Raw genomic sequence first — 57,671 nt, 5'->3', positions numbered from 1 at the left:
AGCAAATAATAACGCCTGAAAGCGTATTTACGCAGGCACATATAAGAAACAACGCATGACGAGTTATTTACACTTCTGGTAAAAACCTTAAAAATATATGTGAAGTTGATCACAAATATAAACGCTGGTAGGGTAATGGCACCATTAACAGCCCAGACAGGCGTCACAGGTTCGGTTGTACCGCTCCGAAAGGTCAGTGTAAGTAAACCTGCTACGCTTGAGAAAGGAGAATGCGCATGAGGCGCTTCCCGGGTTCCACAGAGCGCCATTTATAAGCGCTGTGGTGAGCACTGGGCTTAGTCTATGAGGATAGCAATGCTGAAAAGGAAAAAAGTTAAACCGATCACCCTGCGCGACGTCACCATTATTGACGACGGTAAGCTGCGCAAAGCGATCACCGCCGCCTCGCTCGGTAATGCGATGGAATGGTTCGACTTTGGTGTGTATGGCTTTGTGGCCTACGCGCTGGGTAAAGTCTTCTTCCCCGGTGCCGATCCCAGCGTGCAGATGATTGCCGCCCTCGGGACCTTCTCTGTTCCCTTCCTTATCCGCCCGTTAGGGGGTCTGTTCTTCGGGATGCTGGGGGACAAGTACGGCCGCCAGAAAATCCTCGCCATCACGATAGTGATCATGTCGGTCAGTACCTTCTGTATCGGCCTGATCCCGTCGTATGCGAGCATAGGCATCTGGGCCCCGATCCTGCTGCTGCTGTGTAAGATGGCCCAGGGCTTCTCGGTCGGGGGGGAATATACCGGTGCGTCCATTTTTGTTGCCGAATACTCGCCGGACCGCAAGCGCGGCTTTATGGGCAGCTGGCTCGACTTTGGCTCTATTGCCGGGTTCGTGCTCGGCGCGGGCGTGGTTGTGCTGCTCTCCACCGTGGTGGGGGAAGAGAACTTCCTCTCCTGGGGCTGGCGTATTCCGTTCTTCCTGGCGCTGCCGCTGGGGCTTATTGGCCTCTATCTGCGTCATGCGTTAGAAGAGACCCCGGCGTTCCAGCAGCATGTCGATAAGCTGGAGCAGGGCGATCGTGAAGGTCTTCAGGAAGGGCCGAAAGTCTCGTTCAAAGAGATTGCCACCCGCCACTGGCGTAGCCTGCTGACCTGTATTGGTCTGGTGATCTCCACCAACGTGACCTATTACATGCTGCTGACCTACATGCCGAGCTATCTGTCGCATAACCTGCATTACTCAGAAGATCACGGCGTGCTGATCATCATCGCCATCATGGTGGGGATGCTGTTTGTGCAGCCGGTCATGGGCCTGCTGAGCGACCGCTTCGGACGTCGTCCATTCATTATCTTCGGCAGTATCGCGCTATTCGTGCTGGCTATCCCGGCCTTCATTATGATTAACAGCGATGTGATCGGCCTGATTTTTGCCGGCCTGCTGATGCTGGCGGTGATCCTTAACTGCTTTATCGGCGTAATGGCCTCGACCCTGCCGGCGATGTTCCCGACGCACATCCGTTACAGTGCGCTGGCGGCGGCCTTTAACATCTCGGTACTGATTGCCGGTCTGACGCCAACGCTGGCAGCCTCGCTGGTGGAGAGCACGCAGAACCTGATGATGCCTGCCTACTATCTGATGGTGATTGCGGTGATTGGCCTGATTACCGGCATTTACATGAAAGAGACGGCGAACCTGCCGCTGAAAGGGGCGACGCCTGCCGCGTCTGACCTCCAGGAAGCCAAAGAGATCCTGCGTGAGCATCACGACAACATTGAGCAGAAGATAGAAGATCTCGATGCTGAAATTGCCGACCTGCAGGCGAAGCGTTCCCGACTCGTCGATCAACACCCCCGCATTAATGAGTAAATAAAAAACCCGGCTCCGGCCGGGTTTTTTTTCATACCCAAATGGAATACAACGAAAGTTTATTGGCGGTTTTATTGAATAGTGCTTACGCTGTATATAAGCGGATGTCTCTATAAAATCGACGCTTTCTTCTCTACGCGAGTCTACGCGAGGTATGTATGCTGAGTTTTACTCCGACATAGTTGTAAACGCATGCACTACCCTGGAAGTTGACATTCCTGTCACTTTCCTCAGCACGAAACAGTATTTTATTTTTTAAAAATCTTTGCTAATGCAATTAGTACAAAAAAATAATACCAAATCTTAATTATAAACAGGTCTGGACATGCTGAGAAATTCGCAAAAGATTACCCATGGAAGCTACTCGGTATTGATTAAATTAATTGATTTTTTCTCAATTAATATGATTTTAATACTGAGTGGTTGGGTATGGAAAATGGAGTCTTTCGATACTGTAATTTTGATCAGCCTACTGTACTCCACCGCCTTTTTACTGTTTGGCGAATACACGGAGTGCTATCTCTATCGGCCCAAAAACAATAATTTGCGTAATCAGCGCCGCCTGTTTTTGACCGCTTTTTTTGCCATTCTTTTTATCGGCATGGTGCGCCTGCTGGTGGCAAAATTATACGCCCTGGGCTATGTCACTTTTATCGATGTGCGTAATATTCCTGCCATGCCGCTCTGGTATGCCGCGCCGATCCCTTTCCTTTATGTCGTCCGCCTGATTATTTTCAAACTGTCGGCAAAAAAGAAAATAAGGGTGGCTATCATCGGCATTACGGAAAACGGCCTCGCGGCTGAGCAGGCGCTACGCCTGGAGTACGCTGACGTGCAGCTGGAGCTTGCCTTCTACGATGAGCGCGGCCCGGAGCGGCTCGGGGAACTGGCCACCAAAATCACCAGCCCCTATAACGGACCGGTGATTAATCTGGTGGAAGAGGCCAAAGCCAGCAGAGTCGACGAAATCTACATTGCCCTGCCGATGGTGGCGCTGCAGCGCATCCGCCATTTTCTGGCGATAATGTCGGATACCACGGTGGATACCTATATCGTGCCGGACTTTTACGCCTACAGTACCAACACCTCCCAGATCCGTTCCGTCCATAACCTGCAGACCATCGGTATTTTTACCTCGCCGCTGGACGGTGGGGGATCGTTTATTAAACGAGCAGAAGATCTGGTGTTGGGCAGCGTGATTATGGTAATGATTGCCCTGTTAATGATCGTGATTGCCATTGGCATCAAACTCACTTCACGTGGGCCTGTTTTCTTCAAACAGGATCGCTATGGCCTGAGCGGGCAGAAGATTAAAGTCTGGAAATTCCGGACGATGAAGGTGATGGAAAATACCGACACGGTGGTACAGGCGACACGAGACGATCCTCGGGTCACCCGCTTTGGTGCGTTCTTACGCCGGACATCTCTGGATGAACTGCCGCAGTTCATTAATGTAATACAGGGGAATATGTCTATTGTCGGTCCACGGCCGCACGCTGTGGCGCATAACGAGCTTTACCGTAAGCAGGTCGAAAACTACATGATTCGCCATAAAGTAAAGCCTGGGATCACAGGTTTAGCGCAAATTAATGGCTATCGTGGCGAAATTGATGCGCTATATAAAATGGAAAAGCGAGTCCAGTACGACATTGAATATATTCAGAACTGGTCCTTTTGGTTAGATATAAAAATCATCATTAAAACCATTTTTAAGGGATTTGTTGGTAAGAATGCATACTAAAATTATTATTATCGTTGGGATTATGGCGTCTCCGGTTGCCCTGGCAGAATTAACACCCAAATCACACATCGGCTGGGCCGGTATCGACTTCCAGAGCAACGTCGGTGTGGATTATGGGCGTAACGATAACGTGACTTTCCAGCATCACGACAGCGACGCGAAAAGCTCCGATTTCCAGGGACTCAAGCCCGTCTTGTCCCTGAACGGAGAGCGTGGTCAGGATAAGTATTTGCTGATGTACTCGGGGGATTATCGTCACTACTCCAGCGATTCTACCGATGATTATGACGATCACTTTTTCCGCTTCAGGAGCGACTGGCGTTTTGGCCAGATGCATGGCCTGACCCTGAATCTGGAAGACTCACTCGGCCATGAGGAGCGCGGGCGCGGCGTGACGGAGGGGTTCCTGCCGGAACAGTTTCGCCAGTTTGGCGTCACGTCACCTTTAACCACCAACCTGTTCAATAGCGAGCTACGCTATAGTTATGGCGCGCCGGACGGACGTGGCAGGGCAGACCTGGCCTTGATGCACCGCAAGTGGACCTTTGGCAATACCGGTCAGGTTGAAAGCAAGGATGAGGACTTCGCGCAATATATCCGCGAGCAGGAGTGGACCGAAAATACCCTGATTGCAGAAATTTTCGATCAGTACACATCGAAGACGCGTTTTCGCTATAGTTTTATTACCAACCAGTTTCATTACGATCATGATTCGCAGAAAGATAGTAATGAATATTATTTGCGTTACGGTGTTCAGTCGCAGCTGACGGGTAAAACGAACGTTGATATGAACGTGTCGTGGCTTTATAAAACCTTTGAAAATAACCCCGGCTCGAAGGATTTCAACGGCATTAACTGGGATATTCTGGGTGAATGGCGGCCGTTGCAACAGTCACTTTTTACGTTAAGAACATCCCAAAGTATTAAGGATCCTTCCGAAGCGGGAGGATATAATTTAGTGACGGAATACGGCGTTTCATACAAACAGCTATGGATGAACGACCGTTTAACGACGCTGCTTGATTACGCATACATTACCGAAGACTACAAAGATCAGAACAAGGACCGTCACGACAAGAATGGCGTGTTTTCATTTATCGTAGGTTATAACCTCACACCATCGGTTAACTTTGGTGTGGAATATCATCTTGATACGCTTAAGTCTAATAAAGATACAGATACCTTCACCATCGGTCCCAACGACGAACGGGTGGTTACTGAAACGTTGGGCTACGATCAATCTTTGATTATGCTTACAGCTAAGGTTCAGATTTAAAATGAAAATAATGAAACTGTGCGCGTTTTTACTCCTCAGCATTGTTTTCGCCGGCTGCAAATCAACGCAGCCGACGTTAATGGACAATAGTGTGGTTGATACAGCAAATTATTTACTGGGCTCCGGCGATGTCGTCAACATTAACGTTGCCGGTCAACCTGACCTGACCATGAAAGTAGTACTTGATAATAGTGGGGCTATTAATTACCCCTATATTGGCAAGCTGGAATTAAAGGGCAAAACCGCAAGTCAGGTCGATGCAGAGATTACGCAACGCCTGCGTAAAGGTTATGTGCTTAACCCCATGGTGACGGTCAATATCGCCGAATTTCGTAAATTCTATATCTCTGGTGAAGTTGAGAACCCGAATGGCTATTCCTATGAGCCAGGTATGACCGTGGAAAAAGCCATCGCGCTTGCGGGTGGCTATACCGACCGTGCAGACCGTACGGATCTCAATATTCGTCAGGCGTCCACCGGTGAGTTACTCGAAAATGTTGATGTTACCCACTCCGTACTCCCGGGCGATCTCGTAATTATTGGCATAGGGTTCTTCTGACCATGAAACTATCAATAGTGGAAAATGGCAAAAAGCGAGAAAGCGCTATCGATATCGCCAGATTTGCCAGAGAAATTAAAAAGAACTCCTGGAAAATCGTTCTCTCCGGCGTGATTGCCGGGGCGATTGCCTGGCCATTAATGAGTTTGATGTCATCGAAGTATGTATCTACCGCCACGGTACTGATTAAAGCTCAGCCGGACAATGTTTCACCTTTCCAGCGCGTGGAGGGCTATGACTCCACCCGTAACGGGTACTACGAAACGCAAAACGCGCTGATGCAATCGCGCGTGGTGCTTGAGCAAGCCATTCGTACCCTGAAACTCGATCAAAACCCCGCCTTTAACGGCGGGGGATCTGCCAGTGGTTCGACCCCTGCGAACGAACAGCAGCGGGTGGATAATGCCCTGAAGACGCTGCAGAAAGATCTGACGATCAGCAACGTGCGCACGACCCATTTATCCACCGTCTCCTATGAATCCACCTCTCCGCAGCTGGCGGCAGAGGTGGCCAATGGCGTGGCGGAGTCGTTTATCAATTACACCCTGGCGCTCAAGCAGCAAAAAACGGCGAAGGCGAGGGAAGATAACCAGCAGAAGCTGCAGGAACTGCAGCAGCAAATGGTCCAACAAAAGACCGCTCTGGACAGCTATCTGGCGAAAGAGGGGCTGCTGACCTTCCGTGGCGTTGATGGTTTTGAAACGGAGCAGATGGGTATTATCACCAACCGCCTGGCGAATGCGACCGAGCGCCGGGTGGCCGCGGAATCTGTCTATAACGAAGTACGTTCCGGTGGAGGGAAGGTGATCTCCCTGCCGTCGATTTCAAATCATGCCCAGATCCAGGATTTACGCATTGCGCTGATCCAGGCGAACAGCGAGCTTTCTCAGCTGGAGAAATCCTACGGGCCCCAGCATGACAAAGTGATACAAGCGCGGGCGCGTATCAACGCGATCCAGGCGCAAACGGCGATGACGCTCAGAGAGCAGCAGGCCGGATTACGCCAGAGCTACGAGGCGGCGCTGGCGGACGAAAAAAATTACCAGAAGCAGCTGGAAGAACAGAAGGCGAATTTCCAGAAGTTATCCATGAAGCGTGATGGCTACAACGACCTGAAGCTGGCGCTGGATAAAACGGAAGATATGTACAAGATGGCCTATCAGCGCACGCAGGAGCTGACCTTACCCGGCTCTTATTCCGATGCTGATGCGGAGATCTACGATCCGGCCGTGCCCGCTGCGCTGCCGGCAAAACCGAATAAGCCGCTGCTGATGTTGATGATTGTGCTGCTGGTGATGCTCTTCTACGTGATGTACGTCATGGTGAAAACGGCCACCGACAAATCGATCAACACTCTCAGCCAGATGCAAAAACGACTCAATCTGCTGCCGCTGGGTGAGATCCGCCGCTTTAAAGGCGTGGGCGGACGCGGCAAGATCCGCGATCTGATTACCAGCGATCCGCTGAATGCCGACGTCATTCACAGCATGCGCACGCAGATCATGCTGAGCAGTCATCCGCTGCAGGTCATTGCCGTGACGTCGGCGGAAGCCGGGGAGGGGCGTACCCTGCTGGCGAACCTGCTGGCGAACTCCTTCAGCTTTGACCAGAAAACGCTGCTGATCGATATGGACTTCTTCAACAATGACGGTCTGTCGGGCGAGCTGGGTTCACCGAAGGCGCCGGGCGTGGCAGAAGTGCTGCGTGGCGAGGGCGTGACCGAGAACGTGCTGGTGAAGATGAGCGACAATCTCGACTTCCTCCCGCGCGGCAATACGTCGGTCTCGGCGCTGCTGCTGCTGTCGCCTGAACGGTTGAAACCGCTAATTGATTCGCTGCGCAGCCGTTACCAGCGCATCATCATCGATATGGCGGCGGTGAATCAGAGCCAGGAAGTGCAGCTGGTGAGCCAGGCGACGGACGGTCTGATCTTCGTCCTGAAAGCGGGCCTGAACGCTGCCGACACCATTGGGCCGGCCATTGAGAAAGCAACCAACGACCACACGGTACTGATCGGCGGCGTGCTGAATCAGGTAGTGGATAAAAATCTGGAGAGCAAAGAGGGGCTACGTTCCCTCAACTACCATACCCATGAACTGATGAATAACACAGGCCGGGCATGAGTCTACTCAGGAGCGCTTCCACGATCGCCGGGTCATCAGTCATTTCTCAACTGATTGGTGCCCTGTCGATCTGGCTCATTTCGCATAAGTACGATCTGGGCGAAGTGGGACTCTATGCGCTCAACTACAGTATTGCCCTGATCGGGGCACAGGTCTGTACCTTTGCCTCGCAGCTGTTGATCCCCAGACAACCGGATGACGAGCTGACCCAGAACGTGGTGTTCTGTCTGCTGCAAAGCCTGACGATCGCCGTGCCTTATGCCGTACTGACGGGCTGGCTGTTCCATCAGAATATGTTCTTCCTCTATCTGCTCACGCTCTCGAATACCTGGGTGCTGGTGGCAGAAAACCTGTCGCTGCGTACGGCCAACTTTCGCTTTCTGGTGGTCCAGCGTATTTCCGTCTCGGTGGTCGTGGTGGTCTCTGTCCTGCTCACGAACCAGGTGATGGCGTTTTACTGGATGTGGGCGATCCTGATGATGGTGCTGACCAGCGCCTGCATCCTGCGGGCATTTGATATTCGCACCGTCACCCGGCATCACCTGCTGCCCGCCAGCAACCTGGCGTTCCTGAAAAAGCATATTCACCACGTCACCAAAGTGGGCAGTGCCGAAGTGCTGGCAATGGCGAGCAGCAACCTGCCGATTATGTTGATCAACTTCTGGTTCTCGGCCTTAACGGCGGGCTACTTCTCGGTGGTCAGCCGCTTCTGCCTGGCCCCGGCGGTGATTATTGGCAATGCGGTGCGCAATACCATTTTCTCGAAATGGTCGATTGATTTCAGAAACAACGTCTTCAACTACGAAGAGTATACGAAGGTGCGCCTGCTGCTGTTGGTGCTGGGCGTGATCTGCACCCTGGGCGTATTTATCTTCTATCCGATTGTGATGAATCTGGGTTTCAGCGAGGAGTGGGTCGCCTCCGTACCGACCTCGCGTTACATGCTGCCGTACCTGTTCCCGGCGCTGGCGGTCTGTCCGCTGACGGTGATTGAGCTGATTTTCGGCTCGCATCGCTATTTCCTGCGGATCCAGCTCGAACAACTGGCGATCGTGGTCATCGCGTTTGTCATCGTGCCCTATATCTACAATGACTATGCGACCTCCATCATCTTATTTTCGATTCTGACGTTCATTCGCTACGCCTTCATCTACCTGAAGGTGAATAAGCGCGCCGACATTCTGAAAAACGGGTCAGTGGCATCATGAATCTTAATACCGGACATTACTTACAAACGTTCACCCTGCTGACCCTGATCTTCATCGGGCTGGTGCAGTACTTTACCGGTGAGCTGGCGATACTGTGGCTGCCCTTTGTCATGACCATGCTGATGGCCGGTTTCCTGGTGCTGCAAACGCGTTATGAGCCCATGCGGCTGGATGCACAGGAAGCCATTGTTCTGACGCTGTATCTCTCTTTTATCGTGCTGGCGGGTATGTCGACCCTGTTTCAGGGCGGGGCGCTGATCGTCCTGATCGGGTTTAAGAACGAGATTGGGCTGTCGCTGGTGATGCTCTGCCTGCTGCTGGGATTCTGCCGGGAATCGCAGATCTACCAGGTGACGCGCGGCCTGTACTGGATTTTTTATATCCAGTTCCCGGTGGCGCTGTACCAGCTTATCTTTGTGGTGCCGCAGCGCGTGGCGTTACGCGGCGAAGAGGAAAAATGGGACTCCGTGGTGGGAACGTTCGGCGGCGACCCGATGGGCGGGGGAAACACCGCAGCGATGGGGCTGTTCTGTCTGCTGATCATGCTGCTGAAAGTCTCAGAGTATAAGCATGGGCTGACCAGCTTTAAAAACATGGCCTTGCACATTATGCTGGGTTTTGTGATGTGCATTATTGGTGAAGTGAAGTTCGTGATCCTGCTGTCGCCGCTGCTGCTGGCCTGGGTGTGGGTTATGCCCTCCTGGGTCAAGGAGGCGAGTAAGGTCAATTTTGCCGTGCTGCTCTCCATTCTGGTGGCGATGGTGCTGCTGATCGTGCTGGCCATCGTCATCCTGGCCTACAGCTATACCGCCGCTTACGGCATCGACATGGCGGAAAACCCTTTCACCGTGTTCTTTGACTCACTGAGCTATATTTTCGACCCGAACTACATCCTGCCAGGCGGGGAGATAGGGCGCTTTACCACCCTGACGTTCTGGCTCCAGCATAACGATCTGTCGGGGTTGCCGGGCACGCTGTTCGGCTACGGGCTGAATGCCACCAACAGCGGCAGTTTCCTCTCGCCGGGCTTCCTGAACCAGATCTACAACCTGACCCTCGATAGTACCGCTCTGAGTATGCTGTTATGGGAGGTGGGTCTGGTGGGGACCTTCATCTTTATCGGTCTCTTTATTTATCTTCTTAAAGTGGTTCAGCCTGAACCGCTGTTGTCGATTGACCAAATCGATAAGCAGGATCTCCAGCTCCTGAGCTTTGCACCGGCCTTTAATGTGTTTTCAATCGCCTGTCTGCTCAGTATTCCCTACAGCCAGATACTGCTGATCGTGCCAATGTTGCAATTCCTGTTCTATTTATCTTTAGGTTCCAGCTTAATTATTCGCCGGACCGTACGCCGTTATACGGGGCTCTATTGATGCATAAACCGTTTATTACTGTAAGTATAAAAACCTTTAACGAAGCCGAATGCATTGAGAAAACCATCGACAGCATTCGCAGCCAGATCGGCGAGTATCCGCATAAGATTATCGTTGCTGACAGTCTTTCCACGGATAACACCCAGCAGCTGGCCAGCGATAAAGGCGTGATAGTGGTGTCGTTAACCGAACCGGCTGACCGTTGCTGCGGTGTCGGACATCAGCTGGGCTACCTTCACAGCGAGGGGGAGTACATGCTGTTGTTGGATGGCGATATGGAGCTGGAGCCCGGTTTCATCGATCATGCGGTGGCGTTTTTGCAGAGCAACCCGACGTACGCTGGCGTAGCCGGTACGGTGGAGATGGATGACGCCTCGAACTATGAATTTACCTCCCGCAAGCAGCGCATCAACAAGATCTACCCGCTGGGCGACAGCGACCATCTGGGCGGCGGCGGTCTGTACCGTCTGTCAGCGATTGCCGATATTGGCTACCTGACCAACCGCAGCCTGCACGCCTATGAAGAGGCGGAGTTAGGGATTCGCCTGCTGGCCGCGGGCTATAAGCTGCATCGCCTGAACGTGCCCTATTTTCGTCATACCTCTTATACGATGCCGACCTTCAGGATGCTGCGCTATCGCTGGAAGAGCGGTTTCCATCAGGCACCCGGCGAACTGCTGCGCAGCGCCTGGGGTAAACCCTGGTTCCGCGATGCGCTGATGCTGGTGAAAAACGAAGTGATCTTTGCGAGTTATATCCTCATCGTGCTGATCGCGTTTTTTACCTTCGACGTCAGCCTGATTGATATCGCCCTGCTGCCGCTGCTGGCCTTTATCCTGCTAAAAAGCATTCAAAACCGCTCATTGAAAAACGGCCTGAACAGCGTGATCAACCTTGCCGTACTCTCTGCCGGGCTGGTGAAAGGTCTTTTCCACCCGCAGCGCGATCCCCGGGTTCCGCCGGACAATAAAGTTATTCATGAACAGGTAGAGTGATGAAAGTCTTACTGGTGAATAAGTTCTTCTTTATCAAAGGAGGAGCGGAGACGGTCTATTTTCAGGAACGCAATATGCTGAAAGAGGCTGGCGTGGAGGTGATCGATTTCTCCATGCAGCATGAGAAGAACTTTCCGTCTGATTATGCTGACCACTTCGTCAGCAATGTTGATTATCACAAAGAGGGTGGGCTGCTGGCCGGGGTGAAGACTGCCATCAGCTTTATTCACAACCGGGAAGCCTGTAAAAAAATGCTGGCGCTGCTGGAGCAGACGCGCCCGGAGATCGTCCATTTTCACAACATCTATCACCAGCTGACCCCGGCGCTGATCAAGGTCGCCCGGGATTTTGGCTGTAAGACCGTGTTAACTGCCCATGACTATAAAATTATGTGCCCGTCGTACTCGATGCTGCGCGACGGCAAAGTGTGCGATGCGTGCGTTACGGGCAGCGTGTTTAACGCGTTTCGCTATCGCTGCCAGGAGGGTTCGGCGTCGAAGAGCCTGCTGCTGTCGTTAGAGGCGACCTGGCAGTACATCGCCCAGAACTATCAGGCGCTGGACGTGATTATCTCCCCGAGCGAGTTTCTGCGTAACGAGCTGAAACGCTCTTTGCCGGATTCCCGCATCGATGTGATTGTGAACGGTATCGACGACAGCCATACGCCACAGGCGGGTGCGGACCAGGGTTACCTGCTGTACGTCGGGCGTCTGAGCCGGGAGAAAGGCGTACCCACCCTGACCCGGGCGCACCAGTTAATGCGCAATAAAATGCCGTTAAAAATCGTCGGCCACGGGCCGCTGTATGACGAGATGGTGGTGGACTACCCCAACGCGGAGTTCCTCGGCTATGTGCAGCAGGGCCCGGCGCTGGATGCGCTGATCCAGAACGCCCGGGCCGTGGTGTTGCCGTCAGAGTGTTATGAAAACTGCTCCATGTCGGTGCTGGAGGCGATGTCGTTCGCCCGGGCAGTGGTGGGGGCCCGCATTGGCGGGATCCCGGAGCAGGTACGTCACGGTGTGGAAGGATTGCTATTCGAACCTGGCAACGCTCAGGATCTGGCCGATGCGCTGGATGTGATGGCGGAAAACCCGGAGCAGGCCCATGAGATGGGGCTGAAGGGCCGGGTACGGCTTTGCCAGAAATACTCACTGCGCAAGCACATGGAAACGTTGCAGTCGCTCTATCGCGAGCTGCTCGACAGGCCATAACATGTCAAAAAAAATCACGGTGTTGGGTACGCGCGGCATCCCCAATGTATTAGGCGGCGTCGAAACCCATTGTCAGAATCTGTACCCGGCTATCCGGCAGCAATATGACGTGGAGATTTGCGTGATTGCCCGGTCGCCCTATGTCCCTTATCGCCGCTCGAGCTATAAAAATATCGAGACGCTGGCGCTCTGGGCACCGAAAAAACGCAGTTTAGAAGCCATTGTGCATTCTGTTATTGCGGCGTTGAGGACATTCGTTGACCGATCCGATATTGTGCATGTTCACGCCATCGGACCCGGCCTCGTGGTGCCACTGTTACGCCTGATGGGCAAACGCGTGGTCTTTACCCATCATGGGCCGGACTACGAACGCCAGAAGTGGGGCAGGATGGCGAAGAAAATCCTGATGCTCGGCGAGAAAGTGGCGGTGAAGTATGCCCACGAAGTGATTGTGATTTCTGAGGTCATCAACCAGCTGATCCAGCAGAAACACCATCGCTACAATGCGCATCTGGTTTATAACGGGGTTAACGTGCCGGAGCCGCTGGCTGACGAGACGATCGACAGGATCCTCGGGCGTTATGAGCTGCACCCCGGGCGTTATATCGTGATGGTCGGGCGGTTCGTTGAAGAGAAGGGGATGCATGATGCTATCGCCGCTTACACGCTATCGGGCCTGACTCTGCCGCTGGTGTTGGTCGGGGATGCGGATCACGATACGGAGTACAGCATACACCTGAAACAGCTCGCGTTTCAGACGCCCGGCGTGGTCATGACCGGCTTTTTAAAAGGTGAGGAGCTGCAGGTCGTCTTCTCTCAGGCCTCGCTGTTTGTGATGCCTTCGTACCATGAGGGATTGCCCATTGCGCTGCTGGAGGCAATGTCGTTTTCGCTGCCGGTGGTGGTGAGCGATATTTTGCCAAACCTTGAGGTCGGTTTACCGGCAGAGACCAGTTTTAAGCTGGGTGATGTTGCTGATTTGGCAGAAAAAATGTCCAGATGGGTGGACTCACCCCGGATTGATTACGGCGATTTTCTGCAGCGTTACAACTGGGATGAGATCGCCAGAAAGACCGTATCCATTTACCATAGATTAGATAAAACAATAGGTTAAAATTGACCAGTAACACCAGAAACCCGATTGTTATCGATCGTTTTTATGAAGTGCTTGATAAGGACGTTAGCGCCCAGCTGACCCCGGAGCAAAAAGAGGAGATTGAGAGCGCGATCGTCTCGATCACCCTTGCATCGCGGCACCGGATCGATGTCCGTAAAAGTTTTCCTTTCTTCGGCACACGCCTCTATATGGTGTTCTTACTGGGACGGGATCTCCGTGCGCGTGCGCGTCCGGAGTCAAAGCTGTCGCGGATCGTAGTGACGTTTCTTATCCTGTTCGCCACGCTGTTCTTGCTGTGTTGCGTGCTGTTGACGCTCTATATGATCAAATCCGCGCTGGGAATTGATGTTTTCCAGAACTTCCACGTTGGGATTTGGGACTGGTGGCTCAACCTCAAATACCAGTAGCGAACAGGTGCCGTCATCCGGCACCTGTTTGTTTTGCCGGGGCTCAGGCGTTGTAGCCCCCGGGGTTGTTCCTCTGCCAGTTCCAGGCGTCGCGCATCATCTCCTCCAGATTGCGCGTAGCCTGCCATCCCAGCTGCTGGCGTGCCAGCGATGAATCCGACCAGCATTCCGCCACATCGCCGGAGCGCCTGCCGACAATCCGGTAGTTGATTTTGGTCTGCGCGGCTTTTTCAAAGGCCTGGATCAGATCGAGCACTGAATAGCCTACCCCGGTACCGAGATTGATGGCCTTAAACGCCTCGCCGTCGTTTTTATGATCCAGCGCGGCCAGATGCCCATGGGCGAGATCCATCACGTGAATATAGTCGCGCACGCCGGTGCCGTCCGGCGTCGGATAGTCATCGCCAAAGACGGTCAGGCACGCCAGCTTGCCGATGGCCACCTGAGAGATATAGGGCACAAGGTTATTCGGAATACCGTTCGGATCTTCCCCCAGCCGGCCAGAGGGGTGGGCGCCAGCGGGGTTGAAATAGCGCAGGCAGGTGATCCTGAAGTGCGGCTCGGCAACGGAGAAGTCACGTAAAATATGCTCCACCATCAGCTTGGAGGTACCGTACGGATTGGTGGTCCCGCCGGTGCGCGACGCTTCGCTTAGGGGAACCGATTCGGGGTTGCCGTATACCGTGGCCGATGAGCTGAAAATAAGACTGTGCACGCCCGCTTGCTGCATTTCATCCAGCAGCACCATGGTCCCGACGACATTATTTTCATAATAGGCGAGGGGCTTAGCAATGGACTCTGAAACGGATTTAAGACCGGCGAAGTGGATAACGTCGGTAATGGTGTGCTGTGCGAACAGCGTTTTTAACGCGTTGCGATCCAGAATATCCGCAATGCAGACCACCGGCTGTTTGCCCGTTAATTCTGCGACCCGGATTAATGACTCCTGTGAGGCATTAGAGAGGTTATCAAGGACGACGACATCTTCGCCTCTCTCCAGTAATGCCAGCACCGTATGCGAACCTATATAGCCTGCGCCACCTGTAACCAGAATTGCCATAATAAATCCCCCAAACAGCCATCACCGTCCGGCACCAGGCGGTGCCGAATCAGAGATGTGTTTTCGTCGTGTTTTATTTTGCCGCCCTGGTTAGCGTAGTGCGACTTCCCGATATTGTCACTTAGTTAAACAGCCGCTTACGGTGGTTAACCATAATTTTATACGCCAGCTTTTTAAGCGTAGAGAGCAGGCTGAATGTCAGGTGCTTGGTATCGTAGACAATATAATTATCGGTAAAGTTTAAGGTGTGAATACCATCACTGTTATTGATCGACGCGCTTATTCTCCCGACCAGTTTCTCCTGATACTTCTGCGGAGTTAACTTGGTCAATTCTTTAATGAAGATGGATTTCCCGTAGACCTCAGGATTGCACTCCTGGGTAAAGAGGTAGGTTTTGTTGTTGATCGAGTACGGCTTGCCGGCTCCGCGGAAATGCACGTTGCAGACATCCAGGTTCGGGGAAATGAGCTTCCAGTCGCCAAGAATGCCTTCTGAGGTGTGAATGACCAGATCGTTATCCATGGTGGTTGAGACCAGATAACTGACGCCATTTAGCTCAAAAACCACGTTATCGGTGACGGCCATATCAGAGACCAGCACTTTGACCTTTTCCCAGCGCGCGGGGAAATCGACGGACTGGAACAGAATCACTTCTTTGCGTTCTGACGACTCGGGGATCATGAACAGTTTCCCGTCGAGCTGGAACAGGAACGGAAAAGAGAGGTGACATTTTAAGTCATCAAACCCTTCAAGTTTGACGTCATCAATCTCTTCGAGGTCTTTATTAAGGACGCGGCAACGCAGCACCCCCCTCGAGTTAAGAAAAGAAAATGCTTCATAAAAAACATACAGTAAATCGCCTTTATCGATAATAAAGGGATCGGCCTGAAAAATATATTTTTTATCAAGCTGCTGTGCTTTAGCATTTTTAAGGATATCCAGCGTATTTTCCGGGAAAACGTGCTGGCCACGGCTGTTAATGACCATGATGTCCCAGGACTCATGGAAAAACAGCTTTTTAATTATTCTGTTGTTTTTATTAAACATTTTACCAATCTTCTCAGAGGAAATATTAATAAATCCAGCAATGTGCTGTTAAAACAGCGTGAGGAAAGCGGTACGGCCTGTGTCTAACAACCTTATGACCAATGCTTATATAAAGAAATAATATAAAAGGGTGAGTCCGGGATATATCTTATGAAATAAAATGAAGTCATCTTCTGCACGGCTTGTCAGCCGCATCCATAATATTACACTTTCCTGGTGAAAGGGACATTAATGCGCTTACACGATCTGCCATACAAAAAAAGACGATTGCTGTTGCTGGTCGCGGGGGCGCTCGCGCTCTCATCGGAATGGGCGAAGGCGGAGAGTGCAGAACCGCTGCAAACGGTGAATCCTCCGGCCATCAGCGGGCTGCTGACCAATCCCGGCACTGGCGTGGCCCGTTTTCACAGCCAGGACTTAAGCGTTGCGCAATACCCGGCGACGGGCCTCGAGTATCGTCGCTACTACTGGCGCGAAGTAGAGCCGCAGGAAGGGCAGTACAATTTTGCGCTGGTGGATGAGGGGTTTGCCGCTGCGGCAGCCCATCAGCCAGCGATGAACGTTGGCCTGCGTTTTATGGTCCTTGATGGGCCGGAGTCGGGCACGGAGATCCCGGAATGGCTGATCAAGAAGGGGATCAAAGGCACCTGGACACCGGATCATAAAACCTTTGTACCCGATCTGGACGATCCTACCTATATTGCCTACGCCCAGCGTCTTATTCAGGCATTTGGCGCGCGTTACAACAATAACCCGGAGCTGGCTTTTATCGATATCGGCATGGTGGGCTCATGGGGGGAGTGGCATAACAGCAACTTCCCGACCCTGAAGCCATTGCAGGAACGCTACCCACCCGAACTGCTCAACCGCTATGTCGATATGCACTTCCGGGCCTTCCCTGATACCCCAAAAATCATGCTGCTCAACGGCTTTGATTCTGTGGCTTATGCCGCGAAAAGAGGGGCGGGCTGGCGTGCGGACTGCTGGGGTGACTGGCGCAACTTTAGCCCCACCTGGAACCATATGAGCAACGATTACCCGGAGCGCATTGCAGCGACACAGGCGACCTGGACGGGGTTCAACCAGGCGTGGAAAAAGGCCCCGGTCAGCCTGGAGATTTGCGGCCATATGGCGGAATGGCTGAGCGAGCAGAAGTATACCCGGGAAGAGGTGCAGGCCACCTTTGACTGGGCCCTGGCACAGCATGCCAGCACCCTGAACCTGAAATCCACCGACGTGCCGCAGGTGTATCGCGATATCCTCGATAAGGCGCTGACGAAAATCGGTTACCGCTTCCGGGTAGTGTCGCTGACCCATCCGGCGAGTGCCCATCCAGGGGAGACTGTTTCGCTCAGCAGCCAGTGGTCAAACGACGGCGTGGCACCGATTTATTTGCGCTATACCCTCGCCTGGCGTTTGCAGGATACGCGCGGGAATACGGTCGCGCAGGGCAGCGCCGGGGATGATATCCGCCAGTGGCTGCCGGGCAGGTCGAGCTCGACGTATCAGCTGGCGATCCCGCGTAGCCTGGAGGCAGGACGCTACCCGCTCGACGTTGGGTTGGTGGATAAAACCGGTAAGGCGCGTATTCAGCTTGCTAATGAGGGGAAGCAGAGCGATGGCTGGTACCGGCTGTCGTCGGTGATGATTAAGTGAGGGGGCGCTGAAAACAAAAACCCGCCTTTTGGGCGGGTTCTTTGAAGAGTCCGATTCTCCAAAAGCAAAAAACCCGCCATAGGCGGGTTCTTCTAAATAGTGGTGCCGGACTCGGACTAACGCCGAAGGCGTTGAACAGCGCGCTTGTCGCGCTGGCCCCGAAGGGGTGAGCCGCTGGCGGCGAATAATCGAACGGAGTTCGATGAAGAGTCCGATTCTCCAAAAGCAAAAAACCCGCCATAGGCGGGTTCTTCTAAATAGTGGTGCCCGGACTCGGAATCGAACCAAGGACACGGGGATTTTCAATCCCCTGCTCTACCGACTGAGCTATCCGGGCAACGGGGCGCATTAAACCGCAATCACGTACGGGCGTCAACCTTATTTCGGGAAAAGCTGTTCAACTGCTTAAGATTGCGGCAATCTGTCGGTTTGCGCGTCGATTTTGCACAAATCTTCCAGACACAAAGGTAAGCTCAGGCAATGCTGGCAGCGACAAAGGGGGCGTGACAGTGAACGACTGGCTTGAGCTGCGACAGCATGCGGATACAGGAATAGAAACCATCAAGGCGCACTTTGAAGGGCACGCCTTCGATCCGCACTGGCACGACAGCTATCTGGTGGGGATCACCCTCAGCGGTACCCAGCAGTTCCATTGCCGCCGTGAGCGCCACCATAGCCATCCGGGGGATGCGTTTCTGCTTGAGCCGGGCGAGATCCACGACGGCGACGCGCCCGTTGCGGGCGGCTTTACTTATCTGACCTTCTATCTCGACGAGCGCTGGCTCACTAACACCCTGCATGGCCTGTATGATTCCACGCCCGGCAGCTATTCCCTGCATTTCACGCAAACGCTGACCCGCGAGCCGCAGCTGGTGCGTACCATTGGCGACACCTTTGCGACACTGCACAATGATGAGATGAAGATCGTCCAGCAAAGCACGATGGATAATCTGCTGGCACAGCTCACCTCCCATTGCCACTGGCGCAAAAAATTACCCTCACAGTTGCAGAGTGCGGCGGTAGCGCACCGGGCCAGGGACTATCTGTATGCCCATCTGGGCGACAATATTGGCCTCTCCGACCTGGCAAGGGAGACCGGCACCGATCGCTTCACGCTCACCCGCTGCTTCAAGCGCGAGTTCCACCTGGCACCGCATGCCTGGCTCATACAGCTGCGGCTGGCCAAAGCGCGACAGTTTCTGGCGCGCGGGGATCAGCCCGTCGATGTAGCGGCGGCGCTGGGGTTTGCCGATCAAAGCCATCTAGGCCGCTGGTTCCAGCGGGCTTACCGTATTACACCTGCCCACTACCGTCGGTTGTGCACAAACCTTCCAGACGTTTCCAGAAAATAGCGGCAATGTCAGGGCTCTCATAAAAAGGAGTCACCTGTGAACCTGATGCCGTTTCTGTTATTTGCCTTTGTCGCCTCGATCACGCCGGGGCCCACCAATATTCTCGTTCTGACCAACAGCCAGCACTACGGGGTGAAGGCGACCCTGCCCGCGCTGATAAGCGGCTGCGCGGCGGCCAGCGCTATAGTGCTGATTTCGGGTGCCGGGGCGGGGGAGCTGCTGCGTCAGTATCCGCTGGTGCGTCAGGTGATGAGCTGGATCGGTGTGCTGTGGTTAAGCTGGATGAGCTGGCAGCTGTTTTGCGCCCCAGCGGCAAACTTGTCCCGCTCCGGGCATACCCGCTTTACTGCCCGCGCAGCGGCGTTATTGCAGGTGATCAACCCCAAAACCTGGATGATGGCGCTGGCGGTCGTCAGCCTGTTCGCCCCTGCGGGAGAACAGGCATTACGGGATATCGCGCTGATGGCGCTGTGGTTTTTACTGATATCCGTTGCCTGCCTGATGTGCTGGGCATGGCTGGGACAGGCGGTAAACAGGCTGTTTCGGACCGCGGCGGCGATGGTGCGTTTTCAGCGCCTGATGGCGCTGTGTCTCTTTATTTCTGCCTGGGCGGGGCTGCTGGCTTAAGTCAGCGCCCCACCTTTGCGACACTGCGCGAAGTGCAGAATATCTTCCGCCAGCCGCTGGGCCGTATCGACATCGGCCTGGCTGCGGTTCACCAGCATCCGGCTGAGGCAGCCCTCCATAATCAGATCCATCTGCTTTGCCACCATCGCCGGATCGTCCACTTCCAGGGTGGTCAGCAGTTCATGCGTAAAGTCATGCGAGGCACGCTTTTGCTGATCGGCAAGCTGGTGGATCGGGTGACCCGGATCCGGGAAAAAGGTACAGGCGGCAATAAACAGGCAGCCCGGATAGCGGTGGTTACGCACGCATTCGGTGAGCGCAGAGTAGCGCGCCAGTAACTTTTGCTCTGCCGAGAGTTCGCTGTTGAGCATCAACTGCCTGCGCCAGGCATCCACCTGCTGGCTGAGATAACGCAGGGAATCGTACAGCAGCGCCTCTTTGTCGGGCCAGAAGCGACGCAGTTCATCCAGAGGATAATTAATACGTTCGGCAACCATCTCCAGCGAGGTGCTGGCTATCCCTTGAATTTCAAGTAATTGCAGGGTTGCACCCAGAACATCTTCACGTTGCACGGTTTTCTCCTCCGTTTACTTTCGTACTTTCCCGCATAAAGTGTCGTTTACGGTTGGCGATCGCGCAAATGCGCACTGAACGTTGCGGCATCCATAAAGCCTGTTACCCGTTGCGCGGGTTGCTCTTCACCTTGTGCGTTGAAAAACAAGATGGTGGGCAGGCCGAGCACGTTAAGCGCCTTCAGCAGGGCCTTATCCTGATCGCTGTTTGCCGTGACGTTGGCCTGCAGCAGGACGGTATCTTTCAGGGCATTTTGCACCTGTGGGTCGCTGAAGGTGTATTTTTCAAACTCTTTGCAGGCGACGCACCAGTCGGCGTAGAGGTCGAGCATCACCGGTTTACCTTGCGCCTGCGCCAGCGCCTGATGTAACGCATCAATATTTTCGATTGGCGTGAAATTCAGGTGCGCCTGGCTCTGTGCGGCGGGCGCGCCAAAGGCCCAGTCCTGCAGCGGGCGCACGCTGACCAGCGCGGCGGCCAGCAGCAGGATCTGCACGACGCGGATCCACGGCTTGCTGGCGTTTAAGCTGCTGATAAAGGCCCAGCTAAAGAACGCGACGCCAAGCATGGCCCACAGACGCAGGCCCCAGACATCGCCGATCACGCGCTCAAGCAGGAACACCGGCAGCGCCAGAATCACAAAACCAAAGGCGGTTTTTACCGTCTCCATCCACGGGCCGCTCTTCGGCAGCAGACGGTTGCCAAATACCGTCACCAGGATCAGCGGCAGACCCATCCCGAGGGCGTAAAGATACAGCGTGCCGCCGCCGAGCCACATATCTCCGCTCTGGGCAATATAAAGCAGGATCGCGCTGAGCGGGGCGGTGGTGCAGGGCGAGCAGATCAGCCCGGCAATGGCACCCATCGCAAAGACGCCGCCCACCGAGCCGCCCTGCTGGCGGTTGCTCATCAGCGTTAGGCGGGTTTGCAGGGCGGAGGGCAGCTGCAGGCTGAACAGGCCAAACATCGACAGCGCCAGCAGAATAAACACCACCGACAGCCCGATCAGCACCCAGGGATGCTGGAGCGCCGCCTGAAACTGCAATCCGGCCGCCGCGACCACCAGGCCGAGTGCGGTATAGGTGAGCGCCATCCCCTGAACATAGATAAACGCCAGCAGCAGCGCGCGGCCGGTAGAGAGCCGCTGTTTACCGCCGAGAACGATGCCCGAGATCAGCGGGTACATGGGCAATACGCACGGCGTAAAGGCGATGCCGATGCCGATCAATAAGGCCCAGAGGGCCGAAAAGGGCAGTTCGCCCCCGGCAGGTTGCGGAGCCGTTTCCTTTTTCTGAACGGGAGCAGGTACGGCGGCCGCTTTCACTTCGCTGAGCGGAATGACTTTGGTCTCAGGCGGATAGCACAGACCGGCGTCGGCACAGCCCTGGTAGGTGACCGTCAGGGTCGCGCCTTTATCAGCCTGCGTGACGTTGACGGGCACCGACAGCTGACCGCGGTAAATTTCGCTTTTACCGTAAAATTCGTCTTCATGCTCTACCCCGGCGGGCAGCTGAAGTGCGCCAACCTGCGCCTGAGCGGGCGTGATAGCGATCTGCTTGCGATAGAGGTAATAACCCTCCTTCACCTGCCAGTTGAGATTCAGTTCATGTTGGTTTTGCTGGAAATCGAAGACAAAAGCCCGATCGGCAGGCGTGAAGTTCGAGCGGCCGGGTGCATCAAACAACCCGGCAAAGACTGACGTGCTGCACAGCAGCAGGATCAGCGTAAGGAAGCGTTGAGCCATGAGAGATAGTCGTTATCGCCGTGGAGCACTGGCAGGACCAGCAGTTCCGGGGTCTTGTAAGGATGATGCGATTTGAGGCAGTCGAGGAGTGCTTGCTGATGGGCCACGCTGGACTTGAGCAGCATCTGCACTTCGTACTCTTGTTCCAGCTTGCCTTCCCAGTAATAGAGGGAGGTGGCGCCGGGGAGGAGGGTGACGCAGGCAGCGAGCTTATCTGCCAGCACTTTGGCGGCAAGATCCTGAGCGGTAGCTTCATCGGGAGCGGTACACAGAACAACAACAGTGTCGGGCGTATTCACAAGTCGACCTCGGTATCGCGAAAAAAATCACTATATCACGACCGACCGCTGCTCATTAATGAATCGGGCCGCTAAGCGGCCCGACTTTAACTCTTTTTACATCCAAAAGCGGTTTACAGCATAATCCCGCCGATGATGAAGCCGAGGATCACACACAGGGTAATGGCAATCACGCCCGGGATCAGGAAGGCGTGGTTAAACACGTACTTACCAATACGGGTGGAGCCGGTGTCATCCATCTCGACCGCGGCCAGCAGGGTCGGGTAGGTTGGCAGCACAAACAGCGCGGAAACGGCAGCAAAAGAGGCGATGGCGGTCAGCGGAGAGACGCCCAGCATCAGTGCCGCAGGCATCAGCGCTTTGGTGGTTGCCGCCTGGGAGTAGAGCAGGGTCGCCGCGAAGAACAGCACCACTGCCAGCAGCCACGGATAGTTATGCAGCAGATCGCCGGCGACGGTCTGGATATCGGTGATATGGGCTTTGACAAAGGTGTCACCCAGCCAGGCCACACCCAGTACGCACACACAGGCGCTCATACCGGATTTGAAGGTGCTGGCGTTGAGCACTTCGCTGGTGTCGATTTTACAGGTGATGCTGATCAGCGTGGCGATGGTCAGCATGAACACCACGATCGCTTCGTTACGCGGCAGAACCGGGTTCTGAATCAGGCCCACGGTATCGCTGATAGCGGTGGCGTAGAACATCACCGCGATAATCCCGATCAGGAACAGCAGCACGGAGCGTTTAGCGTGTGGCTTCAGGACAAAGGCCTGGCTGCCGCGCAGCTTCACTTCACCTTTCGCCAGACGTTCCTGATAGACCGGATCGTCTTTCAGCTCGGCGCCGAGGAAGTTACAGAACACCGCGGTGATCATCACCGCAATCAGGGTGACTGGAATACAGATCGACAGCAGCGTCAGGTAGCTTACGCCCATCGGCTCGAGGATCCCGGCAAAGAACACCACCGCTGCGGAGATCGGTGACGCGGTAATAGCAATCTGCGACGCAACAACGGCGATAGAGAGCGGACGGGACGGACGGATGCCCTGCTCTTTCGCCACTTCGGTAATCACGGGCAGAGTGGAGAACGCGGTATGGCCGGTACCGGCCAGAATGGTCATAAACCAGGTGACCAGCGGGGCAAGGAAGGTGATGTATTTCGGGTGGCGGCGCAGCATACGCTCCGCCAGGCTTACCAGGTAGTCCATACCGCCTGCAACCTGCATCGCGGCGATAGCGGCGATAACCGCCATGATGATTTCAATAACGTCGAACGGGATAGCGCCGGGTTTAATTTGAAAAAAGAGAGTAAGTACAAGCACGCCAAGACCACCGGCAAAACCGATGCCGATCCCCCCGAGCCTTGCGCCTAAGTATATCGCCAACAGGACGACAACGAGTTCTGCTCCAAACATAAGTGCCTACCTTGCTTATTAACAAGTTGATATTGAATTGTTGTGGTTTGGTAACGCCTAAAAACAAAAAAGGCACGTCAAGTGACGTGCCTTCATGAAGTTTAACCTGAACTGTTATTGTTCACTTTCATCCGTGTATCTTTTTGCTTTGTAGGCCGGGTGCATTAAGTTTTGTGGCGAGAAGATATCATCCAGCTCGGCTTCTGTCAGCAAGCCACGCTCAAGTACGACCTCTCGTACGCTCTTACCGGTTTCGGCACAAATCTTACCGACGATGTCGCCGTTGTGGTGACCGATGAACGGGTTGAGGTAGGTAACGATGCCGATAGAGTTATAGACGTAGCTTTCACAGACCGCTTTGTTGGCGGTGATGCCGTTGATGCATTTTTCCAGCAGGTTGTAGCAGGCGTTGGTCAGAATGTGAATCGACTCAAACATCGCCTGGCCAATTACTGGCTCCATGACGTTCAGCTGCAGCTGACCTGCTTCCGAGGCCATGGTGACGGTAATGTCGTTACCGATGACTTTGAAGCATACCTGGTTAACCACTTCCGGCACCACCGGGTTCACTTTGGCCGGCATGATGGACGAGCCCGCCTGCAGTTCCGGCAGGTTGATTTCATTCAGACCCGCACGTGGGCCTGAGGAGAGCAGGCGCAGGTCGTTACAGATTTTAGACAGCTTCACTGCCAGACGTTTCAGCGCGCTGTGCACCATTACGTAAGCGCCACAGTCGGAGGTGGCTTCAATCAGGTCTTCTGCCGGCACGACCGCCAGGTTGGAGACTTCGGCCAGCTTCTGCACCGCCAGCTGCTGGTAGCCATCCGGCGTATTCAGACGCGTACCAATCGCCGTTGCCCCCAGGTTCACCTCCAGCAGCAGTTCAGAGGTGCGCATCAGGTTGCGGGTCTCTTCATTCAGCAGCACGTTAAACGCGTGGAACTCCTGGCCGAGGGTCATCGGCACTGCGTCCTGCAGCTGGGTGCGGCCCATTTTCAGGATGTCCTGGAATTCGACGGCTTTGTTCTGGAAACCTTCACCGAGCTGGTTAATGGCATCCACCAGCTTCACCACGGAGGCGTACACGGCGATACGGAAGCCGGTCGGGTAGGCGTCGTTGGTAGACTGGCATTTATTGACGTGGTCGTTCGGGTTCAGGTACTGGTACTCACCTTTCTGGTGGCCCATCAGCTCAAGGCCGATGTTGGCCAGTACCTCGTTGGTATTCATGTTCACCGATGTACCCGCGCCGCCCTGATAGACGTCGACCGGGAATTGATCCATGCACTTGCCGTTGTTCAGCACTTCATCGCAGGCGGCGATGATGGTATTGGCGATGCTTTTCGGAATGGTTTGCAGCTCTTTGTTTGCCATGGCTGCGGCTTTCTTCACCATCACCATGCCACGTACAAATTCAGGGATGTCGCTGATTTTGCTGTTGCTGATGTAGAAGTTTTCAATCGCTCTCAGAGTGTGAACACCATAGTAGGCATCCGCTGGAACTTCCCTGGTACCCAACAAGTCTTCTTCGATACGAATGTTGTTTAACATGTGAACCTTCTTTTCAAGCTGCCGATTGATTGTACTAAACACACAGTACATCTGTGGTTATGTCTATTTTCTGACCGACGATTATCCCCTGAATCGACCAGATACCCGGAATGATATGCTGATGATAGCGAAATGCCGTAACCTGGATCACTTATTATCGACCCGGCGACATGATATTTATCAATCTGTGAAATGAATCACCGCTTTAATATTTCCAGAAAAAATATCCGTGCAAACCGATTGAATTTTGACTAAACGTCTCCATTTCTGACAGACGCGAATCGCAAATCAATACCGACAGGGGCCACCACGGCGTCTGCCACACAGGAGAAGCCAGTGCGCTGGATACCGTTAGTTGCAATCTTTCTCTATGTTTATATAGAGATTTCTATTTTTATTCAGGTCGCCCATGTGTTTGGCGTCCTGCTGACGCTGATACTGGTGATTTTCACCTCGGTCATAGGCATGTCGCTGGTGCGCAATCAGGGTTTCAAAAACTTCCTGTTAATGCAGCAGAAGATGGCCGCAGGCGAGAGCCCGGCGGCAGAGATGGTCAAAAGCGTATCGCTGATTATCGGCGGTATTTTGCTGATTATTCCCGGTTTTTTCACCGACTTCCTCGGCCTGTTGCTGCTCGTCCCGCCAGTGCAAAAGCTGCTGACGCTGAAACTGATGCCGCATCTGCGTTTTAACCGGATGCCGGGCGGCGGATTCAGCGCCGGTACGGGCGGTGGGGAGACGTTTGACGGGGAGTATCAGCGTAAGGATGACCAGCGCGACCGTCTGGATCATAAAGACGATCGCTAAGAGTCATTGCCCGGCGGCGCTGCGCTTGCCGGGCCTACGATTGTAGGCCGGATAAACGTAGCGCCATCCGGCGTCACACCGCACTCCGCTTCGGCAAGAATAGCCACAATCCCGCCAGCATCACAATGGCATACAGACTCTTCCAGCCCACCATCGCCAGCAGCAGTATGCAGAGCACCCCACCGATCACCGCCAGCGCCTTATAGCGGCCTTTCAGCAGGCGACAGCCCGCCAGCATGCACAGCAGATAGATCATGATGAAGATGCCGTTGGCATAGACGATAAGCGCGTCGAGGTTGATGTCCAGCCAGTAGATCGCCAGCGTGCTCACCACACAGCAGCCCAGCACGGTATTGAGCGCGTTGAGCGGTAGCTGACGTCTGGACAGGCGTGCGAGGCGGCTTTCCGGCTTGTACAGCGCCTGGGACCACACCAGCCGGGCAAAGCTTTGAATATAGATATTCAGACTGGCAAAGCAGGCGAGGTAGCCAATGACGCAGGCGATCCACAGTGCCTTCACGCCAAACAGCTGTACCACAATGGCCGGCAGCGAGGCCGCTGCCGCCATATCCGCGCCATAGGCGGTGAAGTGCAGGACCAGCACCGTACAGGCCCAGTAGACCGTGCCAGCCAGCAGCAGGCCGATCATCAACGCCCGCGGGAAATCGCGTTCCGGCTGTTTAAACTCCGACGCCAGATGGGCGAAGGCTTCGAGGCCGACAAAACACCAGAACATGACGGAAAGCGCGGCGAAAAGCTGCGAGTGGTCAACATCGGTTACGGCAGGGAAGGGGATTTCTGTTATCTGAATGTCTCCCGCCCACCAGATAGCACCTATCAGCGCCACAATCAAAACCGCCACCAGGGTTTGCAGGTTGGCGCTGGAACTGGCTCCGCGTGAGCCGACCCACCAGACAATCGCCAGCGTACCCAGTTCCGCCAGCAACAGCTGCACATCATGCCAGCCAAACAGCGCCTGGCCAAAACCCGTTGCAATATGCAGGGCGGCAGGCAGCCCCACGGGGATCACAGAGAGGAATAACCAGCCGGTGACGCGCTCCAGACGCGGGCCGAATGCCATTCCGACAAAATGCGCCACGCCACCGGCACTCGGAAAGTGTCGCCCGAGAATGGCAAAGACAATCGCCACCGGGAACACCAGCACGATGAGTACTGGCCATGCCCAGAGGCTGTTATCCCCCGCGACCAGTGCAGCCAGCGCCGGCACGGCAAACACCCCCGTGCCTAATAAAGAGGTTGAAAGTAAGCCAACACCCTGCGCGAGTCCCAGCTCCTGTTTGAGTCCACTCATTCCGTTGTCCTGCCACCATCAAAAGAGAGGCGATGGTAACACTTTCACAAATTTTTTTTCGACTACCCCTTGAAGGGGTAAAACCCCATCCCCATCTCTCAGGGCACTAGCCGGAAAACCGCTTACGGCCCGGCGTCACCCATAACTGATAATGACTTTCTCAAAGGAGAGCTATCAATGAGTATTCGTCCGTTACATGATCGTGTGATCGTCAAACGTAAAGAAGTTGAAACCAAATCTGCTGGCGGCATCGTTCTGACCGGTTCTGCAGCAGCAAAATCAACTCGTGGCGAAATCATCGCTGTCGGTAAGGGTCGCATTCTGGAAAACGGAAATGTGCAGCCTCTGGACGTTAAAGTTGGTGACATCGTCATTTTCAACGATGGCTACGGTGTGAAGTCCGAGAAGATCGACAATGAAGAAGTGTTGATCATGTCCGAAAGCGACATTCTGGCAATTGTTGAAGCGTAATCCGCGAACGACACTGAACATACGAATTTAAGGGAAAGATTAAAATGGCAGCTAAAGACGTAAAATTCGGTAACGACGCTCGTGTGAAAATGCTGCGCGGCGTAAACGTACTGGCAGACGCAGTTAAAGTGACCCTGGGCCCGAAAGGCCGTAACGTGGTTCTGGACAAATCCTTCGGCGCGCCGACCATCACCAAAGATGGCGTTTCCGTAGCGCGTGAAATCGAACTGGAAGACAAGTTCGAAAACATGGGTGCCCAGATGGTGAAAGAAGTTGCCTCTAAAGCGAACGACGCTGCGGGCGACGGTACCACCACTGCAACCGTACTGGCGCAGGCGATCATCACCGAAGGCCTGAAAGCCGTTGCTGCGGGTATGAACCCAATGGATCTGAAACGTGGTATCGACAAAGCTGTCGTTGCCGCTGTTGAAGAGCTGAAAACGCTGTCCGTACCGTGCTCTGACTCTAAAGCCATTGCTCAGGTTGGTACCATCTCCGCTAACTCCGACGAAACCGTAGGTAAACTGATCGCTGAAGCGATGGATAAAGTCGGTAAAGAAGGCGTGATCACCGTTGAAGACGGTACCGGTCTGGAAGACGAACTGGACGTGGTTGAAGGTATGCAGTTCGACCGTGGCTACCTGTCCCCTTACTTCATCAACAAGCCGGAAACTGGCGCAGTAGAACTGGAAAGCCCGTTCATCCTGCTGGCTGACAAGAAGATCTCCAACATCCGCGAAATGCTGCCAGTGCTGGAAGCCGTTGCGAAAGCAGGCAAACCGCTGGTTATCATCGCTGAAGACGTTGAAGGCGAAGCGCTGGCGACTCTGGTGGTTAACACCATGCGTGGCATCGTGAAAGTGGCTGCGGTTAAAGCACCTGGCTTCGGCGACCGTCGTAAAGCTATGCTGCAGGACATCGCAACCCTGACTGGCGGTACCGTCATCTCTGAAGAGATCGGTATGGAGCTGGAAAAAGCGACGCTGGAAGATCTGGGTCAGGCGAAACGCGTTGTGATCAACAAAGACACCACCACCATCATCGATGGCGTGGGTGAAGAAGATGCCATCCAGGGCCGCGTTACTCAGATCCGTAAGCAGATCGAAGAAGCGACCTCTGACTACGACCGTGAAAAACTGCAGGAACGCGTTGCGAAACTGGCAGGCGGCGTAGCGGTTATCAAAGTCGGTGCAGCTACCGAAGTTGAGATGAAAGAGAAGAAAGCACGCGTTGATGACGCCCTGCACGCGACCCGTGCTGCGGTAGAAGAAGGCGTGGTTGCTGGTGGTGGTGTTGCTCTGGTTCGCGTTGCAGCGAAACTGGCTGGCCTGACCGCTCAGAACGAAGATCAGAACGTAGGTATCAAAGTTGCGCTGCGCGCAATGGAAGCGCCTTTGCGTCAGATCGTGTCCAACGCCGGTGAAGAGCCGTCTGTTGTGGCCAACATGGTGAAAGCGGGTGAAGGTAACTACGGTTACAACGCTGCTACTGAAGAATACGGCAACATGATCGACTTCGGTATTCTGGACCCAACTAAAGTGACCCGTTCTGCTCTGCAGTACGCGGCCTCTGTTGCTGGCCTGATGATCACCACCGAGTGCATGGTGACCGACCTGCCAAAAGGCGACGCGCCTGACTTAGGTGCTGCTGGTGGTATGGGCGGCATGGGTGGTATGGGCGGCATGATGTAATCATGCTGTTCTGCTCCTCGCAGAAATAAAAAAACCCCCGGTCAGAAATGCCCGGGGGTTTTTCTTTTGGTCATCTTTTTAGTATAAGGTTTAGACGCGGGCAGCACCTGCCCAGCTTATTGAAAACGAGGAATAACATGCGCGTTAACGTTTGTGCAGGGATTGTGGGAGCAGCGTTGCTGCTGGCGGGTTGCAGCTCTGGCAATGAGCTGTCTGCAGGTGGGCAGAGCGTTCGCTTTGTAGAAGATAAGCCGGGAAGCGAATGCCAGCTGGTGGGCACCGCAACGGGCAAGCAAAGCAACTGGCTCTCCGGGCAGCATGGCGAAGAGGGCGGCTCCATGCGTGGTGCAGCGAATGGTCTGCGTAACCAGGCGGCTGAAATGGGCGGAAACGTGATTTATGGTGTGAGCAGCCCGACGCAAGGATTGTTATCGAGCTTTGTGCCGACGGCCAGTGAAATGCAGGGTCAGGTTTATAAGTGCCCGAACTGATTTTCAAAAAAAAGCCTCAGTGAAAATAAATCACTGAGGCTAAAAAAAACAGTGCTGTTGAAAAAGCCGCTCTGACCTGGCTTTGAATACAGCTATGATAAATGCAGAACACTATTTTCTGCATTCAATCAGGAGCAATATGCCCGAAGATATGTTGCCCCTTTTGTACCCACTTCCCTGTAAGAGTACAAATTGCGTTGCTTTCGCCTGTCAGTTACACAGTGCTTTATGAAACTCTGCAAGAGGCTGTAGTGCTTCGTTAACTGCGGGAATTCCCACTTTTTCAAAGGGCATAACCCTTGTTTTGATTTCTGCCAGTTGGTTAAGATATGGCATGATCTTTTTACTTTTTGACGCAAAGTTTCTGGCAATAATATCAAGTTCCTGTGCATTAACCGATTTATGGCATTTAACCACTGCGCCGAATTTTAATTGAAGCCCCTCTTTGCTTTCAATTCCATAAACGATAAGCACATACTCATTAAATAAATCCAGTTTCCACTGATCGGCTTCAATTAAACTATAATCGATAGAGCCGTCTTGCTTAAATAAAGCATCATAGACCGGTGCGTAATTAATACCGGCGGTAAGTATGTTTATGAGATCAACGTTTTTAACGTTATCCAGTGCCCTGGCAATCGCAACCATAATAAACTGAAGCTGTGCATCAGAAACTTTAATATGGAGCAAACTTTCATTTTTGAGAAATATTGCCAGTTTAAAACCATCCTCAGCAAAGCTAACTGCCAGAGAATTCACAAGGAAGCCTGCATCGGGCTGTTCAACATCCTTAAGCTCGAGCGCCGGCAGATTTTTTATCAATTCCTGGTTCGCAGTTTCAATATGCTCAGCTACTTCTTGATGGCCATTTGCGACGTTGTTCTGTACAAACAGTAATCTGTTTTGTAAGACCATCATCAGGTCTCTGAGTGCTTCACCCTGTAAATAGAAAAGGCTGGTTTGACCATTGCTGGTCTTCACTTTAAGCGCAAGAGCTACGAAGCCCTCCTCGTTCAGGAGAAGACCGCTGTTCAATCCATGTATAGAGTTAGTCATATCAATCCTTTTATAGATAAGTTAAGCCTGTATTGTCTGAGTGTTTTTTCCGTACTGGGATAAGTCAATAACGCGGTCAGCAGATGCGATAGTTGAAGGCCTGTGCGCAACGATGACACGGGTAATTTTCAGGTTTGAAATGGACTTATTGATAAATGATTCGTTTGCCAAATCGAGATGGCTGGTCGCTTCATCCATAAACAGGACACTCGGCTGGCGATAAAGGGCGCGAGCGATGAGAATACGCTGTTTCTGCCCACCAGAAATACCCAGGCCTAATTCACCCACCGTTGATTCATAGGCCATTGGCATGCGCATTATCTCATCATGGATATTGCAATATTGTGCACAGGCGATAATGCGATCCTGGTCTGGATTGTCTTCAAAGCTACAAATGTTATCTGCTATCGACCCGGAGAATAATCTGTCCTCCTGTAATACACAGGCTGTACTCATGCGGTAATTATTGAGGCCAATTTTGGTAATATCGAGTTCATCCGCCAGAACGCTACCACTGGTAGGGAGCAATAATCCGCACATCACTTTTAGCAGGGTCGTTTTGCCAACGCCTGAAGGACCAATAATCGCGACAGATTCGCCGGGCTGAATCGTAAGATCCAGATTGCTAAATATTGGCTTAGAGAAGGGATCGTACTGGTAGGTAAGATCCTTCACTTCAAGCACGACACCTTTATTGGCTTCAAATACGCGGCGCTGAGGCAACTCTGCTTCCGGTTCGCTAAACACAATTTCTGACAAACGCTCGTTGTGGAGGGAGAGCATGCGCAGTTGCATAGTCAGGTCGATCAGGCTTGATGCGCGCTGAGCAAATTGACCACGATAGGCATTAAACGCCATGAACATACCGAGCGTCATGTTGTTATCAATAACCATAACGGCACCAATCCACAAGATTGCGACTTGATCAATGCTGTTAATAAATGCGTTAAAACCACCAAACATCATATCAAAACGGGTTTGTTTAATGCCCGCATTGCAAGCTTCAATATTAATGTTGAGCCAGTGCTTTGAGCGGCGATCTTTAAGATTCAGCGCCTTAATAGTGGAGATACCGTACAGAGATTCCATAAAGTGGGAGCTTGAACGCGCGCTTTTTATCACCTGTTCTTCTGTTATACGCCGATAAAAATGATACGTAGCAAAACGCATTAACGCATAGCACAGCGTAAATCCGACCACCACCCAAACCAGCCAGCCACCGTACAGTGACATCATCACCAACAGGCCGACGGTCATGATGACGTCAATAATGCCGGTGACGATACTGTTTGTGAATGTTGCGCGAATAGTATCCAGCGACGAAAAACGAGACTGGATATCACCCAGGTGACGTTTTTCAAAAAAGTGGAGCGGCAGGCTCGTTAAGTGATCAAACAGGGTCGTTTTCCACTGAATATCCGTCAGCGTATTCAGCGTCAACGAGGTCCAGGCTCGAATCATACTCACAAAGGTACGGAATAGCGTAAAGACCACTAAACCGATACAGATCACGGAGAGCAGGCTATGATCGTGGGCGATAATAACGTGGTCCGTCACCAGCTGCGTACCGATTGGCATCAGCAGATTGATCGCTTCCACCACAATGGATAACGCAAATATTTTGACCAGGGCAGGTTTGAGTCCGTTGATGTTTTTCATCAAATCAATGAGACGCAGGCGGCTTTTTACTTTTTCCTGCTGGAAGTTACTGCCAGGCCAAAGCTCCATAGCAATGCCCGTAAAATTATTGGACATTTCCTGAAAGCCGATTAACCGCTTCCCTAATGCTGGATCATGGACAACAAACGTTGAACGTTTAATCTGTGTCAGAACGACATAGTGATTCATTCCCCAGTGTAAAATACAAGGGAGCTTCAGCTGCTTTATTTCATCCATGTCCAAAGACAGAGAGCGGTTTTTAAGCCCGGCCTGTTCTGCAATTTTACTCAGTTCAAGAAGACTGACCCCTTGGGATGAACTGCCAAAACGCTGGCGAAAGTTAAAAAGATCGATTTCCAGGCCATGATAACCACAGACCATCGATAAACATGCGATACCGCACTCTGCTGATTCTGACTGCAAAATAACAGGTGTTTTCTTGCGCAGCGAAAAATTCAATTTAGATACAATTGATTTAAACAATTCGTTTGTCATTGGATAGGCCCACTTACGCTCTGTGAAATTTTATAGAAAGGTGTAAACATCCACATGTAGAGTGGCCGTTCCTCAAGAAAAACAATTGCCTGCGCTTTTAATCCATTTGAAAGGTTCAGCTCTTTATCATTATATTTAAATGATTTGTCATTTATCTCAACCAATGTTTTATAAAGGGCCAGTTCTTGCTGATTCATCGCATTAACATTATTCACGTTGGTGTACTCCGCCATCTCCTGGCGAGATGCTGGCACCGACGAAATAGTGGCGATCTTCCCTGGAAATTGCCCGAATTTATCCGATGGAAACGCATCATAGCGGATATTGACGGTATCCCCGGCCTTAACATAAGGGATGCTATTGTTGGGTAGCCATAGAACTAAATAATATTTCACATTGCCGGTGGGTTTGATTTGTACCAGACTGCTCCCTTTGTCAACCATTTGCCCGACGGTGACTGAAATAGACTCTATTTTACCACTGGTCGTTGCTTTAATGACCATATTACCGCTGGCATTGGATTCTACCATCTGGTTTTTAAAATCATTAATATTGTTACGTTGGCTTGTTATTTGATTATCGAAATCAGCGGCTTTCGTAACAATATCGCTTTTCAGTTGGGTCAATTGCGATTCCTGCTGCATTCGCTGGCTGGTAAGAGACTGATAAGCGCTTTGTTGTTGAAAGTATAAGGAGTGCTGATAATTGTATTGATCTTTCGTAATCAATCCCTGACGCAGATAATTATCATAGCTCTTTAAATTATTTTTCATCTCTTTTAAGCCTGTTTTGGTGTTTTTTAACATAGTTTCTGTTTCCACCAAAGCACTACTGAATTGACGAACCTGTTCATTTAACGCATTTATAGTTTCTTGCTTGTTATCGGTAATTTTTTTTATGATCTCTTCAGCATTAGTAATTTTATCTGCAATAGCTTTGCTCATGAAATCGGACACATTACCTGTTTTGGTATCGCGTGAAACGTCTATCTCGTAAAGAGGTGTGCCTTTTTCGACAATATCTCCCGGTTTAATATATTGCTTTACGATATAACCTTGTTGAGAAGAAAATACGTTCACCGAGTGAGGCAAAGTGATAACTTCGCCCCGAACATCGATGCGCTGAGTATAACTGCAAAAGAGCAGGGTAAGTGTTAGTGCAATAAGAAAAGCGAATGAGAGTAAGGATATTAACCACGCAGGCAATCCTGCAAGCAATAAAACCTTCCCTTTCCAATAGTATTTTTTATATTCAATCGCTTCCTTGCGATATATACTTCTTTTCATTGGGTTTTATTTAACCTATAGAATGGTTGATAATGACTTGCGAACAAAAAACAAAGATGTCCGGTATTGTTAAAACATACTAAAATTAATGTTTATTCAAAATGCAGACAGTAAGAAAAAGGGTGAAAATGAACCTAAAATCATTTTGCTTTATTATTTTTCATTTCACCTGTGATTTTTAAGAAAAGACCCCGAAGGGTCTTTTCTTCATTGAGACTATAGGATTATTGCGCCCACGGTACGAACTGGCCGTCGAACAGGTTATTAAATGATTTTTCAACTATAGCCAGAGAGCTGTCCCAGCCCATGGCAAAACCAGACGCTGCGCCGGTAATTGCGCCCATGGCCAGGCCCCAGAACATACCGACAACATTACCACCCAGGCCAAAGCCCAGCAGACCGCCGTTAGCGCCGGATTGAGTACCCCCGATCAGGGTGCCCCATACACCGTGGACAACACCAGTCAATACAGCTGCTGCGAGGCGCGTAAAGAGATTATCTTCGGTGCCAGCGGCAATCTGTTCCATTTCAAAGATATTAAGTTCTTTCATTTTAATATTCCTTTTATAAATGAATTAAAAATGATGAATCATTGTGCCCAAGGTACGAACTGACCGTCGAACAGGTTATTAAACGCTTTTTCAACAACAGCCAGAGATTTGTCCCAGCCCATGGCAAAACCAGACGCTGCACCGGTAATGGCGCCCATGGCCAGGCCCCAGAACATACCGACAACATTGCCACCCAGGCCAAAGCCCAGCAGACCGCCATTAGCGCCAGACTGAGTCCCCCCGATCAGGGTGCCCCATACGCCGGTGACCACACCGTTCAGTGCAGCAGCTGCGAGGCGGGTAAAGAGGTTATCTTCTGTGCCAGCGGCAATCTGTTCCATTTCAAAAATATTGAGTTCTTTCATGTTAATAATCCTTTATTAGTTTAATTCTTTAAAAAATATACAAAAATTATTGCGCCCAAGGCACAAATTGGCCATCTATTGCGTTGTTGAAGCTTTTTTCGGTAAGAGCCAGGGTTTTATCCCAGCCCATCGCGAAACTTGATACAGCACCGGTAAGAGCGCCCATGGCAAGGCCCCAGAACATACCGACGAGGTTACCAATCAAGCCAAAGCCCAGCAGACCGCCGTTAGCTCCGGACTGGGTACCGCCAATAAGGGTGCCCCAGACGCCCATAGTGACAGCACCCAACGCCGCTGCGGCAACACGGGACGCCAGTTCATCGAACGTTCCGGCGGAGACTTCTTCCATTTCAAACACAGTAAGTTCTTTCATGTTTAAATCTCTTTTCTAATGAATTTAAATAGCGTGATGAATTAAATTCACTCAGTCATATTCAAAAGTATTATTGTGGTGTGAAGTTTTCACTCAGTTTTCAATAAGGTATTACACACCGCGTAATATTCCCGGTAATATGAATTGTCTAAAGTTTATTTTGAGTTCAGAAGGGTTATTAGGCTGTAGCGGAGTTACCAGCCAAAAATGGCATTAACAATACCAACCAAACCAAATTTTTTAGCTGCTTTTGCCAGGTCTCGACCTGCTGTTGCGCCAAACATTTTCTTCATGTTATCCATAAATGGATCAACTACTGTATCAGTTTTTGCGGAGACCGTATTAAGAGCAAACAAAGATGCGCCACCCTCAACACTTCCCATTTCCTGCGAAGATAATATTTTCATAGTGTGAATTTATCCTTTAACTATTATATATCCAAACGAATAAATTCAGTTCTTAAAAGAACTGACTTTTAAATTGTTGCATTAGTATAATGTGCAAGTCAACAGAACAAGGTTGATTAATTGATGATTTAATCTGTAGTGCTAATAAAATAAGGCACAGGTTAGTATGCCTTATTTGTAATTTAAGTATTACTTTTCCTGTAATACAACTTCCATTAATGCGGTGACGTTGCCCTGCGCGATATCCGTTGAAAGACGGTAGTAATCAATACTGAATTTAATTTCCTGAGTTGCTTTGGTTTTACTCACCTGATAGTCATCGTAATCATAAAAGTTTACCGCTGTTACGCCTTGCTTAACGATTAGGCCGACATTTTTAGCCCCGCCCGCCGCAACACTCGTTGAGTTAGCTAACACCCCTGAGGCCGATTCGGAGCCTGAAATGGGATTAAACCAATAGTTATAGCTTAACCCGACCGCATCATTAGGGCAGGTCATATCTAACACCACGTCCTTACTTTTACCGGTGGCGTTAGGTGAAGAAACCTTTTTTAAGTCCGTCACTGTAATGGGATCAAGCGTGACCGTATTCCCTCCGCGCGGTGTTAAGTTGCATGAGGTTGCACGGTATTGTACGGTTCCCATATTTAAGGTAACCCTGAGCAAAATAGTATTCGAGGTTAAGCTCTTAACCTGTCCTGAACGGCCAGCAGCATACTGAATGACAATAGCGGGTGCCGTCGACGTTGAAGTATCGATGATGGGTTTGGTTTTGATTAACCAGACTGTCCATTGTTTTACACCAGAAGTCGCTTTTACCGTTAAGGGAAAGGCTCCGATTTGAGCAACTACGGGACGGCCAGGCACACCCGATATCCCATCTGATACCTGAAAACCTATCCCGTCGATACCCGTTTCATACACAGCTTCGCCATTTATTCCCGTAACGCCTGACACCTGCGCTTTTGATCCGACATCAACGCGATAAAGATCGGGATCGGCGGAGGTGGTATCACAATCGTAAAAGGTTCGCATACTCGAGATACCGATAGTTTTAGCAAAAAGTATACTACCTACGGGTAAACTGTTATCGGATAACAGGCGCGGGCTAAGCGTCAAACCAACCCCACCTGTACTGTTTAAGTATTTACAGTCAGCAATGCTCTGAGCACTGAACAAGAGCAGACTAAAAATTAATAATGCATATTTTTTCATAGCGATTCCTTTGCCATGTCATAAGCTTAACGACATGTCGCTGTCGTTTGTCTTATCTTTTTGTTTGTATCGGACAAGTTATAAGTTGCCTTACACTGCTGATCGGCGTTTTTACCCCATTGAACAGCAAGCTCCCCGGTCTCTTTTAACCCAGACAGATAAACCAAGCCTCCGTCGCTGACAATGCTCGCCGGTGCATCCAGTTTAGATGTCTGTACAACAGTGGCACCAAATGGAACCGGGTTGCCAGAAGCGGTCAGCAATTGGATAAATGCCCGACGGCCAATATTTCCATCGAAACTAATACGCGTAATAGCTCCTCGTGTAGGAACCGATTTCTTACTCGTTTCCGGTAATTCCATCTCTTCACCCAACGTAGTGCTATCAAGTGTAAGCGTATTACGGCGATATGGACTCAAATAGGGATAGATTGCATAGCCACGGAAATCTGTTTCGATTGTTTGATCGTTTTCAATACGTACATCGCTCAGCCCGGGAGCTTTAATCAGGGCTGCTGTATCAGACATCTCTTGCCCGAGCGTGATTCCATCCGCGTGAGCTATAATAGTGCCGCTCATTCCATAATTGAGCAGCTGACTGTATTTGTTATAACTATAATTACCATTAATCGAGCCCTGCGATCCGCGGTAATTAGCATAGATACCGCCGCTACTTCCGTCGCGATTGCTATAACCTTGCTGGACGTTCCAGTCGAGATTATTTCTTTCAAGCGCAACTCCATGTAAGGAGACATACTGTTCCGTGGAGCCGGGGTTGCTGTTGTTAACCTGGTAGGTTGCATAAGCATTAGGTAGCCATTCACTGAGCGGAATGGACACACTCAGAGAGAAAAGATGATCATCTTCTTTAGTACGGTCTGATTGACCGTTTTTCCAAGTGTACCGACTATAATTATAACCTAAATAATAGTTGATTCGCCCCCAGCCACCGTTATAACCGATGCTGAGAGACTTATTACGACGCTTATTGTCCCAATAATCTTCAAAGAGGCCCGACAGGGAGAGACTGCCCAGGCCATCACCCAGACTTTGGTTGACCGTCAGATTTGTTCTGTTACGCAGTGAACGCGGTGAATAGGTGCCCACATCTGAGTTATAGCTCTCAAGTACATCATTGAGTGTATTAAATCCCTTCGTAGAGTAACGATAACCTGCAACCGTAATATTGGTGCCTGTTTCCAGGATATTCTTACCGTAGCGCAGACGCCAGGACTGGCCAGACGTTTTCTCTTCGTTTTGCATTCGGGACCATGCCTGAGTCAGGTCAGCAGAAAGTGCCCCCAGAATGCCCAGATTGTGACCAATACCGAAAGCCAGCGCCTGATACTTTGATGCGGCCTGCAAACCGGTATAGAAAGTCGTGTTGCTGAATGCTCCATAGCTTATCGTTGCCTGGGTGAACGGCGTTTCATCTGTATTGTTGTTATATGAACGGTATTTTCCGCTCGTCACTTCATATTCGAGCTGTCCTTCACGTAGCATTAACGGTAATGAAGCGTAGGGCACAATATAGTTTTGTTTGGTCCCGTCTGATTCTTCAACGGTAACGTATAGGTCACCATTACCCCCGGTGGCATAGATATCGGTGATCTCAAAAGCACCGGGTGCGACAAACGCCTGGTAAATTTGATAGCCATTCTGTTTAATCACCACACGTGCATTTGTTTTGGCAATACCACGCACAACTGGAGCATAGCCACGTAGACTGTCCGGGAGCATATCGACATCTGTAGCGAGCTGCATCCCAGTGAAAGGAACGCTATCAAAGATATTCGATAATGATGAACTTTCACCAACGACAAGTGTACTGTTGAGCGGAGCGATACTGCGCTGGGCATAAAGATATACTGAATCCCACTTTCCATTATCATTGTTAGACTTATTCCAGGTTCCCAGATTACGTATACGCCAGGCACCTATGTTTAGACCAGACTGAAGGTTAAGACCATAGTTCTCGTTTTCTGTCTCAAAATCCTTGCTGGAGTTGAATTGATAATTAGTGAATAACGCATTAATCCCTTCGTCAAACTCTTCTGCAGGTATAAAACCTTGTGCAGTATTACTCAATGCAGCTTGAGGAATTGAAATGGAAAGTTGTTGTTTATTAAAGTTGAATTCAGTTTTAAAATCAGGAATAATACTGATATTAGTGCAACCAGTAGCATCTTCCTTTAAAGCAGGGAAAGCATTAGTACGCAATCCGTAAAGCTTAAGCCTATCCAGGCTTAAGCAAGGCACTAATGTTACTTTTTCTGGATTATTATCATCTTTCTTTTCTACGAAAAGAATAGTTGCTATTTCCTGGTAGTCATTGTTTAACAGGATTTCAACACGATACTCACCAGGCGATTGTGCATCTTTAGTGGAGAAAATGGTTAGATCAAGTGCCGTTGCTTTATTACTTTGACCAACTGAACTAATGAATGCAGGGTCAAAAAAGTCCCGGGCCAATGCTTTATTACAGAGACCAATAATGATAGCCGGCACTAGTACGGTCATTTTGGGAGAGATTATGGCAAATAATTTATCCCATTTTTTGATGGATGCAGACATATTTTTACCTGGTTGGTCTGAAAGCAGTCATCATCAAAGTGATGATGTATGAGTAGATCCTGTTCCGCCGTGCTCGTTAGCAATCGCCCATTTGACTTGACGGCCATCAATACCTGCAGGAAGAGTGAATTCACTGGTTGCAAAGGGGGCAATATGTGGAACTATTTCGCTCAATTCTTTACCGTTGATCATCACTGATCTGAAGTAGAGGAAGAAAGGCGTCGGATTTTTGATTGTTAGTTTATTGTTGGCTCTGCGCCATTCAAGCTTAGTGACTTCATTGCTAACGTTAATGCCCTGAATCGCCTTCGGTCGATAGATCAGACGCATTCTATGGCGAACCGCGAGTTGCAGTTTATTTTCACCTTCGAGGCTTTCGTTAGTAGGAGGAATAGACATGATATTAAAGAAATAAACGCTGTCACGATCGGTCGGCGCTTTTGAAATAAGAGCGTTGGGGAAAATACGGACCGTGTTCATTTGTTTACCTTCCAGACGGAACAGTGGAGGCGTAACCATAAAGTAAGTGTTACTCTCACCCTCGGCAGGTTCAACCCACGATTTCATCAGGAATGGGCTATCATCTTTATTTTCCATCTGAGCACTGATTTCACGCGATCCCTCTTTATAGATATAACGTATTGATTCAATAACAACACCGCTATTAGCAATACCACTTACTGCCAGTGTGACCAGAGCGATGAGTTGATAAATAGACTTACGCATAATTCAATCCCTGAATTAAAAAACGGAGTCTGCCAGCGGCAGGCTCCGTCAAAAAATTAATAAGTGATAGTGAAAGTTGCAACACCTTTAACATCACCAGCTGCTACACCAGCTGCAGTTTTAACGTAGGCCGCTTTGTAGGTCAGCAGGGTTGGCGTGTCTTTGGTATAGGAAATAGTTTTTGATCCAGTACCGTCGAAGGTTACGCGAGTAGAGTCGCTGTTGATCAGAGCCAGGCCTGTGTTTTTAGCTGGGTTTGCTGCCTGGTTGCTCAGAATATCTGGGGTGCCGGAGATATAATCACCAGATACGTTCACAGTCAGGTTGCCATCGAAATCTTTACCTGCTTTCTTACAGTCAGCGATTTTATAAGTGATGTCTTTTGCAGAAGCGATAGAAGGAGTGTTAATCGCCAGTGCTTCTAACGCAGACACTTTGATATCGTCCAGTACAACGGTACCGCCAGTAATAGAGCCGTATGGCGTGATGTTACAGGAGTTATCGGTATCAGTAACGGTACCGTGAATAACAATCTGAGCCGTATTCCCTACAGCGAAAGCCTGCGTGCTCAGAACTGCAGCAGTAGCAACCATAACAGCAATAATATTTTTTTTCATTTGTTTAATCCATAATTAATGAATAACCATTCCTGCGGTGAAATAGACCCGTCATGGTTATTGGGCGAGTCTATCCTTATGCCTCTTACATTGCTTAAGCTGCCATTGACGTGCGCCAATTTCCTTCCTTGACGTACTTACCCACATCAATAGTTACAACCGATGTACTGAGGTGACGCGTAATCTATTATTTTTTTGTACTGGCCGCATGTGAATTTTTTTGAATTAACTATCGTAGGGGGTAGCCGCATTATTTATTATATTTTTTATGTTTGTGATTTTTTGATTTAGCAAGATCGCGGAATATGATTGGTGGAAGTAATACTTGTGCTGTTATCATATGAAATTTAAATGTTACCTTCGACTATCTCGCTATTTTACGTTTCGATCTGGATAAAAAGATGCAGAAAATCGATTTTTATAAATGAATTATTAAATCTCACGAGGTTTTTTTGCAGTGAAATTTTTGTCCAGGAGGAGCTAAGTAGACGGCTAAGTAAATGGTTGGCCTGGTATAGTAAAAGCGAAGATGAATTTTGATTTCATCGTTTTTGGAGTGATTTTTGGCGATTAGTTTAGAGGTTGTTTAATTTAAATTAAGTTTAAATTGTGCCGTCTTTTTGATTTTGTATAGGTTTTGAGTGTCATAAATGTGCTTTCTAAGATCGGTTTTCCTGTGATAGGATTTATCGCTATGGAGTAGGTCTCCTATGAATAAAATCTGGTGATTATTTATATGAAATAGCGAGCTTCATGTTACTCAGGATGAGTTGCAATTTATTAACCTTTGAACGTATAAGGAAAATTACGAACAATGGCATTCAGTTTATTTATAATTAACGAAGAAATTATTTTCGATGCGAATTCTTGCGAGTTAAAGTCGCTTGATGATGCGGGTGAAGTCATCGTGCTAAATGCGCCAACCGCACGTTGTTTGCAGCTTTTAATTGAAAAAAAAGGCGAAGTTGCTTCCAGAGATTGCTTTATGGAGCAGGTTTGGCAGGTGCGAGGTATCGTAGTATCACAGAATACGTTTTACCAGAATATTTCACTGTTAAGGAAATCTTTAAAAAAAGTCGGACTAACGGAAGAGATAATCGTTACGGTTCGCCGAAAAGGTTTTACGCTGGCAATGGATACTCGAATTCAACCAATTGAAGATGAAAAGAGCGTTCAGGTGACAGGACCTGCACCGGTTATGGCGAATGCGAAGCAACAGTCTCCCTTGCCTGAAGTTACCGGTACAAAAGAAAATATCAGTACAACAAATGCGTCTCTCCAGCAAGTTGGCAATAAATCGGCAATACCGAAATGGCTTATCTGGCTCCTCATTGTTTTTATTTTTTTGGAGCTTATGTCATTGATTTCTAGCTATTTGAATAGATAGTGTATGTTCTTTTAGTATAGAAATATTGCTCAAATATCCCGTTTATAGCCTGCCTGGTTTACTGGACCAGACAGGTGTTTTTAATATTGTTTCAGCCCTAAATCCAGCGGCGTTTTGCTCGGTTCCCCACCAATCTCACGCGCCAGCTTCGGTACCATGTACCCGGAAACCAGCGTCAGCAATTCGCGCATGATGGCACGGGCTTCATTATCACCGACCATAAAGTGTGCAGCACCCTGTACTTTATCCAGCACATGGATGTAGTAAGGCATTACTCCGGCATCAAACAGAGCATTGCTCAGATCGGCTAAGATTGCGGCGCTATTGTTCACACCGCGCAGCAGAACGCTCTGGTTGAGCAATGTCACGCCAGCCTGACGCAGCCGCGACATTGCAGCCCGGAATGTGTCATCAATTTCATTGGCGTGGTTAATATGATTGACCAATAAGATTTGCAGCGAGGAACGCGCCAGTCGACGGGTCAGCTCATCGGTAATGCGTGCCGGAATAACGATCGGTAATCGGCTGTGAATGCGCAGCCGTTTAATATGTGGGATCGCTTCAAGCTGCGTGATCAACCAGTCCAGCTCATGATCTTTCGCCATGAGCGGATCGCCACCCGAAAAGATGATCTCATCGAGCTCTGAATGGGCGGCAATATAGTTGAGGGCGGCCTGCCAGTTACGCTTGTTTCCCTGGTTGTCGGCATAGGGAAAGTGACGACGGAAGCAGTAACGACAATTTACCGCGCATCCGCCTTTCACAAGCAATAATGCGCGATTGCGATACTTATGCAGTAACCCGGGTACCACGCTCTTCTGTTCTTCCAGGGGATCGGTGCTGAAGCCAGGGGCGGAGACGAACTCGTCCTGCACCGTAAGCACCTGTTTTAATAACGGATCGTCAGGGTTGCCTTTCTCCATTCGCGCCACAAAGGCGCGCGGCACACGTAGCGCAAACAGGCGTTTCGCTTCACGTCCGGCAAGGAGTTTTTCATCAGCGTCTACATTTAAAAGACGCAGCAGTTCATCCGGGTCGGTTATTACATCGGCAAGTTGTAATAACCAATCTTCTCTGGATGGGGTGTTTAGGGTTACAATATGCGCCATTTTGTGGCTTAGCTACCAGTTAACAATTTCAGAGGGCCTTATGGCGACTTACTATAGCAACGATTTTCGTGCCGGTCTTAAAATCATGATGGACGGCGAACCGTACGCGGTTGAAGCCAGCGAATTCGTTAAACCAGGTAAAGGTCAGGCATTCGCACGCGTTAAGCTGCGCCGCCTGCTGACCGGTACCCGTGTAGAGAAAACCTTCAAATCCACCGACTCCGCCGAAGGCGCAGACGTTGTTGATATGAACCTGACCTACCTCTATAACGACGGTGAATTCTATCACTTCATGAATAACTCCACTTTCGAGCAGCTGTCAGCTGACGAGAAAGCGGTTGGGGACAGCGCTAAATGGCTGCTGGACCAGGCGGAGTGCATCGTTACTCTGTGGAACGGCCAGCCTATCGCTGTGACCCCGCCAAACTTCGTTGAGCTGGAAATCGTTGAAACCGATCCAGGTCTGAAAGGCGACACCGCAGGTACTGGCGGCAAGCCAGCCAAGCTGTCTACCGGTGCAGTGGTTAAAGTTCCGCTGTTCGTTCAGACTGGCGAAGTCATCAAAGTGGACACCCGCTCTGGTGAATACGTTTCTCGCGTGAAGTAATTCACTTCGGGATGAAAGGCGCAGTGTCGTGCTGCGCCTTTTGACCTCATGAGGATCATGGACGATGCCGCGCACAATCAAAATTTTACTGCTAATGGTTCTTGCCAGCTCACTGCTTGCCGGATGTAACACGGCCCGTGGCGTCGGGGAAGACATCAGAAGCCTGGGCCATGCTATTTCACACGCCGCCTCCTGATACTTTCTACTTTTCCTAAAAATTCTTCCTTTTCCGTCACTCGCCAGGATCCTGGCTATGCTTATGTAGCTGTACACAATAACTTTGGCTAAAAAAGGAAGACATTATGCTTAAGAAAACATTTGTAGCGATCTTTTCTGTTTTGGTGCTTTCATCAGCGCTAACTGCCTGTAATACCACTCGCGGCGTCGGTGAAGATATCTCCACTGGCGGTAGCGCGATTTCTGGTGCGGCAACTAAAGCACAGCAGTAATCTTGGGCGGTACGGGACTGAATATGTCGCCGTACCCTCAGTTTACCGCTCCGGGCAGCGACAAAAACGGCGAGTACCGTGTATCCATGTGCAATTTCATCCGAATATTGCGCTTGTAGGTATAGACCGTTTTTCCATGAATGCTCAGTTTGCTGGCAATCTTCTGGTTGCTGGCACCCTCCATCCATAGCGTTAACACTTTCTCTTCCTGACGCGTCAGTAATGGCGTAGCGGCAGGTGCCGGTTCACTGATTTCCTTTGAGACTAACGCGGCATTAATTGTCTGCGCCAGTAACTCAAGCGGGGTCGTTTTGGCTAACGATGCCCACAGGGGAAAGGTATTCATAAATGCCGACACTTCAGGTTGTTCTTCAGAATGAAGCAGTACAAAAGGCACGGTTTCACTGGCGCTCATCACAGAAGAGAGCTGCTGGATATTTTGTATGTCTGACGTAAAGCCCTGCAAGTCTGCAATCACCAGCGTCGGTTTCCATTGCAGGATATGCTCCCTGGCCAGAAAGAGATTATTAAGACCCGTCACTAACACCGGGGTGGGGAACAGCCCTGAATGATTGATCCACATTTCCAGGCCCATGCGGGTGTAATGACACCGGTCAATCAAAAGAATTTTGAACATTAGTTTTTCGCAATCGGCAAAGTGTAGTCGCTTCCTGCCTTCAGGAAGGGCTCCAATAATAAAGAAGTCGGATGAGTGATAAATGATGGAATTTCGCTGCTAATTACGTCTATTTCTTGCTTTCAATCGCTTAAGTGGAGCCTGAAACAAACAAGTTGAAAAATGAATTCACGCTCTTCACAATAAGCAGTTCATCTGTCTTATGGGACGACCCATAAGCACATCTCTCATCGGGGACGGCCCCAGACTGTTGTTTAAGTTAAGGAGCCTGTATGCCGTGGATTATTCTTGTTATTGCCGGTTTACTCGAAGTGGTTTGGGCCATTGGCCTGAAATATACTCACGGGTTTACGCGCCTCACGCCGAGCATTATTACCGTTTCTGCAATGATCGTGAGTATTGTGCTGCTCTCATGGGCCATGCGCTCGCTCCCCGTGGGAACCGCGTATGCGGTGTGGACGGGGATTGGTGCGGTAGGGGCAGCCATTACCGGGATTTTACTGCTGGGTGAATCGGCGAGCCTGGCGCGTATTGCCAGCCTCGCATTGATTGTTGCCGGAATTATCGGGCTGAAGCTCAGCACCCATTAATGGGGCTGTTCAACCCAGACCAACTGGCTGATATCAAATCCCTGCCGGGTGGCAGAATCCAGTAGCCTCTGTTTCATCTCATTTGAAATCGTCGGTGTGCGGGAGAGGATCCACAGGTAGTCCCTGTCGGGCCCGCACACCAGCGCATGCTGGTAATCCTTATCCAGCGCAATCACGTTATAGCCGCCATAAAAAGGACCGATAAAAGAAACTTTCAGCGCGGCGGTGTCAGACGCGCCGGTAAAGTACGCTTTCCCTGTCACTTTTTGCCACATGTCGCGTTCAGGGTTGTAGCCCCGGTTGATAACCTGAATACCGCCGTCGCTCATCAGGCTGTAGTGAGCCGTCACCTTTTGCAGGGCGCGTTCAAAGCGATGGTCAAAACGGGCAATTTCATACCAGGTGCCCATAAAGTGCTGGGCGTTGAAGGGCCGAACGACGGTCACGCCCGGGGGCGGGGTAGGAGCACTACAGGCAACAACCAGAAATGCAGCGGCAACGGCGGCGAAGACGGGCAGGATGCGCATAGGCGTTTCCTTACAGGATTTTTGTTAAGTGTAGAACCTGACAGGAATTTTGCTCTCCCACCGGCAGGCAGGAGAGCGGGGGAGAGATCACATAAAGACGACGGCAACCAGCGTGACCACGCTCAGAATGGCCGCCAGTCCATAGAACACCCATTTCCCGTTAGGGACGTGGATCTTCAGATCGTGCATGGCATGATGAATACGGTGCAGGCCACACCACAGCGGCAGAACAATCATCAGAAAGATGAATACCCGACCAATTAAGCTGTGGGCAAAGGCCAGTACCCGTTCATAGCTCAGCGCGTCGCCAGGGTAGAGCCCCAGCGGCAGCATAATGCCCACCAGCAGAATAATGACCGGTGCGATAATAGCGCACCACATGCCGCCTGCCCCAAAGAGCCCCCAGAAGACGGGTTCGTCAGAACGTTTTGGATTTGGATTAATCACAGTGGTCTCCTTACCAGAACAGGGCTACGCCAAGAATTACCACGGTCACCACCGCAGTCACCGCCCAGAGCCCTTTGATGATTGGCTCTGGCCCCAGTTTCTCGTTTTTAACGATAATATTTGCCGCTTTCGGCGCCAGTTCAAACCAGGTTTTGGTATGCAACAGCGCTGCCGCCAGCACGATGATATTCAGGATCACCACAATCGGGTTCTGCAGGAACCCGACAAAACCGGCCCAGGTCTCCGGACCGTGCTTCAGGGCAAACAGGCCGTACATCAGTTCGATGCTGAACCACACCGCCGGCACTGCCGTGCCTTCACGCAGCATATAGAAGCGATAAAACGGCAGATTTTTCCACCAGGTGGACGGCATCGGCCGTACATAGGCTTTGCGTTTAGTCATCATCATGCACTCCTTAGCGTGGTTTCAGGGTGGCGATAAGAAAGTCTTTCGAGCTTTCTACTTTGCCCTGTTGGATCGCGGCGGCCGGGTCGACGTGCTTCGGACAGACTTCCGAGCAGTAGCCGACAAAGGTACAGGTCCAGACGCCGTTCTGGCCGTTCAGCTGCGCCATACGTTCTTTCTTACCGTGGTCACGGCTGTCTTCGTTATAGCGATGCGCCAGGGTAATGGCGGCAGGGCCAATAAACTCCGGATTCAGACCAAACTGCGGACAGGCGGCGTAGCACAGGCCACAGTTAATGCAGCCGGAGAACTGATGATACTTGGCCATCTGCGCCGGGGTTTGCTTGTTCGGCCCCTGATCCGGCGTGCGCGGGTTGCCAATGATGTACGGCTTAATGGCTTCCAGGCTTTCGATGAAGTGGGTCATGTCGACCACCAGATCGCGCTCAATGGGGAAGTTAGCCAGCGCTTCGACCTTCATCCCTTTTGGGTACTCACGCAGGAACGTCTTGCAGGCCAGCTTTGGCACTTTATTGACCATCATGCCGCAGGAGCCGCAAATCGCCATCCGACAGGACCAGCGGTAGCTCAGGTCCGGTGCCAGGTTGTCTTTGATGTAGCCCAGCGCGTCCAGCAGGGAGGTCTGCTCATCGTAGGGAACTTCATAGAAAGTGCTGTGCGGCGCGCTGTCCACTTCCGGGTTGTAGCGCACCACTTCAACTTTCAGGGTTTGCATCTCAGCCATTCGCGGTCTCCTTCTTCTCGGCTGCTTCCGCTTCTGCACCGTAAACGCGTTTCGCCGGTGCCAGCGTGGTGATCTTCACATCGCTGTAGTCGAGACGGGTCGTGCCGTTAGCGTCGCGATAAGCGAGGGTATGCTTGAGGAAGTTGACGTCGTCACGCTCCGTGCAGCCTTCGTCCAGACGCTGATGCGCACCGCGCGACTCTTTACGCGCCATGGCGGAGTGCGCCATACATTCGGCAACGTTCAGCCCGTGACCCAGCTCAATGGTGTAGAGCAGATCGGTGTTGAAAACGCTGGAGGTGTCCGTCACCCGCACGCGCTTGAAGCGCTCCTGCAGCTCAGCCAGCTTGTCGATGGTTTTCTGCATCAGCTCCGGCGTACGGTAAATCCCGCAGCCTTCTTCCATGGAAAGCCCCATCTCATCGCGGATTTTCGCCCAGTTCTCGCTGCCTTCCTGATTCACCAGGTTTTTCAGACGCTGCTCAACATCGGCAACCTGCGCATCGAGCGCGGCACCGTTAGCCGCGCCAGCAGTCGCGGCACGCGCCATGGCCTGTTCACCCGCCAGACGACCAAACACCACCAGCTCGGCCAGCGAGTTGGAGCCCAGGCGGTTAGCGCCATGCAGGCCGACGGAGGAGCATTCGCCCACCGCAAACAGGCCTTTGATACGGGTTTCGCACTGCTGGTCGGTTTCGATACCGCCCATGGTGTAGTGCGCGGTAGGACGTACCGGGATCGGATCTTTAACCGGGTCGACGCCGACATAGGCTTTCGACAGTTCACAGATGAACGGCAGACGTTCCAGCAGTTTCTTCTCGCCCAGGTGGCGCAGGTCGAGATAGACCACATCGCCGCGTGGGGTCGGGATGGTGTTGCCTTTGCGCCACTCGTGCCAGAAGGCCTGAGAAACTTTATCGCGCGGACCAAGCTCCATATATTTGTTCTTCGGCTCACCCAGCGGGGTTTCCGGGCCCATGCCGTAATCCTGCAGATAGCGATAGCCGTCTTTATTAACCAGAATACCGCCTTCGCCGCGGCAGCCTTCAGTCATCAGGATCCCGGAGCCCGGCAGACCGGTCGGGTGATACTGGACGAACTCCATATCGCGCAGCGGTACGCCGTGGCTGAGCGCCATGCCCATCCCGTCACCTGTCACGATGCCGCCGTTGGTGTTGTAGCGGTAAACACGTCCGGCGCCGCCGGTCGCCATCACCACGGCATTGGCGCGGATCTGGACCAGCGAGCCTTCCATCATGTTCATCGCTACCAGGCCGCGAGCCTGGCCGTCGTCAACCAGAATGTCGAGGACAAAATGTTCGTCGAAGCGCTGGATCTGGGGGAACTGTAGCGAGGTCTGGAACAGGGTGTGGAGCATATGGAAGCCGGTCTTATCGGCGGCAAACCAGGTACGCTCAATCTTCATGCCGCCGAAGCGACGCACGTTGACGCTGCCGTCATCACGGCGACTCCACGGACAACCCCACTGCTCCAGCTGGGTCATCTCCGTCGGGCAATGATGCACGAAATAATCAACGACATCCTGTTCGCAAAGCCAGTCGCCACCGGCGACGGTGTCGTGAAAGTGGTATTCAAAGCTGTCATGATCCTGCGCGACGGCGGCGGATCCCCCCTCTGCGGCGACCGTGTGGCTGCGCATCGGATAGACTTTTGAAATCAGGGCAATTTTAGCGTTTGGGTTAGCCTGGGCTGCAGCAATCGCTGCGCGTAATCCCGCTCCGCCAGCGCCAATAATGGCTAAATCGGCTTGAAAGGTATGCACGACATTCCTCCAGATTTTTGATATTTCGCATCTCATCTACCCTAAGGTAGTGCACGTCCCGGGAGGGAAAATGCGAAAGCGATTCCACTGCTCCTTTATGGGTAACGCAGTATAGCCGTAGGAAAGAAAGGGAAATTTGACGTGTTCGATTTTTTTGCGGTTCTTTCCTTCGATTTATCATTGCAATTGATGAATCACGTCACGAAATTATTGGGAGTTATAAAAACCACAAAATTGACTGTGCAAAATTTGTCTCCGCCATAGGTTACGAGTAGACTTCGTCCCCTTGTCTGAAATCGGAGAAATTCTCATGAGCGAAACGGCCACCTGGCAGCCGAGCGCATCCATCCCCAATCTGTTAAAACGCGCAGCAATTATGGCGGAGATTCGCCGCTTCTTTGCCGATCGCGGTGTGCTGGAGGTGGAAACGCCATGCATGAGTCAGGCGACGGTCACGGATATTCATCTGGTGCCGTTTGAAACCCGTTTTGTTGGTCCTGGCCACTCCCAGGGGATGAATCTCTACCTGATGACCAGCCCGGAATACCATATGAAGCGCCTGCTGGCAGCGGGATGTGGGCCGGTGTATCAGCTGTGCCGCAGTTTCCGCAATGAAGAGATGGGGCGTCACCACAACCCGGAATTCACCATGCTGGAGTGGTACCGCCCGCACTATGATATGTATCGCCTGATGAATGAGGTGGACGATCTGCTACAGCAGGTGCTGGAGTGCCCGGAAGCTGAAACTCTCTCTTACCAGCAGGTTTTCCAGCGCCATCTGGAGATTGATCCGCTCTCAGCGGACAAAACCCAGCTGCGTGAAGCGGCGGCAAAACTGGATCTCAGTAACGTTGCCGATACCGAAGAAGACCGCGACACGCTGCTGCAGCTGCTCTTTACCTTTGGCGTGGAGCCGCAGATTGGCAAAGATCGCCCGACCTTTGTCTATCACTTCCCGGCAAGCCAGGCGTCACTGGCGCAGATCAGCACTGAAGATCACCGCGTGGCAGAGCGTTTCGAGGTCTACTTTAAAGGTATTGAGCTGGCGAATGGTTTCCACGAACTGACCGACGCCCGGGAACAGCAGCAGCGTTTCGATCAGGATAACCGCAAGCGGGCCGCGCGCGGCCTGCCGCAGCAGCCTATTGACCACAATCTGCTGGGCGCGTTAAAAGCCGGTTTGCCGGACTGCTCCGGCGTGGCGCTGGGTGTCGATCGTCTGGTGATGCTGGCGCTGGGCGCTGAACAGCTGGGTGATGTGATTGCGTTTACCGTAGATCGCGCTTAAAAGTTTGCCGGGTGGCGCTGCGCTTACCCGGCCTACTTAACGCCGTAAGCTCGTGCAAGCGAAGCGCCGCCGGGCATGCAGGCTTACAAACTCCCCGCCGGGCGCTTCTTCGCCGCCGACGTCAAGGTTCTTCCCGTCTTACGCCCGTCCAGACTTTCCAGACGCATCTGGAACGGTGGGAACGGCAGATCAATACCGTGTTCACGGAAGCCCGCCAGAATCAGCTGGTGGATCTCATGGCGCAGCGGCATGCGATGGCCCATCTCGGCCGCGTAAATACGCAGTTCGAAAATCTGGATCCCCTGCTGTAAATCCACCAGGAACACTTCCGGCTCTGGCGTGCTGATCACCAGCGAGCAGCGCTCGGCCGCCGTATAGAGGATCTGCGTTACCTCTTCGCTATTGGCATCCGACGGGGCCGGCACGGTTAGCACCACGCGCGTCACGGAATCCGACAGCGACCAGTTAATAAACTGCTCGGTGATAAACGCCTTATTGGGAACGATGATCTCTTTACGGTCCCAGTCGCTGATGGTGGTGGCACGGGTGTTGATCTTCGTAATGCTGCCGGTCAGATCGCGGATCGTGACGGTATCGCCAATACGGATCGGCTTTTCAAACAGGATAATCAGGCCAGAGATAAAGTTGGCAAAGATCTCCTGCAAACCAAACCCGAGCCCGACCCCGAGTGCCGCTACCAGCCACTGCAGTTTCGACCACTCAATACCGATCATCGAGAAGCCCACCAGGCCGCCAAACAGCATCAGCAGGTATTTGGTGATGGTGGTGATGGCGTACCCGGTACCTGGGGTTAAATCCAGATGCTGCAACAGGGCCAGCTCCAGCAGCGCCGGGAAGTTACGGATCAGCTGAGTGGTGATGATGAACACCAGAATGGCGATGAGTACCGCCCCGAGCGTGATCGGTTCCAGGCTCTCTACGCCCTGGACCGTCGAGGTCACATCCCAGAGGGTGATGTTCTCCAGGAAGCCAAACGCCGAATGAATTTCTGACCACAGCACAATAACGGACAGCAGGGCGATCAGCATCAGAATGGAACGCACCAGGCGCAGGGACTGGGTACTGATGGCATCCAGATCCAGCTCCGTTTCATCGACGTCAACCACCCCTTCGGTGCTGAGCATATGGGCCGGCTCTTCTTCACCGCGTGCGCGCTGGGCGAGGATTTCGGCCCGGCGGTTTTTTGCCCGGTCGAAGGCCAGACGACGGCGTTGAATCAGCATCCAGCGGCGAATTACGTGGTAGACCACCAGCAGCAGGAACCAGATGGCCACCGAGGTTTCAAGGCGCGCCAGCAGCGCCTGGGCGGTGGCCAGATAGCCGACGGCCGCCGCCAGAATCGCCGCCAACGGGGCGCTGAGCAGCAAATTCCACAGCATATGGTTGACCATGTTATCGCCGCTGCCCTCTTTATCGAGATAGAGCGGGATCCCGGCTTTCTTCAGGCTCAGCGTTACCACGGCCAGCGCACCGCAAATCAGGATAAAGCACAGGCGCCCGAGCGAGCCTGAAAACTCCCGGTCGTTCAGGTTATCAAACATGATCAGCGCCATGATCAGCGGCACGATAAGTCCGATGCTCATCAGGTAGTAGCGCATCGCCCGCGCCACGCGGTTACGCGGCCAGCCAAAGTGGGCGACAAACAGGCCATTCGGACGGGCAAAGGTGGCGCAGATCATCACCACCCACAGCAGCGGCACGGTGGCCGTCACCCCGGCGCCAATGGCTACCGCCAGCGGATAAGGCCAGGCTTCGCGCAGGCCATAGCCCAGCGTCATCCACAGCACCGGCAACGGCGAGGCCACCAGGATCGACCAGAAGACCGTGCGCAGCGTGAGCCAGAAATGGTCCTGGGTCACCTTGCCGACGCGCGCGCTGGAGCGGTCGAGGAAGCGGGTGAAGTGCCGACGGGAGTAAATGCTGAACCCGACCAGAATCAGCGCCCCCAGCAGCGGGAAAATCGTCTCCTTATTGGTGAGCATCATCACGCTGGCTTTGCCGAGCTGGCTGAAGGTATCCAGCGAAATCAAACGCCGCAGGTCCTGAACAATATCAATCGGCCAGGAGAAGGAGATCGGCCGCACGTCTGAGGTCCAGAACAGGTAGCGGTGAGTCGCCTCATTGACCTCTTTTAACGCATCTTCCAGCTGGCTGTTGGAGACTTTCAGTTTGGTCAGTTCGAGCAGCAGCGTATCGCCCCCCTGGAGCAGGGAGTTCAACAGCTCGCGTTGCGTTCTTAACTGGGCTTCGAGAATGCGGTTTTGCTCGGCTGTCAGCGGCTTGCCGTCCGGCTGGTGGATCTGGCGCAGCTGCGGCTGCTTATTTAGCAGATCTTCAAAGCGCAGACGCTGCACACGCAGCTGCGCCATTTCGGTATCGAGCTGCTGAGGTTTTGGCATTTCGGGCAGGCGGGCAACCTGGGCGCGCAGGGCCTCCCCAAGCAGGTTCGACGAACCCAGCCACTGCGACTGCTCGCGAAGCGTATTCAGCGCCTGACGTACCTGCAGGGTTTGATTAGTGGCCTGGCGCTGCTGGGAGGCGACCAGATCCATGCGCTGGGCCTGCTGGTTGAGGGCAGCGGAAAGCTCACGGTTGACCTTAAACTGCTCGACAATACCGGTGGGCAGGTTCTCGCTGTTCTCTGCCAGCAGTTCGGTGCTCTCCAGCGCCCGCTCGGCTTCGCGCTGGCGCTGGCTGTTGAGCTGATTACGCAGCGCCTGGAGATAAGCATCCAGCTGTTCGCCCTGTTTTTTCGCCAGCTCAGAGCGCATACGCGCCAGCTCCTGACGATTGTTGGCCGAGAGCTGGGCCAGCTCAAGCTCATCCACCAGGGCTTTTAATCTGGCTGATTCTGCCTGGATGCCCAGATTTTGGGCCTGGCTAAGGGAGGTATTACCGGTTTGCGCTCCGGCCCGGCGTTCAACCTCATTGAGCTGACGGCGGGCATCGGTTTGCTGCTGAGGCAGCTGATTGAGGGAATCAGCGATATCGCGAGCGCGTTCCTGCTCCTGCTGCGCCTGGCGGGTTTTTTCCAGTAACTGGCTGCTGACCTGTAGGATCTCCTGATTCAGGGTGTCAGAGGTCATGCCAGCAGGCACCTGGCGCGGCTCTTCACGCAGATCGCTCAGCTGCGCGCGCAGGGTTTGTGACAGTTTGGGGAAGTTATCGATGACCTGCTGATACTGCGTGGCACGCTCAAGGGAGCCCTTACGCTCCTCAAGCGCGTTCAGCGCAGCCTCGAGCGCCTCAACGGTTTCCGGCTGGGCGGGCTTTGCCGCCTTCGCCTGCTCCAGTTCCTGCGAGATTTGTTTGCTGTCGGGGGCCGTCGCTGCGTACGCCCCCGTACTGAGGCACCAGGCCATCAGCAAAGTGATAATCAGGCGCACGTCAGTTTACCTTTGCTTAGCTTGCGTCTTTTTTGTCATCAACCAGCGGGCTGGCTTCGAGTTCGGCGGCGATCTCTTCATCGGACAGCGGGGCAGGCTCTGCGTCCGTTGTCACGAAGGGTTCCGTCGACACCGCCAGCGGCTGGCCGAGTTTGGTTACGGACAGGCTTTCGAGCTGTTCAACCAGCTGTACTTTACCCGGGGCAAACAGGTTGATCACGGTGGAGCCGAGCTTGAAGCGACCCATCTCCTGGCCCTTCAGCAGCGCCACGGAGCCTTCGCTTTCACCCGCAGGCCAGGTCCAGCGTTTGATCACGCCTTCGCGCGGCGGCGTAATGGTGCCGGCCCAGACGGTCTCAATGCTGCCGACAATAGTGGCACCCACCAGAATCTGCGCCATCGGGCCAAATTCGGTGTCGAACAGGCAGATTACGCGCTCGTTACGGGCGAAAAGGTTCGGTACGTTTTGCGCGGTCAGGTGATTTACCGAGAACAGATCGCCCGGAACGTAGATCATCTCCCGCAGAATGCCGTTGCACGGCATATGTACGCGGTGATAGTCGCGCGGCGAGAGGTAGGTGGTGGCAAAGGAACCATTGCGGAACAGATCCGCCATCAGGTAGTTGCCAGCCAGCAGAGCTTCCAGGCTGTAGTTATGGCCTTTTGCTTGCAGGATTTTGTCGTTTTCGATTGCGCCGAGCTGGCTGATCACGCCATCAGCAGGCATCACCAGCACGTTCGGGTCGGTGTTCAGCGGGCGTACTTCATCGCGTAACGGGCGCACAAAGAAATCGTTGAAGGTGCGGTAGCTGGCGGTATCCGGCTTCTGCGCTTCCTGCATATCGACCTTGTAGTATTTCACGAACAGATCGATCACCAGCTTGGTCAGCCAGCCCGCTCGTTTGCTCGCGCCCCAGCCCGCCAGGCGAGTGAGCCACAGTTTTGGCAGAATGTATTGAAGCGAAAGTTTAAATGAGTTTAACAAGGTAGCCTCCAGGCCATTGTTTTTGTCGTTCCTGATCCGGCTGTCAGACAGCCGGAACCTGAAAAAGGGGGACGATTTTAGCGACGCTTAGCTTAGTTGTCAGTCATCAGATTCAGAAAAGCTTTTACGCGTTTTTACCTGCGCCATGCTGTCGAGAATATGGTGATAGTTTGCGAAACGGGTTTCCGCAATTTCACCGTTTTCGACCGCGGCACGAATGGCGCAGCCAGGGTCGTTATCGTGCTTACAGTCGCGGTATTTACAGGCGCCTAAATAGTCGAGGAATTCGACAAAGCCGTTAAAGATTTGATCGGGCTCGAGATGCCACAGGCCAAATTCACGCACCCCAGGGGAGTCGATCACATCGCCGCCGTGCGGGAAGTGATACAGGCGCGAGGCGGTGGTGGTGTGCTGGCCCAGACCGGAGTTGTCGGAGACGTCGTTGGTCAGGATCTCCTGCGGCAGACCGAGCAGATTGTTCAGCAGGCTGGATTTACCCACCCCGGACTGACCGGCAAAGATGGTGATGCGATCGGTCAATGCCTCTTCGAGCGGCTGCAGGCCATTCTGGGTGCGGCTTGAGACCATCAGCACGCGATAGCCAATCTTGCGATAGATATCCATCTGCTCGTTAACGAAGTCCATGCCTTCGCCGTCGAGCAGGTCAATCTTGTTCAGGACAATCAGCGGTTCAACCTGCAGGGTTTCGCAGGCGACGAGATAACGGTCGATAATGTTCAGCGACAGTTCGGGCAGGATCGCAGAGACAATCACGATCTGATCGATATTGGCGGCAATGGGTTTTACGCCGTCATAGAAGTCAGGGCGCGTCAGGACCGACGTGCGCTCATGCACGGCTTCCACGATGCCTTTCACCGTCACGCCTTCTGCTGCGGCTTTACCCGGACGCCATACCACGCGGTCACCGGTTACCAGTGAGCGGATGGTGCGGCGGATATTACAGCGGTGAACGTCGCCATCGCCTGATTCCACGTCGGCATGCATACCGAAGCGGCTAATCACTACGCCTTCCGCGGGCTCGCCAAACAGGTTGTCGTCGTAATCGACCTTCTCCGAAGTGGTTTTAAGACGGCGCTGGTGATTGGCTTTCACGCGGCGCTGCTGCCCTTTGGAGAGTTTATTTTTACTCAATCGTGCTGGCTCCTGGTCGCCCATATTGGGCAAAACCTCTATGATACACACTAATTAATACTAGTTAACCTGCCACGGCCGGTTATGCGAGAAGGGTGGAAAATAACATGAGTGCAGATGAAAACAATCTGATTTGGATCGATCTGGAGATGACCGGACTGGATCCCGAGCGCGATCGCATTATTGAGATCGCCACGCTGGTGACCGACGCGAACCTGAATGTGCTGGCGGAAGGGCCGACCATTGCCGTGCATCAGTCTGACGAACAGCTGGCATTGATGGACGACTGGAACGTGCGCACCCACACCGGCAGCGGGCTGGTGGATCGCGTTAAAGCCAGTACGCTTGGCGATCGCGAAGCCGAACTGGCCACGATTGCGTTCCTCAAGCAGTGGGTGCCGCAGGGCAAGTCGCCTATCTGCGGCAACAGCATCGGCCAGGATCGCCGCTTCCTGTTTAAATATATGCCGGAGCTGGAAGCCTATTTCCACTACCGTTATCTCGATGTAAGCACCCTGAAAGAGCTGGCCCGTCGCTGGAAACCGGAAATGCTGGATGGCTTCAAGAAGCAGGGCACTCACCAGGCGATGGACGATATCCGTGAGTCAGTGGCGGAACTGGCTTACTACCGCGAACATTTTATTAAATTATAAGCGGCAGGCCCGGCGGGGCAGCACTTGCCGGGTCTAAACCGCTAAAACGATTTAAAATTGCGCAATGTGACGAATATTGCAGCACTTGAACTAAATTTATAAAAAAACGCTTTTAGGGGGGTTGCAGCAGAAAGGATTTCTCGTATAATGCGCCTCCCGTAACGACAGAGAATTCATCGTTACGACAGCACAGATTTTGCGGGAATAGCTCAGTTGGTAGAGCACGACCTTGCCAAGGTCGGGGTCGCGAG

General features: G+C 52.1%; 54 protein-coding genes and 1 tRNA gene. 25 read left to right on the top strand and 30 right to left on the bottom strand.

Going from position 1 to position 57,671, the window contains the following annotated elements:
- Positions 1-315 precede the first annotated feature (315 nt).
- From proP to V7Q49_RS16405, 11 genes are all read left to right on the top strand, one after another.
- Positions 316-1,818, top strand: coding sequence for a glycine betaine/L-proline transporter ProP (gene proP / locus V7Q49_RS16455; RefSeq protein ID WP_333853583.1), 1,503 nt, complete (start codon positions 316-318; stop codon positions 1,816-1,818).
- A 325-nt stretch (positions 1,819-2,143) separates the two neighbouring features.
- On the top strand, positions 2,144-3,559 hold the full coding sequence (locus V7Q49_RS16450) for an undecaprenyl-phosphate glucose phosphotransferase (RefSeq protein ID WP_333853582.1): 1,416 nt from the start codon (positions 2,144-2,146) through the stop codon (positions 3,557-3,559).
- Positions 3,549-4,835 (top strand): outer membrane beta-barrel protein, encoded by a 1,287-nt coding sequence (locus V7Q49_RS16445; protein WP_333853581.1) that lies wholly within the window; start codon positions 3,549-3,551, stop codon positions 4,833-4,835. The genes V7Q49_RS16450 and V7Q49_RS16445 overlap by 11 nt, the downstream gene beginning before the upstream one ends.
- A 1-nt stretch (position 4,836) precedes the next feature.
- Entirely contained in the window at positions 4,837-5,394 is a 558-nt protein-coding gene (locus V7Q49_RS16440) for a polysaccharide biosynthesis/export family protein (protein ID WP_333853580.1), read from the top strand.
- Between the two features lie 2 nt (positions 5,395-5,396).
- A complete protein-coding gene (locus V7Q49_RS16435; protein ID WP_333853579.1) occupies positions 5,397-7,517 on the top strand; it encodes a GumC family protein in 2,121 nt (706 codons plus the stop codon).
- The gene (locus V7Q49_RS16430; RefSeq protein ID WP_333853578.1) at positions 7,514-8,725 is read left to right on the top strand and encodes a capsular biosynthesis protein; all 1,212 of its coding nucleotides are present in this window, start codon (positions 7,514-7,516) and stop codon (positions 8,723-8,725) included. Before V7Q49_RS16435 ends, V7Q49_RS16430 begins: the two co-directional genes overlap by 4 nt.
- Complete coding sequence (locus V7Q49_RS16425) at positions 8,722-10,098, top strand: capsular biosynthesis protein (protein ID WP_333853577.1); 1,377 nt, start codon at positions 8,722-8,724, stop codon at positions 10,096-10,098. The genes V7Q49_RS16430 and V7Q49_RS16425 overlap by 4 nt, the downstream gene beginning before the upstream one ends.
- Complete coding sequence (locus tag V7Q49_RS16420) at positions 10,095-11,093, top strand: glycosyltransferase (protein ID WP_333853576.1); 999 nt, start codon at positions 10,095-10,097, stop codon at positions 11,091-11,093. The genes V7Q49_RS16425 and V7Q49_RS16420 overlap by 4 nt, the downstream gene beginning before the upstream one ends.
- Complete coding sequence (locus V7Q49_RS16415; RefSeq protein WP_333853575.1) at positions 11,093-12,304, top strand: glycosyltransferase family 4 protein; 1,212 nt, start codon at positions 11,093-11,095, stop codon at positions 12,302-12,304. The genes V7Q49_RS16420 and V7Q49_RS16415 overlap by 1 nt, the downstream gene beginning before the upstream one ends.
- A 1-nt stretch (position 12,305) precedes the next feature.
- Complete coding sequence (locus V7Q49_RS16410; RefSeq protein ID WP_333853574.1) at positions 12,306-13,418, top strand: glycosyltransferase family 4 protein; 1,113 nt, start codon at positions 12,306-12,308, stop codon at positions 13,416-13,418.
- Positions 13,419-13,420: 2 nt separating this feature from the next.
- Positions 13,421-13,828 carry a hypothetical protein gene (locus tag V7Q49_RS16405; protein ID WP_333853573.1) on the top strand — a complete coding sequence of 136 codons (408 nt, stop codon included), beginning with the start codon at positions 13,421-13,423 and terminating at the stop codon, positions 13,826-13,828.
- A 43-nt stretch (positions 13,829-13,871) separates the two neighbouring features.
- Here V7Q49_RS16405 and galE read toward each other — a convergent pair whose 3' ends face one another.
- Together galE and V7Q49_RS16395 are read right to left on the bottom strand one after the other, a co-directional pair.
- Positions 13,872-14,888, bottom strand: coding sequence for a UDP-glucose 4-epimerase GalE (gene galE / locus V7Q49_RS16400; RefSeq protein WP_333853572.1), 1,017 nt, complete (start codon positions 14,886-14,888; stop codon positions 13,872-13,874).
- 121 nt (positions 14,889-15,009) lie between these two features.
- A complete protein-coding gene (locus V7Q49_RS16395) occupies positions 15,010-15,936 on the bottom strand; it encodes a glucosamine inositolphosphorylceramide transferase family protein (RefSeq protein WP_333853571.1) in 927 nt (308 codons plus the stop codon).
- A gap of 231 nt (positions 15,937-16,167) precedes the next feature.
- Here V7Q49_RS16395 and V7Q49_RS16390 point away from each other — a divergent pair, with 231 nt between their 5' ends.
- The gene (locus tag V7Q49_RS16390; RefSeq protein ID WP_333853570.1) at positions 16,168-17,592 is read left to right on the top strand and encodes a DUF4832 domain-containing protein; all 1,425 of its coding nucleotides are present in this window, start codon (positions 16,168-16,170) and stop codon (positions 17,590-17,592) included.
- A gap of 261 nt (positions 17,593-17,853) precedes the next feature.
- On the opposite strand, the gene V7Q49_RS16385 is transcribed toward V7Q49_RS16390, so the two are convergent.
- A tRNA-Phe gene (locus V7Q49_RS16385) sits at positions 17,854-17,929 on the bottom strand.
- 172 nt (positions 17,930-18,101) lie between these two features.
- Here V7Q49_RS16385 and V7Q49_RS16380 point away from each other — a divergent pair.
- Together V7Q49_RS16380 and V7Q49_RS16375 are read left to right on the top strand one after the other, a co-directional pair.
- A complete protein-coding gene (locus tag V7Q49_RS16380) occupies positions 18,102-18,944 on the top strand; it encodes an AraC family transcriptional regulator (protein WP_333853569.1) in 843 nt (280 codons plus the stop codon).
- 36 nt (positions 18,945-18,980) lie between these two features.
- The gene (locus tag V7Q49_RS16375) at positions 18,981-19,571 is read left to right on the top strand and encodes a LysE family translocator (protein ID WP_333853568.1); all 591 of its coding nucleotides are present in this window, start codon (positions 18,981-18,983) and stop codon (positions 19,569-19,571) included.
- Here the strand turns inward: V7Q49_RS16375 and V7Q49_RS16370 are convergent.
- The 5 genes from V7Q49_RS16370 to aspA all read right to left on the bottom strand — a co-directional run bounded on the left by V7Q49_RS16370 (position 19,568) and on the right by aspA (position 25,153).
- Positions 19,568-20,143, bottom strand: coding sequence for a transcriptional regulator (locus V7Q49_RS16370; RefSeq protein WP_333853567.1), 576 nt, complete (start codon positions 20,141-20,143; stop codon positions 19,568-19,570). The genes V7Q49_RS16375 and V7Q49_RS16370 overlap by 4 nt on opposite strands.
- Before the next feature lie 47 nt (positions 20,144-20,190).
- Positions 20,191-21,888, bottom strand: a complete 1,698-nt coding sequence (locus tag V7Q49_RS16365) for a protein-disulfide reductase DsbD (protein WP_333853566.1) — start codon at positions 21,886-21,888, stop codon at positions 20,191-20,193.
- The gene (gene cutA, locus V7Q49_RS16360; RefSeq protein WP_333853565.1) at positions 21,864-22,187 is read right to left on the bottom strand and encodes a divalent cation tolerance protein CutA; all 324 of its coding nucleotides are present in this window, start codon (positions 22,185-22,187) and stop codon (positions 21,864-21,866) included. Before cutA ends, V7Q49_RS16365 begins: the two co-directional genes overlap by 25 nt.
- A 113-nt stretch (positions 22,188-22,300) precedes the next feature.
- A complete protein-coding gene (locus V7Q49_RS16355; RefSeq protein ID WP_333853564.1) occupies positions 22,301-23,602 on the bottom strand; it encodes an anaerobic C4-dicarboxylate transporter in 1,302 nt (433 codons plus the stop codon).
- Positions 23,603-23,716: 114 nt separating this feature from the next.
- On the bottom strand, positions 23,717-25,153 hold the full coding sequence (gene aspA, locus V7Q49_RS16350; protein WP_333853563.1) for an aspartate ammonia-lyase: 1,437 nt from the start codon (positions 25,151-25,153) through the stop codon (positions 23,717-23,719).
- A gap of 336 nt (positions 25,154-25,489) precedes the next feature.
- On the opposite strand from aspA, the gene V7Q49_RS16345 reads away from it, so the two are divergent.
- A complete protein-coding gene (locus tag V7Q49_RS16345; protein WP_220435198.1) occupies positions 25,490-25,960 on the top strand; it encodes an FxsA family protein in 471 nt (156 codons plus the stop codon).
- A gap of 73 nt (positions 25,961-26,033) precedes the next feature.
- Here the strand turns inward: V7Q49_RS16345 and yjeH are convergent, their stop codons facing one another.
- Positions 26,034-27,272, bottom strand: coding sequence for an L-methionine/branched-chain amino acid transporter (yjeH, locus tag V7Q49_RS16340; protein WP_333853562.1), 1,239 nt, complete (start codon positions 27,270-27,272; stop codon positions 26,034-26,036).
- Between the two features lie 177 nt (positions 27,273-27,449).
- Between yjeH and V7Q49_RS16335 the strand changes: the two genes are divergently transcribed.
- From V7Q49_RS16335 to V7Q49_RS16325, 3 genes are all read left to right on the top strand, one after another.
- On the top strand, positions 27,450-27,743 hold the full coding sequence (locus V7Q49_RS16335; protein WP_032616151.1) for a co-chaperone GroES: 294 nt from the start codon (positions 27,450-27,452) through the stop codon (positions 27,741-27,743).
- A gap of 44 nt (positions 27,744-27,787) precedes the next feature.
- A complete protein-coding gene (groL, locus tag V7Q49_RS16330; protein ID WP_142487925.1) occupies positions 27,788-29,434 on the top strand; it encodes a chaperonin GroEL in 1,647 nt (548 codons plus the stop codon).
- A gap of 137 nt (positions 29,435-29,571) precedes the next feature.
- A complete protein-coding gene (locus V7Q49_RS16325) occupies positions 29,572-29,925 on the top strand; it encodes a DUF4156 domain-containing protein (RefSeq protein WP_333853561.1) in 354 nt (117 codons plus the stop codon).
- Between the two features lie 210 nt (positions 29,926-30,135).
- Here V7Q49_RS16325 and yjeJ read toward each other — a convergent pair whose 3' ends face one another.
- The 11 genes from yjeJ to V7Q49_RS16270 all read right to left on the bottom strand — a co-directional run bounded on the left by yjeJ (position 30,136) and on the right by V7Q49_RS16270 (position 41,248).
- Entirely contained in the window at positions 30,136-30,981 is an 846-nt protein-coding gene (yjeJ, locus tag V7Q49_RS16320; RefSeq protein WP_333853560.1) for a YjeJ family protein, read from the bottom strand.
- A gap of 21 nt (positions 30,982-31,002) precedes the next feature.
- Positions 31,003-33,135 carry a peptidase domain-containing ABC transporter gene (locus V7Q49_RS16315; protein WP_333853559.1) on the bottom strand — a complete coding sequence of 711 codons (2,133 nt, stop codon included), beginning with the start codon at positions 33,133-33,135 and terminating at the stop codon, positions 31,003-31,005.
- Positions 33,132-34,421: an HlyD family secretion protein gene (locus V7Q49_RS16310; protein ID WP_333853558.1), complete on the bottom strand. Its 1,290-nt coding sequence runs from the start codon at positions 34,419-34,421 to the stop codon at positions 33,132-33,134. The genes V7Q49_RS16315 and V7Q49_RS16310 overlap by 4 nt, the downstream gene beginning before the upstream one ends.
- Before the next feature lie 224 nt (positions 34,422-34,645).
- Complete coding sequence (locus tag V7Q49_RS16305) at positions 34,646-34,972, bottom strand: hypothetical protein (protein ID WP_333853557.1); 327 nt, start codon at positions 34,970-34,972, stop codon at positions 34,646-34,648.
- Between the two features lie 38 nt (positions 34,973-35,010).
- Positions 35,011-35,337 carry a hypothetical protein gene (locus V7Q49_RS16300; protein WP_333853556.1) on the bottom strand — a complete coding sequence of 109 codons (327 nt, stop codon included), beginning with the start codon at positions 35,335-35,337 and terminating at the stop codon, positions 35,011-35,013.
- A gap of 46 nt (positions 35,338-35,383) precedes the next feature.
- Positions 35,384-35,710, bottom strand: a complete 327-nt coding sequence (locus V7Q49_RS16295) for a hypothetical protein (protein ID WP_333853555.1) — start codon at positions 35,708-35,710, stop codon at positions 35,384-35,386.
- 194 nt (positions 35,711-35,904) lie between these two features.
- A complete protein-coding gene (locus V7Q49_RS16290; protein ID WP_333853554.1) occupies positions 35,905-36,117 on the bottom strand; it encodes a hypothetical protein in 213 nt (70 codons plus the stop codon).
- A gap of 189 nt (positions 36,118-36,306) precedes the next feature.
- Positions 36,307-37,332 (bottom strand): fimbrial protein, encoded by a 1,026-nt coding sequence (locus V7Q49_RS16285; protein ID WP_333853553.1) that lies wholly within the window; start codon positions 37,330-37,332, stop codon positions 36,307-36,309.
- A gap of 26 nt (positions 37,333-37,358) precedes the next feature.
- Positions 37,359-39,905, bottom strand: a complete 2,547-nt coding sequence (locus V7Q49_RS16280) for a fimbria/pilus outer membrane usher protein (protein WP_442913076.1) — start codon at positions 39,903-39,905, stop codon at positions 37,359-37,361.
- Positions 39,906-39,938: 33 nt separating this feature from the next.
- Positions 39,939-40,631 carry a fimbrial biogenesis chaperone gene (locus V7Q49_RS16275; RefSeq protein ID WP_333853552.1) on the bottom strand — a complete coding sequence of 231 codons (693 nt, stop codon included), beginning with the start codon at positions 40,629-40,631 and terminating at the stop codon, positions 39,939-39,941.
- Between the two features lie 56 nt (positions 40,632-40,687).
- Positions 40,688-41,248 (bottom strand): fimbrial protein, encoded by a 561-nt coding sequence (locus tag V7Q49_RS16270; RefSeq protein WP_333853551.1) that lies wholly within the window; start codon positions 41,246-41,248, stop codon positions 40,688-40,690.
- An 814-nt stretch (positions 41,249-42,062) separates the two neighbouring features.
- Between V7Q49_RS16270 and V7Q49_RS16265 the strand changes: the two genes are divergently transcribed.
- Entirely contained in the window at positions 42,063-42,635 is a 573-nt protein-coding gene (locus V7Q49_RS16265) for a winged helix-turn-helix domain-containing protein (RefSeq protein WP_333853550.1), read from the top strand.
- Between the two features lie 80 nt (positions 42,636-42,715).
- Here the strand turns inward: V7Q49_RS16265 and epmB are convergent, their stop codons facing one another.
- Positions 42,716-43,744, bottom strand: coding sequence for an EF-P beta-lysylation protein EpmB (gene epmB, locus V7Q49_RS16260; protein ID WP_333853549.1), 1,029 nt, complete (start codon positions 43,742-43,744; stop codon positions 42,716-42,718).
- A gap of 40 nt (positions 43,745-43,784) precedes the next feature.
- Here epmB and efp point away from each other — a divergent pair, with 40 nt between their 5' ends.
- The 3 genes from efp (at position 43,785) to ecnB (ending at position 44,800) form a co-directional block, all read left to right on the top strand.
- Positions 43,785-44,351 (top strand): elongation factor P, encoded by a 567-nt coding sequence (efp, locus tag V7Q49_RS16255; protein ID WP_010427766.1) that lies wholly within the window; start codon positions 43,785-43,787, stop codon positions 44,349-44,351.
- A 64-nt stretch (positions 44,352-44,415) separates the two neighbouring features.
- Complete coding sequence (locus V7Q49_RS16250) at positions 44,416-44,547, top strand: entericidin A/B family lipoprotein (protein ID WP_333853548.1); 132 nt, start codon at positions 44,416-44,418, stop codon at positions 44,545-44,547.
- A gap of 106 nt (positions 44,548-44,653) precedes the next feature.
- Entirely contained in the window at positions 44,654-44,800 is a 147-nt protein-coding gene (gene ecnB / locus V7Q49_RS16245; RefSeq protein ID WP_333853547.1) for a lipoprotein toxin entericidin B, read from the top strand.
- Positions 44,801-44,837: 37 nt separating this feature from the next.
- Here the strand turns inward: ecnB and V7Q49_RS16240 are convergent, their stop codons facing one another.
- A complete protein-coding gene (locus tag V7Q49_RS16240) occupies positions 44,838-45,437 on the bottom strand; it encodes a helix-turn-helix transcriptional regulator (RefSeq protein WP_333853546.1) in 600 nt (199 codons plus the stop codon).
- A 272-nt stretch (positions 45,438-45,709) separates the two neighbouring features.
- On the opposite strand from V7Q49_RS16240, the gene sugE reads away from it, so the two are divergent.
- Complete coding sequence (sugE, locus tag V7Q49_RS16235; protein ID WP_333853545.1) at positions 45,710-46,027, top strand: quaternary ammonium compound efflux SMR transporter SugE; 318 nt, start codon at positions 45,710-45,712, stop codon at positions 46,025-46,027.
- Here sugE and blc read toward each other — a convergent pair.
- The 5 genes from blc to frdA all read right to left on the bottom strand — a co-directional run bounded on the left by blc (position 46,024) and on the right by frdA (position 49,935).
- A complete protein-coding gene (blc, locus tag V7Q49_RS16230) occupies positions 46,024-46,554 on the bottom strand; it encodes an outer membrane lipoprotein Blc (protein WP_333853544.1) in 531 nt (176 codons plus the stop codon). The genes sugE and blc overlap by 4 nt on opposite strands.
- An 87-nt stretch (positions 46,555-46,641) precedes the next feature.
- Positions 46,642-47,001, bottom strand: a complete 360-nt coding sequence (frdD, locus tag V7Q49_RS16225; RefSeq protein WP_333853543.1) for a fumarate reductase subunit FrdD — start codon at positions 46,999-47,001, stop codon at positions 46,642-46,644.
- Positions 47,002-47,011: 10 nt separating this feature from the next.
- The gene (gene frdC / locus V7Q49_RS16220) at positions 47,012-47,407 is read right to left on the bottom strand and encodes a fumarate reductase subunit FrdC (RefSeq protein WP_333853542.1); all 396 of its coding nucleotides are present in this window, start codon (positions 47,405-47,407) and stop codon (positions 47,012-47,014) included.
- Between the two features lie 10 nt (positions 47,408-47,417).
- A complete protein-coding gene (locus V7Q49_RS16215; RefSeq protein WP_039028428.1) occupies positions 47,418-48,152 on the bottom strand; it encodes a succinate dehydrogenase/fumarate reductase iron-sulfur subunit in 735 nt (244 codons plus the stop codon).
- Positions 48,145-49,935: a fumarate reductase (quinol) flavoprotein subunit gene (gene frdA / locus V7Q49_RS16210; RefSeq protein WP_333853541.1), complete on the bottom strand. Its 1,791-nt coding sequence runs from the start codon at positions 49,933-49,935 to the stop codon at positions 48,145-48,147. The genes V7Q49_RS16215 and frdA overlap by 8 nt, the downstream gene beginning before the upstream one ends.
- A gap of 310 nt (positions 49,936-50,245) precedes the next feature.
- Between frdA and epmA the strand changes: the two genes are divergently transcribed.
- Entirely contained in the window at positions 50,246-51,223 is a 978-nt protein-coding gene (gene epmA, locus V7Q49_RS16205) for an elongation factor P--(R)-beta-lysine ligase (RefSeq protein WP_166181376.1), read from the top strand.
- A gap of 83 nt (positions 51,224-51,306) precedes the next feature.
- Here epmA and mscM read toward each other — a convergent pair whose 3' ends face one another.
- The 3 genes from mscM to rsgA all read right to left on the bottom strand — a co-directional run bounded on the left by mscM (position 51,307) and on the right by rsgA (position 56,767).
- Positions 51,307-54,630 (bottom strand): miniconductance mechanosensitive channel MscM, encoded by a 3,324-nt coding sequence (mscM, locus tag V7Q49_RS16200; RefSeq protein WP_333853540.1) that lies wholly within the window; start codon positions 54,628-54,630, stop codon positions 51,307-51,309.
- 16 nt (positions 54,631-54,646) lie between these two features.
- Positions 54,647-55,615 carry an archaetidylserine decarboxylase gene (gene asd, locus V7Q49_RS16195; protein ID WP_333853539.1) on the bottom strand — a complete coding sequence of 323 codons (969 nt, stop codon included), beginning with the start codon at positions 55,613-55,615 and terminating at the stop codon, positions 54,647-54,649.
- A 99-nt stretch (positions 55,616-55,714) separates the two neighbouring features.
- A complete protein-coding gene (gene rsgA / locus V7Q49_RS16190; protein WP_333853538.1) occupies positions 55,715-56,767 on the bottom strand; it encodes a small ribosomal subunit biogenesis GTPase RsgA in 1,053 nt (350 codons plus the stop codon).
- Positions 56,768-56,874: 107 nt separating this feature from the next.
- Between rsgA and orn the strand changes: the two genes are divergently transcribed.
- The gene (orn, locus tag V7Q49_RS16185; RefSeq protein WP_333853537.1) at positions 56,875-57,420 is read left to right on the top strand and encodes an oligoribonuclease; all 546 of its coding nucleotides are present in this window, start codon (positions 56,875-56,877) and stop codon (positions 57,418-57,420) included.
- Positions 57,421-57,671: the final 251 nt, after the last annotated feature.

It is taken from the genome of Leclercia sp. (assembly GCF_036780805.1).
Lineage (GTDB): Bacteria > Pseudomonadota > Gammaproteobacteria > Enterobacterales > Enterobacteriaceae > Enterobacter.
This window is presented reverse-complemented; position numbering and strand designations above follow the sequence as displayed.

Coding starts and splice junctions, on each gene's coding strand:
- proP (WP_333853583.1), top strand. CDS start 316: ATGCTGAAAAGGAAAAAAGTTAAACCGATCACCCTGCGCGACGTCACC.
- V7Q49_RS16450 (WP_333853582.1), top strand. CDS start 2,144: ATGCTGAGAAATTCGCAAAAGATTACCCATGGAAGCTACTCGGTATTG.
- V7Q49_RS16445 (WP_333853581.1), top strand. CDS start 3,549: ATGCATACTAAAATTATTATTATCGTTGGGATTATGGCGTCTCCGGTT.
- V7Q49_RS16440 (WP_333853580.1), top strand. CDS start 4,837: ATGAAAATAATGAAACTGTGCGCGTTTTTACTCCTCAGCATTGTTTTC.
- V7Q49_RS16435 (WP_333853579.1), top strand. CDS start 5,397: ATGAAACTATCAATAGTGGAAAATGGCAAAAAGCGAGAAAGCGCTATC.
- V7Q49_RS16430 (WP_333853578.1), top strand. CDS start 7,514: ATGAGTCTACTCAGGAGCGCTTCCACGATCGCCGGGTCATCAGTCATT.
- V7Q49_RS16425 (WP_333853577.1), top strand. CDS start 8,722: ATGAATCTTAATACCGGACATTACTTACAAACGTTCACCCTGCTGACC.
- V7Q49_RS16415 (WP_333853575.1), top strand. CDS start 11,093: ATGAAAGTCTTACTGGTGAATAAGTTCTTCTTTATCAAAGGAGGAGCG.
- V7Q49_RS16410 (WP_333853574.1), top strand. CDS start 12,306: ATGTCAAAAAAAATCACGGTGTTGGGTACGCGCGGCATCCCCAATGTA.
- galE (WP_333853572.1), bottom strand. CDS start 14,888: ATGGCAATTCTGGTTACAGGTGGCGCAGGCTATATAGGTTCGCATACG.
- V7Q49_RS16395 (WP_333853571.1), bottom strand. CDS start 15,936: ATGTTTAATAAAAACAACAGAATAATTAAAAAGCTGTTTTTCCATGAG.
- V7Q49_RS16390 (WP_333853570.1), top strand. CDS start 16,168: ATGCGCTTACACGATCTGCCATACAAAAAAAGACGATTGCTGTTGCTG.
- V7Q49_RS16365 (WP_333853566.1), bottom strand. CDS start 21,888: ATGGCTCAACGCTTCCTTACGCTGATCCTGCTGCTGTGCAGCACGTCA.
- V7Q49_RS16355 (WP_333853564.1), bottom strand. CDS start 23,602: ATGTTTGGAGCAGAACTCGTTGTCGTCCTGTTGGCGATATACTTAGGC.
- aspA (WP_333853563.1), bottom strand. CDS start 25,153: ATGTTAAACAACATTCGTATCGAAGAAGACTTGTTGGGTACCAGGGAA.
- yjeH (WP_333853562.1), bottom strand. CDS start 27,272: ATGAGTGGACTCAAACAGGAGCTGGGACTCGCGCAGGGTGTTGGCTTA.
- V7Q49_RS16335 (WP_032616151.1), top strand. CDS start 27,450: ATGAGTATTCGTCCGTTACATGATCGTGTGATCGTCAAACGTAAAGAA.
- groL (WP_142487925.1), top strand. CDS start 27,788: ATGGCAGCTAAAGACGTAAAATTCGGTAACGACGCTCGTGTGAAAATG.
- V7Q49_RS16325 (WP_333853561.1), top strand. CDS start 29,572: ATGCGCGTTAACGTTTGTGCAGGGATTGTGGGAGCAGCGTTGCTGCTG.
- yjeJ (WP_333853560.1), bottom strand. CDS start 30,981: ATGACTAACTCTATACATGGATTGAACAGCGGTCTTCTCCTGAACGAG.
- V7Q49_RS16315 (WP_333853559.1), bottom strand. CDS start 33,135: ATGACAAACGAATTGTTTAAATCAATTGTATCTAAATTGAATTTTTCG.
- V7Q49_RS16310 (WP_333853558.1), bottom strand. CDS start 34,421: ATGAAAAGAAGTATATATCGCAAGGAAGCGATTGAATATAAAAAATAC.
- V7Q49_RS16305 (WP_333853557.1), bottom strand. CDS start 34,972: ATGAAAGAACTTAATATCTTTGAAATGGAACAGATTGCCGCTGGCACC.
- V7Q49_RS16300 (WP_333853556.1), bottom strand. CDS start 35,337: ATGAAAGAACTCAATATTTTTGAAATGGAACAGATTGCCGCTGGCACA.
- V7Q49_RS16295 (WP_333853555.1), bottom strand. CDS start 35,710: ATGAAAGAACTTACTGTGTTTGAAATGGAAGAAGTCTCCGCCGGAACG.
- V7Q49_RS16290 (WP_333853554.1), bottom strand. CDS start 36,117: ATGAAAATATTATCTTCGCAGGAAATGGGAAGTGTTGAGGGTGGCGCA.
- V7Q49_RS16285 (WP_333853553.1), bottom strand. CDS start 37,332: ATGAAAAAATATGCATTATTAATTTTTAGTCTGCTCTTGTTCAGTGCT.
- V7Q49_RS16280 (WP_442913076.1), bottom strand. CDS start 39,905: ATGTCTGCATCCATCAAAAAATGGGATAAATTATTTGCCATAATCTCT.
- V7Q49_RS16275 (WP_333853552.1), bottom strand. CDS start 40,631: ATGCGTAAGTCTATTTATCAACTCATCGCTCTGGTCACACTGGCAGTA.
- V7Q49_RS16270 (WP_333853551.1), bottom strand. CDS start 41,248: ATGAAAAAAAATATTATTGCTGTTATGGTTGCTACTGCTGCAGTTCTG.
- V7Q49_RS16265 (WP_333853550.1), top strand. CDS start 42,063: ATGGCATTCAGTTTATTTATAATTAACGAAGAAATTATTTTCGATGCG.
- epmB (WP_333853549.1), bottom strand. CDS start 43,744: ATGGCGCATATTGTAACCCTAAACACCCCATCCAGAGAAGATTGGTTA.
- efp (WP_010427766.1), top strand. CDS start 43,785: ATGGCGACTTACTATAGCAACGATTTTCGTGCCGGTCTTAAAATCATG.
- V7Q49_RS16250 (WP_333853548.1), top strand. CDS start 44,416: ATGCCGCGCACAATCAAAATTTTACTGCTAATGGTTCTTGCCAGCTCA.
- ecnB (WP_333853547.1), top strand. CDS start 44,654: ATGCTTAAGAAAACATTTGTAGCGATCTTTTCTGTTTTGGTGCTTTCA.
- V7Q49_RS16240 (WP_333853546.1), bottom strand. CDS start 45,437: ATGTTCAAAATTCTTTTGATTGACCGGTGTCATTACACCCGCATGGGC.
- sugE (WP_333853545.1), top strand. CDS start 45,710: ATGCCGTGGATTATTCTTGTTATTGCCGGTTTACTCGAAGTGGTTTGG.
- blc (WP_333853544.1), bottom strand. CDS start 46,554: ATGCGCATCCTGCCCGTCTTCGCCGCCGTTGCCGCTGCATTTCTGGTT.
- frdC (WP_333853542.1), bottom strand. CDS start 47,407: ATGATGACTAAACGCAAAGCCTATGTACGGCCGATGCCGTCCACCTGG.
- V7Q49_RS16215 (WP_039028428.1), bottom strand. CDS start 48,152: ATGGCTGAGATGCAAACCCTGAAAGTTGAAGTGGTGCGCTACAACCCG.
- epmA (WP_166181376.1), top strand. CDS start 50,246: ATGAGCGAAACGGCCACCTGGCAGCCGAGCGCATCCATCCCCAATCTG.
- orn (WP_333853537.1), top strand. CDS start 56,875: ATGAGTGCAGATGAAAACAATCTGATTTGGATCGATCTGGAGATGACC.